Raw genomic sequence first — 55,416 nt, forward strand, 5'->3', positions numbered from 1 at the left:
CGCTTAAAAACACCCAGCCCCCCCCCCCCCCCAGCCCTAACCCCCCCCAAACCAACCCCACCAGGTCCCCCACGCCTAAAACCCTCCCGCCGAGTCGGCGCGTCATGACGCGCCGACTCGGCGGGTTTATCGCTCAGAGGACCGCGCCTCGGGGCGCTACTTCCACCGTGGAGATCCCGCGGGCGTACAACAGCAGCAGTCGGTCGCCGTGCCGGCAGCGGATGACGCCGGTGTCGCTCGACAGTACGGCGGCGAGGTGGTCGATCGTCTCGGCCTCGCTCGCCGTCTCTGCGTCGTCGTAGACGACGTCCATGCTGTCACCGCCGATGAGTCGTACGCGGAGGACGATGCCGGCCATGGTCACAGGCCGATCTCTCGGGACGTCGACATGATGTCCGCCTCTCGACCGGCACGAGCGTGTCCGGATGGAGGCCTCATCTCCGGTCAGTCACCCCAAATCTACGCCGGGCCGCCAAGGTGAGATCAGACCAGCGCGCTCAGCGGAGTGGGCTTGCGGCCGCCGACCTGCTCGACGACGTCGGTGACGGTGGCGAGCTTGCCGAGGCGGGTCGCGGTGCCGAACGAGGTGAGCAGCGGGGCGATGAAGTCCGGGAGCCCGGCGGAGACCAGGCCGGCGGTGTAGGCCTCGTCGTCGACCTGGACGACCTCGACCGGCTTGCCGGACTTCTGGGTGGCGAGCTCGGCCAGGTCGGCCGCGGTGTAGGCGTGCGGGCCGGTGACGTCGTACGCCTTGCCCTCGTGCCCCTCGCCCGTCAGGACCCCGGCGGCGACAGCCGCGCAGTCGGCCCGGGTGACGTAGGCCGCGCCGCCGTCGCCGGTGTTGGTGACCAGCTGTCCGGCCGCGGCGGCCTGGGCTACGGAGTCGACCTGCATGTCGGCGTAGAGGTTGTTGCGGAGCATGGTCCAGGCCAGGCCGCTCTCGCGCAGCGCGTCCTCGGTGGCGGCGTGGTCGGCGACGACGCCGGCAGGGTTGTCCGCGGTCGGCCCGGAGACCGAGGTGTAGGCCATGTGGCGCACGCCCGCCTTGACGGCCGCGTCGATCGCGGCGAGGTGGCCCTCGACGCGGGCGCCGACGGCGTCGGTGGAGATCAGCAGCACGCGCTCGACGCCGGCGAAGGCCTCGACCAGCTCGTCGGGCTTGCTGAAGTCGGCGGCACGGACGTCGGCACCGCGCTCGGCGTAGTCGGCGAGCTTGGCGGGGTCGCGGGTGAGGAGCACGATCTCGGCGGGGTCGACGGTGGTGAGGAGCTGGTCGGCGACGAGGCGGCCGAGCTGGCCGGAGGCACCAGTGATGGCGATGGTCATGGGAGTCCTATCGGTAGTGCCGTAACTGTAGTCACGGCGGTGACGGTTTCATAAATGTAGTCATACCGATGGCAATAAGGCAAGATGGGGGTATGGCCGCCCCGACGAACACCCGTTTCGCGGTGGCCGTCCATGTCCTGACGTACCTCGCCTCGTGCGCTGCCGCCGGCCGCACGACCCCCGTCAGCTCCGACGAGCTCGCCGGCAGCACCGCGGTCAACCCGGTCCATGTGCGCAAGGTGCTCGGTCCGCTGCGTACGGCCGGTCTGGTCCGGTCCCGTCCCGGCGCCCACGGGGGATGGGAGCTGGCGGTCGACCCCGGGACGGTGAACCTCGCCCAGGTGTGGCAGGTGCTGCAGGGCGACGATCAGGTCCTCGGCATCCATGGCCCCAACCCCGCCTGCGCGGTGGGTGCCAACATCCAGGGCGTGCTCGTCGACCTCGACCGCCGCGTGGCCCGCGCCGTCCTCGACGAGCTCTCGGGAATCACGCTCGACGACGTCATGTCGACGGCCGGTTTCAACGCGGAGGACTTCGCGATCCTGCTGCCCTGAGGGCGGCCATGGCGCCGCTGGGAGCCGCAGCCGTTAGCCTCTCAACCGTGGAGCTATATGGGGCCGCCGACCGCGAGCGGATCGTCGCCGAGCCGCCCAAGCGGGTGGTCGCGCCGGAGCGTACGCAGTTCGAGCGCGACCGCGCCCGCGTGGTGCATGCCGCCTCGACCCGGCGGCTGGCGGCGAAGACCCAGGTCGTGGGGCCCCAGGCCGACGATTTCGTACGCAATCGGCTGACCCACTCGCTCGAGGTCGCCCAGGTCGCGCGCGACCTGTCGCGTGCCCTGAACGGCCCGGACTCGCCACAGCCCGACATCGCCGAGACCGCGGCCCTCGCGCACGACCTCGGGCACCCGCCGTTCGGGCACAACGGCGAGAACGTGCTCGCCGAGCAGGCGAAGGGGATCGGTGGGTTCGAGGGCAACGCGCAGACGCTGCGCATCCTGACCCGGCTGGAGGCGAAGACCTTCGACGCCGACGGGCGCTCGGTCGGGCTCAACCTGACCCGGGCGACGCTGGACGCGTGCACGAAGTACCCGTGGGGCTTCGGTGAGCGGAAGGGCGCGAAGTTCGGCGTCTACGAGGACGACCTGCCGGTCTTCACCTGGCTGCGCGCCGCGGATGCCGGACAGCGGCAGTGTGTCGAGGCGCAGATCATGGACCTCTCCGACGACGTTGCCTACTCCGTCCACGACGTCGAGGACGGCATCGTCGCCGGCAAGGTCGACCTCGCCCGCCTCGACCTCGACGGCGTGGCCGCGACCGTCGCCGACTGGTACGTCCCCGGCTTCGACCGCGCTGTCGCGGTCTCGACCATCGCCGACCTGGATGCCGCCGGCTGCTGGATCCCCGAGGGCGCCGTGTACGACGCATCTCGCCGGTCCCGGGCCATGCTCAAGAACCTGACCTCCGACGTCATCGGCCGGTTCTGCGGGGCGGTGCGGGAGGCGACGTACGCCGCCGGCGGCGGTCCCTATGTCCGCTACGGCGCCGATCTGGTGGTGCCGGAGCAGACCCGCTTGGAGATCGCGCTGCTGAAGGGGATCGCGGCGCACTACGTGATGCGCACCGACGAGCGCGCCGTGAAGATGGACCGCCAGCGCAACCTGCTCGGCGAGCTCCTCGAGCACCTCGTCGCCACCGGGCCGGACGACCTCGACCGGCAGTTCGCCGACGACTGGCAGGACGCGGCCGACGACGCCGCCCGGCTCCGCGTCGTGCTCGACCAGGTCGCCTCGCTCACCGACATCACCGCCCTGGCCTGGCACGAACGGCTCTGCCGGCGCTCTTGATCACCATTGCGGTCACGTCATTTAAGCGTTACCTTAAATGACGTGACCGATGTCTGGTACGCCGTCTCCGACTCCACCCGCCGCCAGATCCTGGCCCGGGTGGCCGCCGGGCCGTGCTCGGTGGGCGAGATCACCGATGCCCTGCCGGTGAGCATGGCCGCGGTGTCCCAGCACCTCAAGATCTTGCGCGAGGCCGGGCTGGTGTCGGTGACCCCGGCCGGTCGTCGCCGGATCTACCAGGCCCGGCTCGAGGGCCTGGCCGAGCTGCGCGCCGAGCTGGAGACGTACTGGACCCAGGCGTTGCATTCGTTCAAGCAGGTGGCTGAGGACAGCTACCGGGCAAAGAAGGAGCAGCCATGAGCACCACCCGCGAAAAGACCTCCGTGGACCTGGAGATCACCGTCGACGTCCCGGTCGAGCACGCCTTCAAGGTGTTCACCGAGGACTTCGACCGGATCAAGCCGCGCGAGCACAACCTGCTCCCCGTCGAGATCGCCGAGACGGTGCTGGAGCCTCGCGTCGGCGGTCGCGTCTACGACCGCGGCGTCGACGGCAGCACCTGTCAGTGGGCGCGCGTCCTCGCCGTCGAACCGCCCCACCGGCTGGTGATCTCCTGGGAAATCACCCCCGACTTCCAGCTCGAGCCGGATCCTTCGCGGTGCAGCGAGGTCGAGTTCACCTTCACCGCCGTGGGCGCGGAGCAGACCCACGTACGCCTCGAGCACCGTCATCTCGACCGGCACGGCGCCGGGTGGCAGGGCTGGCGTGACCGGGCCGCCGGGCCGGACGCCTGGGGGATCTACCTGGAGCGCTTCCGGGCTCTCGCGCAGGCGTGATCGGGGTGGACCGCACCGCGCTCGCGACGGCCGAGCGGAAGGATCTCGCCGACTTCCTCGAGACGCTCGAGCCGGAGCACTGGGAGCGGCCCTCGCTGTGCAGCGGATGGACGGTGCGGGACGTCGTCGCGCACCTGATCAGCTATGAGGAGATCGGGCTGGGCGAGTTCGCCGGGCGCTTTCTGCGCGCCGGGTTCCGGTTCGGCCGGATGAATGCCCGCCGTCTCCGGGAGTTCGGCGAACGGTCCCCGGGCGAGCTGGTCGCCTACGTGCGCGCGCATGCCCGACCGTCCGGGCCGACGGCGATGGCCGATGCCAGGATCGGGCTGACCGACGGCCTCATCCATCACCAGGACATCCGCCGGGCGCTCGGACGGCCGCGCGAGGTGCCGGCCGAACGGCTCACGCCGGTGCTCGACTTCGCGTTGATGGCCCCGCCGCTGCCGGCCAGGCGCAACGTACGCGGCCTGCGTCTGGTGGCCACGGACCTCGACTGGTCCCGCGGGAGCGGGGAGGCGGTCACCGGTCCGGGCGAGGCGCTGCTGATGGCGGTCTGCGGGCGGGCCGTCGCGCTGACCGAGCTCACCGGACCGGGTCTGGCGACGCTCGAGAGCAGGGTGCGGCGTACCGGCTGAGCCCGGAGCTAGGGAACGACGATCCAGAGCGCCGACGCGATCACGAAGACCGAGAGGCCGAGGGTGGTCTCCAGGACCGTCCAGGTCTTCAGGGTGGTGATGACGTCCATCCCGAAGAAGCGGCTGACCAGCCAGAACCCGGAGTCGTTGACGTGGGAGAGGACGGTCGCGCCGGCCGCGATGGCGAAGACGAGCAGGGCGATGTCGAAGTTGCCCAGTCCCGCGGCAGCGACCTGGGCGGAGATCAGGCCGGCGGTGGTGGTCAGCGCGACGGTCGCGGAGCCCTGGGCGACCCGGAGCAGGGTGGCGATCAGGAACGCCTGCACGATGAGCGACATCCCGAGACCGGAGAGCGAGGTGGACAGCGCCTCGCCGATCCCGCTGATGCGCAGCACGCCGCCGAACATGCCGCCGGCGCCGGTGATCAGGATGATCGCGCAGATCGGGCCGAGCGCCTTGTCGACGATGTCGCTCGCCCGGCCGATGGGGAACCGGCCAGGCGCGAGCACGAAGATCGCGACGAGCACGGTGATCAGCAGCGCGATCGGGGTCTGGCCGATGAGGATCAGGGCGCTGGCCCAGGTGGCGTCTTCGCTGACCGTCCCGGCGGCGATCAGCGTGCTGGCGACCGTGTTGAGACCGATCAGGACGAGGGGCAGAGCCAGGAGGAGCACGACGGTGGCGAACGGCGGGGGAGTGGCGCCGCTCTCCAACACGTCGTCCGTATCACCGGTCGCGAAGACGTTGGGCGGCTCCGGGTTGTATCGGGCGCCGAGCCTGGTGCCGACGAGGTAGGCGCCGGGGATCCAGGCCAGGACGGCGACCGGCACACCGATCAGGAGGGTGAGACCGATGTCGCCGCCGAGCTCCGTGGCGGCGGCGACCGGGCCCGGGTGGGGCGGTACGACCGCGTGCATCGCCGCGAAGCTGCCGGCGGTGGGCAGGGCGTAGATGAGGATCGAGCCGCCGAAGCGTCGAGCGACCGCGAAGATGATCGGCAGGAAGACGACCAGGCCGGCGTCGAAGAAGATAGGGAAACCGAAGAACAGCGCGGCGACGCCGAGCGCGAGCGGGGCACGTTTCTCGCCGAACGCGCCGATGAGCGTGTCGGCGAGCACCTGCGCACCGCCGGTCACCTCCAGCAGCCGCCCGAGCATCACGCCGAACGCCACCAGCAGCGCCACCGAGCCGAGCGTGGCGCTGAAGCCTGCCAGCATCGCCACGGGGACGTCGGCGACCGGGATACCGGCCACGACCGCGGTGACCGCGCTGACCAGCACCAGCGAGATGAACGCGTGCAGCTTGACCTTGACGATCAGGACGAGGAGTACGGCGACCGCGACAGCGGCGATCAGGAGCATCACCCAGGTCGGGTGAGCGGGGGCCAGCGGATCCATGGCGGACACCCTAGCGACGGGATGTGATTCAAGTCACCCCTACCGGGGTATGGGAGAGTCTCCCGGTGTGAGCGATCCCCTCGTCTGGCTGCCCTTCGACCCGTCCGAGCTGGGCGAGGTGCCCGCGGGCCTCCGCTTCGAGCTCTTCGACCACACCCGCTTCACCGGTGGCGAGGTGGAGGTGCCCGACTCGGTGGATGAGGTGGCCTTCTACCTGCCGCCCTACATGCTCGGCTCGCGCATCTTCGACGTCGTCAGCCAGATGACCTCGCTCCAGGTCGTACAGCTGCTCACCGCGGGGGTCGACGCCGCCCGCGGCCACATCCCCGAGGGCGTGACCCTCTGCAACGGCCGCGGCATCCATGACACCTCGACCGCCGAGCTCGCCGTCACGCTGGTCCTGTCGTCGCTGCGGGGCATCCCCGGCCACGTACGCCACCAGGACGAGCACGCCTGGCGGCCCGGCTGGTTCCCGTCGCTGGCGGACAAGAGGGTCCTGATCGTCGGGTACGGAGCGATCGGCCGGGCCATCGAGGCACGGTTGCTTCCGTTCGAGACCGAGGTGGTCGGGGTCGCGCGGACCGCGCGGGAGGGTGTGCGCGGCTTCGACGAGCTCGACACACTCGTGCCCGAGGCCGACGTGATCGTGCTGGCCACGCCACTCACCGACGAGACCCGCGGCCTCGTCGACCGGAAGTTCCTGGGGCAGATGAAGGACGGCGCACTGCTGGTCAATGTCGCCCGTGGCGGTGTCGTGGTCACCGCCGACCTGGTCGACGAGCTCGCCACGAAGCGGATCCACGCGGCTATCGACGTCGCCGAGTCGGAGCCGCTCCCGGCGGAGAGTCCGCTGTGGAGCTCGCCCAACCTGCTCATCACCCCACACGTCGGTGGCGCGTCGAGCGCGATGTGGCCCCGGGCCTACCGCGTCGTACGCGAGCAGCTCGAGCGGTTCGCCGCCGGCGAGCCGCTGGCCAACGTGATGTCGGGCGCCTACTGATGCTGCGGATCGCGGTCGTCCAGGAGACGGCGGTGCCGGGCGACGTGGCGGCCAACGTCGCGACCGCAGCGGACCGGGTCCGCGAGGCGGCGGCGAAGGGCGCGCGGTTGGTCGCGCTGCCGGAGACGTTCACGACCTCGTGGGACCTCGACGCCTTCGACGGCCCGCTGCCCTCGCTCGACGACACCGCCTGGCTCGCCCCCGCGCAGGCCGCCGTGGACGAGACCGGCGCGGTGCTCGTGCTCAACTCGCCTCTCGCCCAGGCCGGCCGGCGGGCGATCACCAGCCTGGTCATCGCGCCGGCTGAGGAGCCGGTCGCGGGGTACGACAAACAGCACCTCTACCCGCCAGAGGTCGAACGCTTCGAGCCCGGCGAGCACGGCACGACGGTCGAGATCGACGGCGTCCTGGTGGCGCTGTCGGTCTGCTACGACGCCAACTTCCCCGAGCACGCCGCTGCCGCGGCCGCCGACGGCGCGATCCTCTACCTCAACACCGGCGCCTACTTCCCCGGCGGCGGTCACCGACGCGACCTGCACTACGCCGCCCGGGCGCTGGACAACTCGATGTACGTCGCCTTCGCCGGTCTCGTCGGCGGGCCGCTGGGCCTCATCGGCGGCTCCGCGGTCTACGACCCGCTCGGCCGGCCGGTCGAGCGGCTCGACGACGCCACCCCTGGGATGGTCCTCGCCACGATCGACCCGGCCGAGGTCACGCGCGTTCGGGACGAGCAGCGGATGTGGGCCGACCACCGAGCCGACCTCGGCCCGCGGCGTACGCTCCGCCTCTAGCCGTCAGCCGGCCGGCTCCTCGGCGACGAGCCTGCCGAAGGCGATCATCCGGTTGTCGGTGTGGAAGAGCTCGGAGCAGGTGGTGAGGGTGATCAGGCGCTGGCCCTCGACCTGCTCGGGCTCCACCCCACCACGGTCGGGGTTGTCGGGAAGCGGGTCGGTGACCCAGACGGAGGTGAACGGCACGATCAGGTCGTCGCCGCCGCTTGTGAGGGCATAGACGTACGTCTTCTCCCTGGTCAGCACGCGGATCTCGTCGCCTTCGCGGAGCTTCGGGAGGTCGCGCAGCGGCTCGCCGTGGGTGATCCGGTGGCCGGCGAGCGCGAAGTTGCCGACCTCGCCGGGCCCGGCGGTGCCGGTGAAGTGGCCGAAACCGGCGCCCAGCGCCCGGTCCGAGGTGCCTTCGAGGACCGGGATCCGGTAGTTCTCGCCGAAGCGGGGGATCTCGATCAGCGCCTCGGCCGAACCGAACTCGGTCGTGGCCCCGGCCCGGCCCGAGTCCCACGCCTTCTCGATCGTCGAGGTCGCTTCCTGCTGGCGTTGCTTGCTGACGATCGTGGTGCCGTAGAGCTCCCAGGCGGCGTAGCCGAGGAGCCCCACACCGGCCAGGACCATCACGAGGCCGAGCCAGAAAGTCGCCCGGCGGGCCCGCGTTCGGGCCGGCGGTCGGGCCGGTGTGGTGGCGGACATCAGGTCAAGCATCTCAGGCCGATCCACAGCCCCGTAGGATCAGGCGTTGTGGCGGGCCGCATCAAGGAGACGAGCATCCAAGAGGTGCGTGAGAAGGCGCGCCTGGACGACATCGTCTCCCAGTACGTCACGCTGCGCCGCGCGGGCCCGGGGACCTACAAGGGCCTGTGCCCGTTCCACGACGAGAAGTCGCCGTCGTTCAACGTGAACCCGTCGCGGGGCTTCTTCAAGTGCTTCGGTTGCCAAGAGGGCGGCGACGTCATCGACTTCGTGATGAAGCTCGAGGGGCTGAGCTTCTTCGAGGCGGTCGAGCGGCTCGGCGACAAGGTCGGCGTGCAGGTCCAGCGCGAGGAGGGCGACGAGGCGCCGGTCCGGCGCGGCCCCGGTCGCGGCAAGCTGGTCGAGGCCCACAAGGTCGCCGCCGAGTTCTACGCCGAGCAGCTGCTCACCGCGGACGCCGTCGTCGCCCGGCAGTTCCTCGCCGAGAAGGGCTTCGACCGCGACGCGGCGCTGCACTTCGGCGTCGGCTTCTCGCCGCGCGGGGGAGAGGACCTCTACCGCCACCTGCGTGCGCGCGGGTTCTCGGACGAGGAGGTCGTCATCGCCGGCCTGGTGGCGCACGGCCGATCGCACTACGACCGGTTCCGCGGCCGGCTGATGTGGCCGATCCGGGAGTCGGGTGGAGATGTCATCGGCTTCGGCGCGCGCCGGCTATTCGACGACGACCGCATCGAGGCGAAATACCTCAACACCTCCGAGACGCCTCTCTACAAGAAGTCCCACGTCCTCTATGGCATCGACCTGGCCCGCAAGGAGATGGCCCGCACCCGCGAGGCCGTGATCGTGGAGGGCTACACCGACGTGATGGCCTGCCACCTCGCCGGGATCACCACCGCCGTGGCGACCTGCGGCACCGCGTTCGGTGACGACCACGCGAAGGTGCTGCGCCGGTTCATCTCCGACGACCAGCAGCTGCGCGGCGCGGTCGTGTTCACCTTCGACGGCGACGCCGCCGGTCAGGCCGCGGCGCTGAAGGCGTTCAAGGGTGACGGCAACTTCACCTCGCAGACCTACGTCGCCGTCGAGCCCGACGGCCTCGACCCCAACGACCTGCGGATCAAGAAGGGCGACGAGGCGGTCCGCGAGCTGCTCGCCAACCGCGTCCCGCTCTACGAGTTCGTGCTGCGCAACGTCGCTTCGAAATACGACCTGGACCGTGCCGACGGGCGAGTCGATGCCCTCCGTGAGGCGGCCCCGCTGGTCGCCTCCGTGCGGGACGAGTCCAAGAAGATGGGCTTCACCCGCGACCTGGCTCGCTTCCTCGGCGTCGACCCTGACGAGGCGGCCCGAGAGGTACGCCGCGCCGCCGGCCGTCCCGCGCCCTCGACTGCTCCGCCACGGCGTGAGGCCGTCACCGCTCCCGAGGCTCCCGCCGCGCCGCAGCGCCCGCCCATGCCGCATCCGCGCGAGCCGCGCTTCACGGTCGAGCGCGAGACTCTCAAGCTCTTCGTGCAGCACCCCGTCGCCCTGGGCCGCACCACCGGCGAGATCACCCCCGAGGCCTTCACCCACCCCCTCTACCGGGCGCTGTGGGAGATCATCGCCGGCCTCGGCGGCCCCGGAGCCGGCACCGGCGACGCCGGCTGGGCCCAGAAGCTCGGTGCCGCCGCCTCGGACCCGCTCGTCAGCCGCATCCTCGCCGAGCTCGCCGTGGAGCCGATCCCGTCGGCGAAGGAGCCGGACTCGGCGTACGTCCTGCAATACGTCGTACGCCTCCTCGAGCTCCTCGACCAGCGCCGCATCGCCGAGGTGAAGAGCCGTCTGCAGCGCTCCGACGCGGCCGCCGACCCCGAGTCCTACAACCGTCTTTTCGCCCAGCTCGCCGCCCTCGAACAGCACCGCCGCGGCCTCCGCAACCTCGTCGCCGAGTGACGGCCTGCCGATTTCCGCTCGCCGCTTCCGGGTTGCTAAGGTTTCACCCGCGCCGCAAGGTGCAATTCCCCTGTAGCTCAATTGGCAGAGCATTCGGCTGTTAACCGGAGGGTTGTTGGTTCGAGTCCAACCGGGGGAGCCACTAAAGAGCCTCTGACCAGGCAAAACGAACTGGTCAGAGGCTTTCTTCATTTCGACGGTGGGTTGTATCTCCCGCCTTTCACCCGGCATCAGTGTTCGCTGCGGATGCGTGAAGCCCGATCTCAGCCAGTCGCGGAGGGTTCCCGCGACCCTGGCTGATGCCTGGCTCAGTGGCTCTCGCCCAACTGTTCAGGCCGATGGTCCAGGGCGCGAGGCCCTTGACGGCGATCTGAGAGCCGTTCTACGATCATTCTGATATATGAGTTGTGTATCATTACCGGCATTCAGGAGCCCAGCATGACCATCAGCCCGCCAAGCTCGACCGCCGTTGCGTCCGTGGCGACCGCCCCCACTGCGACGGCCAACGTGCTGACGCTGTCGTGCCAGGAGCGCCCGGGGATCATGCAGGCGGTCACGAGCTTCCTGTACGACCGCGGGTTCGACATCCTCGAGCACCAGCAGCACGACGACCGGGTGGGGGAGCTGTTCTTCCTTCGGACCGCGTTCGCGTCGGTTGACGGGGCCGACGTCGACGAGCTCACCGCTGCGTTCGGGCCGATCGCGGACCGGTTCGGCATGTCGTACGCATTCCACGACGAGCGCAAGCCGCGACTGCTGGTGATGGTCTCCAAGTTCGGCCACTGTCTCAACGACCTCATCTTCCGGTGGCGTGGGGGGACTCTGGGAGCCGAGATCGCTGTCGTCGCGTCCAACCACGAGGATCTCCGCCCCATGGCGGAGGCGGCCGGCTTGGAGTTCATCCATATCCCGGTCACGCCCGAGACCAAGCCGCAGGCCGAGCAGCGCATGCTCGACCTGGTCGAGGAGTACGACGTCGACCTGGTCGTGCTCGCCCGCTACATGCAGATCCTCACGGATGGCCTCTGCCGCCAGCTCGAGGGTCGCGCGATCAACATCCATCACTCGTTCCTGCCCGGCTTCAAGGGGGCCAAGCCCTATCACCAGGCGCACGAACGTGGCGTGAAGCTCGTCGGTGCCACCGCTCACTACGTCACCGCCGACCTCGATGAGGGGCCAATCATCGAGCAGGAGGTCAACCGGGTCGACCACACCTACACACCGCAGGCTCTGGCGACCGTCGGCCAGGACGCCGAGTGCCTGGCGCTCTCGCGCGCCGTCCGCTGGCACTGCGAGCACCGCGTCTTCATGCACGGCTCCAGCACCGTCGTCTTCCGCTGACCACCAACCCAGAACCTCAGGAGTTGCTCATGCCGTCCTCCGACAGCACCGTCTCGCCCCGCACAGTCATCATCGGCGCCGGCATCGTCGGCACGAACCTCGCGGACGAACTCGTGTCGCGCGGCTGGTCCGACATCACGGTCATCGAACAGGGCCCACTCAGCCTGCCTGGTGGCTCGACCTCCCACGCCCCCGGTCTCGTCTTCCAGATCAACCCCTCGAAGACGATGACCCTGTTCGCCAAGTACACCGTGGAGAAGTTCCTGTCCCTGGAGAAGGACGGGGTGAGCTGCTTCAACCAGGTCGGCGGCCTCGAGGTCGCGACCACCGAGGCCCGCGTCGCTGAGCTCTACCGCAAGCTCGGCTACGCGAAGTCCTGGGGGATCGACGCCCGGGTGATCGGCCCCGCCGAGTGCAAGGACCTCTACCCGCACCTGGACGAGTCGCAGGTCCTCGCGGCGCTGCACATCCCCACCGACGGCCTGGCCCGGGCGGCGCGCGCCGTCGACCTGCTCGTCGAGCGTACGCAGGCGGCCGGCGTCACCTACCTCGAGCACACCGCTGTGACCGGAGTGCTCCAGGAGGGCGGCCGCGTCACCGGCGTCGAGACCACCGGCGGCGTCGTCGAGGCAGACATCGTCGTCTCGTGTGCCGGGTTCTGGGGCGTCGAGGTCGGCGCGATGGCGGGCACCAAGGTGCCGCTCCTCCCGCTCGCCCACCAGTTCATCAAGACAACTCCCGTCCCGGTGCTGAGCGGCAAGCACAAGGCTGTTGACGGCGCGACCCTGCCGATCCTGCGACACCAGGACCAGGACCTCTACTTCCGGGAGTGGGGCGATGCCTACGGGATCGGCTCGTACGCCCACAAGCCGATGCCGTACGTCGCCTCCGATCTGGGTCCGACCCCGGAGCACGTCGACGACGAGAACATGCCGTCCCGGCTCGACTTCACGCCCGAGGACTTCGAGGGCCCGTGGGACGAGTGCCGCAAGCTTCTCCCGTGCCTCCAGGAGGCGGAGATCGCGGAGTCGTCGTTCAACGGCATCTTCTCGTTCACGCCCGACGGCGGCTCGCTCGTCGGCGAGTCCCGCGACCTCGACGGCTTCTGGGTTGCCGAGGCGGTCTGGGTCACCCACTCGGCCGGCGTCGCCCGGGCGGTGGCGGAGGTGCTGACCACCGGACGGTCGCAGTACGACCTCGCCGACCTCGAGCTCAACCGCTTCGAGGAGACCCAGCTGGCTCCGGCGTACGTCAGCGAGACGTCTCAGCAGAACTTCGTCGAGATCTACGACATCCTCCACCCGCTGCAGCCCAAAGAGTCGCCCCGCGACATCCGGGTCAGCCCGTTCCACGCCCGCCAGGTCGAGCTCGGCGCCTTCTTCCTCGAGGCCGGGACCTGGGAGCGGCCGCACTGGTACGAGGCCAACGCGGCCCTGCTGGACGAGCTGCCGGAGGAGTGGAAGTCGCCGACGCGCGACGACTGGTCGGCCCGCTACCACTCGCCGATCGCGGCCGTCGAGGCCTGGAAGACCCGCACCGCGGTCGCCATGTACGACATGACGCCGCTGCGCCGCCTCGAGGTCTCCGGGCCCGGAGCCGAGACCCTGCTGCAGCGGCTCACCACCGGAGACGTCGCCAAGAAGCCCGGTGCGGTGACCTACACCCTGTTCCTCGACGAGCAGGGCGGGATCAAGAGCGACATCACCGTCGCCCGACTCGAGGACGAGCTCTACCAGGTCGGTGCCAACGGCACGGTCGACCTGGCGTACCTCCGCCGGGAGGCCCGCAAGCTGCGGGCCGAGGACCCGGCCCTCGCCACCCAGATCCGCGACACCACCGGCGGCACCTGCTGCATCGGCCTGTGGGGGCCGCTGGCCAGGGACCTGATCGCCAAGGTCAGCGCGGACGACTTCACCAACGACGGACTGAAGTACTTCCGCGGCAAGCGGGCCACCATCGGCGGGATCCCCGTCACGGCCCTGCGGCTGTCGTATGTCGGCGAGCTCGGCTGGGAGATCTACGCCTCCGCCGAGAACGGCCAGAAGCTGTGGGACGTGCTGTGGAACGCGGGCCAGGAGCACGGTGTCGTCGCCGCCGGCCGGGCCGCGTTCGGCGCGCTCCGGCTAGAGAAGGGCTACCGGTCCTGGGGCGCCGACATGACCACCGAGCACGACCCGTACGAGGCAGGCGTCGGGTTCGCGGTGAAGCGCGCCAAGGAGGACTTCGTCGGCAAGGCCGCGCTCGAGGGTCGCTCGGTGGAGACCTCGGCTCGCCGGCTGCGCTGCCTCACCGTCGACGACGGCAAGTCCATGGTGCTCGGCAAGGAGCCCGTGCTGTCGGGCGAGGCCGCGGTCGGGTACGTCACCAGCGCGGCGTACGGGTTCACGATCGGCAAGCCGATCGCCTATGCCTACCTGCCGGCGGAGATCGGCGAGGGCGACCAGGTCGAGATCGAGTACTTCGGCCAGCGGATTCCCGCGACGGTCACCCCTGAGCCGCTCTTCGACCCGGAGATGAGTCGCTTGCGCGGCTGACCGACTGGTCGAGATCGGGCGCCGGCCGGGTGGGCCGGCGCCCGATCTCATGTTTAGAGAACGCAGTCAGAGAACGCGGCGGATCTCCGTCGCGAAGCTGTCGATGTGCTCGCGGGTCAGGCGCTCGGCGAGCTCGGCGTCGCCGTCGGCGATCGCCTCCAGGAGCGGGGCGTGCTCGGAGATGTGGGACGCCAGGTCCGGGAGCTTGTCCACGACCAGGCACCAGATCCGGGTGGCCAGGTTGTCGTAGCGGACCAGGACGTCCTCGAGGTGTCTGTTGCCCGTGGCGCGGTAGATCATCCGGTGCACCGACATGTCGAGCCGCATCAGGGTGGGCCGGTCGTCGCCTGACGGATCGAGACCGCGAACCTTCTCGGCCATGGCGCGCAGCTCGGCCCGCATCCGGTCGGTCGCGGCGGTCGCCGCTCGGTTGGCGGCGAACGGCTCGAGCTGCTGACGCAGGTCGGAGATGGCGCCCAGCTCGGTGACGTCGACCGGCGTCGCGAACGTGCCGCGGCGCGGGTAGGAGATGACCAGATGGTCGGTCTCCAGGCGTTTGAGGGCCTCTCGCACCGGAGTGCGGCCGAACCCGAGGGAGTCCGCGAGCCTGCCGTCGTTGATCGGCTCGCCCGGCCTGATGTCCAGCATGATCAGCCGATCCCGGATGCGCTCGTAGGCCGCGTGCGCCAGCGAGATCGTTGCGCCGATCGCCGGCGGGGCGGGCGCCTGAACGTCGGTCATACCAAGTCACCGCTTTCTGATCTGGGCCGTTGACAGGTCTTCGCTACCCAGCATACTGTTGATCCCGAACTGATATATCAATCGTACTTCAAGAGTTGGGAGTTCATCGTGGTTGACGTCTTGACCGCCTCGCTCGCAGACCTCGATCCCGAGGTCAGCGAGCAGATCGACGCCGAGCTGAGCCGCCAGCAGACGACGCTGGAGATGATCGCCTCGGAGAACTTCGCTCCCGCCGCCGTGATGGAGGCTCAGGGATCGGTCCTCACCAACAAGTACGCCGAGGGCTACCCCGGCCGCCGCTACTACGGCGGTTGTGAGCACGTCGACGTCATCGAGCAGCTTGCCATCGACCGCCTCAAGGCGCTGTTCTCCGCGGAGTACGCCAACGTCCAGCCACACTCGGGTGCCCAGGCCAACGCCGCCGCGATGTTCGCCCTCCTCGAGCCCGGCGACACCATCCTCGGCCTCTCGCTGGCCCACGGTGGCCACCTCACCCACGGCATGAAGCTCAACTTCTCCGGGCGCCTCTACCAGGTCGTTCCGTACGAGGTCAGCCGCGAGGACTTCCTGATCGACATGGCCGAGGTCGAGCGCCTCGCCCTCGAGCACCGGCCCAAGCTGATCGTCGCCGGCTGGTCCGCCTACCCCCGGCAGCTGGACTTCGCGGAGTTCCGCCGGATCGCGGACCTGGTCGGCGCCCGGCTCATGGTCGACATGGCGCACTTCGCCGGCCTCGTCGCTACCGGCCTGCACCCGAACCCGGTGCCGTTCGCCGACGTCGTCACCTCGACCACGCACAAGACCCTGGGTGGCCCGCGCGGGGGCGTCATCCTCACCAACGACCCGGCCATCGCCAAGAAGATCAACTCCTCGGTCTTCCCCGGCCAGCAGGGTGGGCCGCTCGAGCACGTCATCGCCGGCAAGGCGGTCGCCTTCAAGGTTGCCGCGGAGCCCGAGTTCCGCGAGCGCCAGGAGCGTACGCTGCGCGGTGCCCGCATCATCGCCGAGCGGCTGCTCGCCGAAGACGTCGCGGCCGCGGGAGTCTCGGTCGTCAGCGGAGGCACGGACGTCCACCTCGTGCTGGTCGACCTGCGCGACTCCGAGCTCAACGGCCAGGACGGCGAGGATCGGCTCCACCGCATCGGCATCACGGTCAACCGCAACGCCGTCCCGTTCGACCCGCGCCCGCCGATGGTCTCCTCCGGTCTGCGGATCGGTACGCCCGCGCTGGCCACACGCGGGTTCGGCGACTCCGACTTCAGCGAGGTGGCCGACATCATCGCGGCTGCGCTGAAGGACGACTTCACCGATGAGACCGCCGATGCGCTGCGTAGCCGGGTCACCGTCCTCGCCGAGAAGTACCCGCTCTACCCCCACCTCCTCGACTCGAACGGAGCAGAGTGATGGCAGACCTGCTGCCCGAGCACCCCGACTTCCTCTGGCGCAACCCGGAGCCCAAGTCCTCCTACGACGTCGTCATCATCGGCGGCGGCGGACACGGCCTGGCCACGGCGTACTACCTGGCGAAGAACCACGGCATCACGAACGTCGCGGTCCTCGAGCGTGGTTGGCTCGCGGGCGGCAACATGGCGCGGAACACGACGATCATCCGGTCCAACTACCTGTGGGACGAGTCCGCGGCGATCTACGAGCACTCCCTCAAGCAGTGGGAGGTGCTCCCCGAGGAGCTCGACTACGACTTCCTGTTCAGCCAGCGCGGCGTGCTCAACCTCGCCCACACGCTGCAGGACGTACGCGACTCGGTGCGGCGCTGCGAGGCGAACCGCCTCAACGGGATCGACGCGGAGTGGCTCGACGCCGACCAGGTGAAGGAGGTCTGCCCGATCATCAACACCAGCGACAACATCCGCTACCCGGTCCTCGGCGCGACCTACCAGCCACGCGCGGGCATTGCCAAGCACGACCACGTCGCCTGGGCGTTCGCGCGCAAGGCCGACGAGCTCGGCGTCGACCTCATCCAGGACTGCGAGGTGACCGGCTTCGTCAAGGACGGCAACCGGGTGGTCGGCGTACAGACGAGCCGCGGCACGATCGCGGCCGGCAAGGTCGCGCTGTGCGCGGCAGGGCACTCCAGCGTCCTCGCCGAGATGGCCGGTTTCGACCTGCCGATCCAGTCGCACCCGCTCCAGGCGCTCGTCTCCGAGCTCCACCAGCCCGTCCACCCCACGGTGGTGATGTCGAACCACGTCCACGTCTACGTCTCCCAGGCCCACAAGGGCGAGCTGGTCATGGGTGCCGGCGTCGATACGTACAACGGCTACGGCCAGCGCGGCGGGTTCCACGTGATCGAGGAGCAGATGGCAGCGGCCGTCGAGCTGTTCCCGATCTTCGCCCGGGCGCATCTGCTCAGGACCTGGGGTGGCATCGTCGACGTCACGCCGGACGCCTCGCCGGTCGTGAGCAAGACGCCGATCGACCAGCTCTACGTGAACTGTGGCTGGGGCACCGGCGGCTTCAAGGGCACGCCGGGTGCCGGCTGGACGATGGCGCACACGATCGCCCACGACGAGCCGCATGAGTACAACGCACCGTTCGCGCTGGAGCGATTCAGTACCGGTGCCCTCATCGACGAGCACGGCGCAGCCGCCGTGGCCCACTGAAAGGAGCCGACGATGATTCTCATCAGCTGCCCCAACTGCGGGTCCCGCGACGAGACCGAGTTCCACTACGGCGGCCAGGCCCACGTCCCCTACCCGGAGGACCCGAACACTCTCAGTGACGAGGAATGGGGTCGCTACCTGTTCTACCGCGAGAACACCAAGGGCATCTTCGCCGAGCGCTGGGTCCACAGCTCCGGCTGCCGCAAGTGGTTCAACGTTCTTCGCGACACCGTCACCTACCGCATCGCCGCCGTCTACCGGGCCGGCGAACCGCGTCCCACCCTGGATGGAGGCCAGCAATGAGCACGACGTCGCACCGCCTCGCAGACGGCGGCCGAATCGACCGATCCACCCGTCTCACCTTCAGCGTCGACGGCCAGGAGTACGCCGGCCACGCCGGTGACACCCTCGCATCCGCGCTGATCGCCAACGGCGTGCTCGAGTGTGGCCCTTCGCTGTACCGACAGCGTCCCCGCGGCGTCCTCGCCGCCGGGGTCGAGGAGTCCAACGTGCTGGTGAAACTGAGGCGTCCCGGCGACTCGGTGAGCGAGTCGATGCTTCCCGCCACGACCGTCGAGCTCGTCGACGGGCTCGAGGCCGACTACCTCAGCGGCCTCGGCGAGCTCGACCCCGCGGACGACACCGCGATCTACGACAAGAAGTACGTCCACGCCGACGTCCTCGTCGTCGGCGCCGGCCCGACCGGGCTCACCGCGGCCCGCACCGCCGCCGCATCCGGCGCCCGCGTGATCCTCATCGACGACCAGCCCGAGCTCGGCGGATCCCTTCTCTCCGCCCGCGGCCTCCGCATCGACGGCGTGGACAGCGACACCTGGCTACGCGGAGTCACCGAGGAGCTCGCGGCTTCACCCGAGGTCACCGTCCTCACCCGGACCAACGCCTTCGGCAGCTACGACGCCAACTACGTGATCGCGCTCGAGAGCCGGCTGGACCACCTCGACGCGTCCGCCAAGGACGCGCTCACCGGTCTGTCGCGTCAGCGCCTCTGGCACATCCGGGCGCAGCAGGTCGTCATCGCGACCGGCGCTCACGAGCGTCCCCTGGTGTTCGGCAACAACGACCGCCCCGGCGTCATGCTCGCCTCCGCGGTCCGCACCTACCTGAACCGGTACGGCGTGGCCGCAGGCGCGCGGGTCCTGCTCGCCACCACGAACGACAGCGCCTACGAGGTCGCCGCCGATCTGACCGGGGCCGGAGTCGCCGTCACGGCCGTCGTCGATGCCCGCACAGAGCAGTCCGACGCCGCCCGTCGTGCCCAGGCGGCAGGCATCGAGGTCATCCTCGGCTCCGCCGTCCTCGACACCGACGGTGACCCGCGGGTCACCGCCGCCACGGTGTCGGCCATCGACGCCGACGGCGTCGCCGTCGGCGAGCGGCGCGACATCGCCTGCGACGTCGTAGCCGTTGCCGGCGGATGGAGCCCCCTGGTCCACCTGCACAGCCAACGGCAGGGCAAGGTCCGCTGGGACGAGGACCTGGCCGGCTTCGTCCCCGACGGCGAGGTCGCCGGTCAGCAGATCGTGGGATCGGCCAGGGGCAGCTACACCCTCGATGCGTGTCTCGCCGAGGGGCGACATGCCGCAGCGACGGCACTCCTCGCCGCCGGTTTCATCGGCGAGGCCGAGGCCCCGACCGGGCCGCTTCCTGCGGCGACGGGTGATGGTACGACCCGGGCCCTGTGGCTCGCCGCAGAGGCCGGCGTTCCGCTCGACGATCTGGTCGACCACTTCGTCGACTTCCAGCGCGACCAGACCGTGCACGACGTACTGCGTGCGACCGGGGCCGGCATGCGCAGCGTCGAGCACATCAAGCGCTACACCTCCATCAGCACCGCCAACGACCAGGGCAAGACCTCCGGCGTCAACGCGATCGGAGTCATCGCCGCTGCGCTCAACGACGGTCGCAGCCCCGGCGAGATCGGCACCACCACCTACCGGGCTCCGTACGCTCCGGTCTCGTTCGTCGCTCTCGCGGGCCGCGAGCGGGGTGACCTGTTCGACCCGGCCCGGCTGACGTCGATCCATCCCTGGCACGTCGCGCACGGCGCCGAGATGGAGATCGTGGGGCAGTGGCTGCGGCCGTGGTACTACCCGCAGAACGGCGAGTCCCTGGACGAGGCCGTCTTCCGCGAGTGCGCCGCCGTCCGCGAGTCCGTCGGCATGATGGACGCGACCACCCTGGGCAAGATCGAGGTGTGGGGGAGTGACGCCGGTGAGTTCCTCAACCGGATCTACACCAACGCCTTCAAGAAGCTCGCCCCCGGATCCGCGCGCTACGGCGTCATGTGCACGCCCGACGGGATGATCTTCGACGACGGCGTCACGCTCCGCATCGACGAGGGCCGCTACTTCATGACGACGACCACCGGCGGCGCCGCGAAGGTCCTCGACTGGCTCGAGGAGTGGCACCAGACCGAGTGGCCCACCTTGGACGTCAGCTTCACCTCGGTGACCGAGCAGTGGGCCACCATCGCCGTCGTCGGCCCGAAGTCACGCGAGGTGATCGCCAAGATCGCTCCGGAGCTCGATGTCAGCAACGAGGCGTTCCCGTTCATGACGTTCCGCGAGACGACGCTCGCCTCGGGCATCCCGGCGCGGGTGTGCCGGATCTCCTTCTCCGGCGAGCTCGCCTTCGAGGTCAACGTCGAGACCTGGTTCGGACAGCAGGTGTGGGAGGAGATCCACGCCGCCGGCCAGGAGTGGGCGATCACCCCGTACGGCACGGAGACCATGCACGTGCTCCGCGCGGAGAAGGGCTATCCGATCGTCGGGCAGGACACCGACGGCACGGTCACACCCCAGGACGCCGGCATGGAGTGGATCGTCTCCAAGGCGAAGGACTTCGTCGGCAAGCGGTCCTACAGCAGGGCCGACACCGCACGCACGGACCGGAAGCACCTCGTCTCGGTGCTGCCCGTCGACACGTCCTTCAGACTGCCCGAGGGCACTCAGCTGGTCGCGGCCGGTACGCCGATCACCCCCGCCGATGGACCGGTGCCGATGCTCGGGCACGTGACCTCGAGCTACCACAGCGCCGCGCTCGGGCGCTCGTTCGCCCTGGCGCTCATCAAGGATGGCCGCAACCGCATCGGCCAGACCCTCGTCGCGCCGGTCGGGGACCGACTGGTCGACGTCGTCGTCGCTGAAACCGTCCTCTACGACCCGGAAGGGAGCCGCCGCGATGGTTGAGACCACGATCGAGCCGCTCGACAAGAAGATCTCCGCTCTGCGCGTCAGCCCGGCCCAACACCTCCACGGCGCCTTCGTCGACGCCGGCGTCACCGGAGCCTTCGGGGTGCGGGTGCGTGAGGAGCAGTTCCTCACCATGGTGGGTCTGCGGGTGCCGATCGGCTCGCCCGACCGAACGCGCCTGGCCCAGATCCTCGGCACCGAGCTCCCCGGACGATGCGGCGAGGTCGCCACCGGCCACGACGTGGTCATCCTGTGGCTCTCGCCCGACGAGTACCTGGTCATCTCGCAGAGCGTGGCCGGGTCCACCCTGGTCTCCTACCTCCGCGCAGGCGTCTCGGAAGGCGGTGCCGCGGTCGTCGACCTGTCGGCCAACCGCACCACCTTCCGGCTCGAGGGAGCTTCCGCGCAGGCGGTCCTCGAGAAGGGCTGTCCGCTCGACCTCCACCCGAGGGCGTTCACGCCGGGCACGGCGGTCGCCAGCACCATCGGACGTGTCCCGGTGATCCTCTGGAAGGTCGACACAGACTCCTACCGGATCCTGCCGCGTGCCTCGTACGCCGACTACCTGGGCCGCTGGCTGATCGACGCCATGGCCGAGTTCCAGGTGCTGGGATCCGGCTGATGGCACTCAGCGTGTTCGACATGTTCTCCGTCGGCATCGGGCCGTCGTCGTCCCACACGGTCGGCCCGATGCGCGCGGCGGCGCAGTTCATCGATGCCCTGAAGGCGAGCTCGCTGCTCGACGCCGTCGCCCGTGCCCAGGTGGAGCTGTTCGGCTCCCTCGGTGCCACCGGTCACGGCCACGGCTCCGACAAGGCGGTGATCCTCGGGCTCGAGGGCAATCGGCCCGAGACCGTCGACACCGACAGCGCCGACGCCCGTGTGGCCGAGGTCCGAGCCACTCGGCGCCTGAGGCTCTGCGGCGCCCGGGACATCGAGTTCGACGCCGACGACATCGTCATGCACCGCACCAAGACCCTTCCCGCGCACCCGAACGGCATGATCTTCCGTGCGTACGACGCCGACACCAAGGTGCTCCTGGAGAGCACCTACTACTCGGTCGGCGGCGGTTTCGTCGTGGACGAGCGCGCGGCTGGCGCCGATCGGATCGTCGAGGACGCGACCCCGATCCCGTACCCGTTCACCACGGGGGCCGAGCTGCTCGCGGTCTGCGCCCGATCGGGCAAGCGGATCAGCGACGTGATGATGGCCAACGAGCTGGCGTGGCGTACCGAGGAGGAGGTGCGCGGCGAGCTGCTGCACATCTGGTCGGTCATGCAGGAGTGCGTGCGCAACGGCTGCACCCGCACCGAACCCACGCTGCCCGGCGGGTTGAAGGTTCCCCGGCGTGCCCCCGGTCTCTACACCCACCTCCAGGCCTCCACGGATGAGACGGACCCGCTCAGAGCGATGGACTGGGTCAACCTCTTCGCCCTCGCCGTCAACGAGGAGAACGCGTCGGGCGGACGGATCGTGACCGCGCCGACCAACGGTGCGGCGGGCATCGTCCCGGCCGTACTCCACTACTACGAGAAGTTCGTGCCCAGCGCGGACGAGGACGGGATCGTGCGGTTTCTCCTCGCCGCCGCCGCGGTCGGGATCCTGTTCAAGATCAACGCGTCGATCTCCGGCGCCGAGGTCGGTTGTCAGGGCGAGGTCGGCTCGGCCTGCGCCATGGCTGCCGGAGCCCTGTGCGAAGTGCTCGGAGGCACCCCGGAGCAGGTGGAGAACGCGGCCGAGATCGGCATCGAGCACAATCTCGGGCTCACCTGCGACCCCGTCGGCGGCCTGGTGCAGATTCCCTGCATCGAGCGCAACGCCATCGCCAGCAACAAGGCCATCAATGCCGCCCGCATCGCCGCCCGCGGCGACGGCAGCCACCGGGTCTCTCTCGACGCCGCGATCAAGACCATGCGCGAGACCGGGGCCGACATGAAGATCAAGTACAAGGAGACCTCCCGCGGAGGCCTCGCCGTCAACGTCATCGAATGCTGACGTCACCGGCCGAAGGAGAAGTGCATGACCATCGCAGCAAAGATCGACGGCAAGCGCGTCGCTGCTGATCTGAAGACCGCGCTCGCCGTGCGGGTGAAGGCACTGCACGAGGCCGGGATCGACCCCGGCCTCGGCACCATCCTCGTCGGCGACGACCCCGGCTCCCGCTCCTACGTCGCGGGCAAGCACCGCGACTGCGCGGAGGTGGGCATCGCGTCGATCCGGATCGAGCTCCCCGCCAGCGCATCACAGGCCGAGATCGAGGCAGCGGTGCAACAGCTCAACGACGATCCGACGTGCACCGGTTTCATCGTCCAGCTGCCCCTGCCGCCCCACGTCGACACCCACCGGGTCCTGGAGCTCATCGACCCGGACAAGGATGCCGACGGGCTCCACCCCACGAACCTCGGCAAGCTGGTGCTCGGCACTCCTGCTCCGCTGCCGTGCACGCCGCGCGGGATCATCGAGCTCCTGAGGCAGCACGACGTACCGATCACGGGACAGCGGTTCTGTGTCATCGGCTGCGGTCTGACCGTCGGCCGGCCGCTCGGGCTCATGCTCACCCGCCCCACCGAGCACGCCACCGTCACGCTGTGCAACATCGAGACCCGTGACGTCGCCGCCCATGCCCGGGCCTCGGACGTCATCGTCGCGGCGGCGGGGGTGGCTCATCTGGTGAAGCCCGACTGGGTCAGTCCCGGCGCCACGGTCCTGTCCGTCGGGATCACTCGCACGATCGAAGGCATCCTGGGCGATGTCGATCCGAACGTGGACGTCGTCGCGGGCAAGATGAGTGGTGCCACCGGCGGGGTCGGACCCATGACCCGCGCCATGCTGCTGACCAACATCGTCGAGATCGCCGAACAGCATCTGGCTGCCAGGGAGGCGATCGCCGGGGCTCTGACATGAGCGAGCGTCAGCGAGCGACCACAAGGCTCAGGCCGCCGCGCCCGTATGATGGCGCTTGCGCTACGGGCGTGGCGGCATGAGCGCCACGCAGCTGCTCACCGAGGCAGATCGGCGTTGTCAGGTGATGGGCATCATCAACGTCACCCCCGACTCGTTCTCCGACGGCGGCCGGTTCCTCGACGTCGACGCCGCCGTACGCCAGGGCCTCGACCTCATGCGCGAAGGCGCCGATCTCCTCGATGTCGGCGGCGAGTCCACCCGGCCCGGTGCCCAGCGGGTCAGCGCGGCCGTGGAGATCGCCCGCGTGATCCCGGTGGTCGAGGCGCTGGCCCGGGAGGGGTTGCCGGTCTCGGTCGACACCATGCGCGCCTCGGTCGCCCAGCGAGCCGTCGAGGCCGGTGCCGTCATCGTGAACGACGTCTCCGGCGGGCTCGCCGATCCGAGGATGCTGCCGTTCCTGGCCGAGGCGGAGGTCACCTGCGTCCTGATGCACTGGCGCGCCCACTCCATGCGGATGGACGACTTCTGCTTCTACGACTCGGTCGTCGGCGACGTCTGCGCCGAGCTCCGCGGCCGGGTCGATTCCGCACTCGACGCCGGCGTACGTCCCGAGCGCATCATCCTCGATCCTGGTCTGGGGTTCGCGAAGAACAGCGCCCAGTCCTGGGAGCTGCTCTCTTCCCTCAGCACGCTGCGAGACCTCGGCTTCCCTCTCCTCGTCGGAGCCTCCCGCAAGCGGTTCCTCACCGAGGTGGCGACGTACGGACGGCGTGACCCGGATGTCCCGACCGACCGGGACGAGGCGTCGGACGCCGTTGCCGCCATCGCTGCCGCGGAAGGCGCCTGGGGAGTGCGCGTGCACTCGGTGTCCGGTGCCGCTGCCGCCTCCAGGGTGGCCGCACGCCTGCGTGGGTCTGCGGTCGCAGCCGACGTCGTCGGTGCCCGGGCAGGGCGGCGATGAGTCGTCGCTCGGCCGCCGTGACCGTACGGAGGCTGCTGCTCGGCGCCCGCTACGAGGTCCTGCCCACCGCGACGATCGAAGAGGTCGTCACCAGGTCTCTCCCCGTCGGCCGAACCGTCACGGTGACCGCCTCCCCGGCCAAGGGCCTCGAACGAACCATGGATCTCTCCATCCGCCTCGCCGGACACGGCTACGAGGTCGTACCCCATCTCGCCGCGCGCATGGTCGCGGACCGGGCCGAGCTCGCCGACATCGTCGGCCGCCTGAAGGTGGCCGGCATCGACAAGGTCTTCGTGCCCGCCGGCGACGCCGAGCGGCCCGGAGCGTTCCCCAGCGCGGTGGAGCTCCTCGAGGCGCTCGTCGATCTCGGCGACCCGTTCGGTCATGTCGGTGTCGCCGGCTACCCCGAGGACCATCCGACGATCATCCACGACCGCCTGGTCCAGGCGATGTGGGACAAGCGCCACCACGCCACCGAGATCGTCAGCAACCTCACCTTCGACCACAGGGCCCTGACGGACTGGGTACGCCGCGTCCGCGCCCGCGGGGTCACGACGCCGATCATCGTCGGGCTGCCCGGCCCGGTCGAGCGCGCCAAGCTCCTCACCATGGCGACCAAGATCGGGGTGGGGGAGTCGACGCGGTTCCTCGCCAAGAACAAGGGCATGTTCGCGCGCATCGCCGCGCCCGGGGGCTACTCGCCGGAGCGGTTCCTCACCCGTGCTGCTCCGGAGCTGGACAAGCCGGAGGCCGCGATCGCCGGCCTGCATCTGTTCACGTTCAACCAGGTCGCCGAGACCGAGGCCTGGCGCCGCGACCTGCTGGCGCGCCTGGGCGGAGGACCCCAGTGACCGGCCTCGACCTCGACCTCGATGTCGAGGAGGTGGAGCGGCGGCTCCTCGCCCGCTGGCCCGAGACCAGGATCGCCCCGTCCCTCGAGCGCATCCGGGCGGTGACGGACGCGCTCGGCCAGCCACAGCGCGACTACCGGTCGATCCACATCACCGGAACCAACGGCAAGACGAGCACCGCGCGGATGGTGGAGGCGATCCTGCTCGAGCTGGGCTCGACGGTCGGCCGGTTCACCAGCCCCCACCTCGCCGACATCCGGGAACGGATCAGCATCGGCGGCCGGCCGATCCCGCAGGACGGCTTCGTCCGGGCCTACCGCGATGTCCTGCCCGCGGCCGAGGCCGTGGACCGCGAGAGTCCCACTCCGCTGTCGTTCTTCGAGATGACGGTCGCCATGGCCTACCAGGCGTTCTCGACCGCGGCCATCGATGTCGCCGCGGTGGAGGTCGGGATGGGCGGCATGTGGGATGCGACCAACGTCATCGACGCCCCGGTCGCCGCGATCCTCCCCATCGGCCTCGACCACGTCGATCACCTGGGGCCGACGAGGCTCGACATCGCGGCCGAGAAGGCCGGCATCATCAAGCCCGGTGCGCTGGCCGTCACGTCTCGGCAGACCCCAGATGTCGAGCAGCTCCTCCGGGCCCATGCCGACGCGCATCTCGCGAGGCTCATGGTCGAAGGCCGTCACTTCCGCCTGAGCGGCAGACGAGCGTTCGGCGATGGTCAGATCATCTCGGTCAACGGTCTCGCCGGTCACTATCCCGAGGTCCCGCTGTCACTTCACGGCCGCCACCAGGCGCACAACGCCGTGCTCGCCATCGCGAGCGTCGAAGCCCTCCTGGAAGACGTGATCCCGCTGGACGCACTGCGACGGGCGCTCGGCTCGGCCCGGTCGCCCGGGCGGCTGGAGGTGCTGCCCGGCGCGCCCGCGGTGATCCTCGACGCAGCCCACAACCCCGACGGTGCCCGGGCCCTGGCCGCCGGACTGTCCGATCTGGGCCCCCGGCCGACGGTCGCCGTGGTCGCTGCGATGGGCGACAAGGACCTCGACGGCATGCTCGCCGAGCTCGAGCCCGTGGTGTCGACGATGATCTGCACCCGGAACAGCAGCCCGAGGTCGCTGTCGTCCCGGGACACCGCCGCTGCGGCGCGGGGGGTGCTCGGGGCGGATCGGGTCGTGGAGATCGACGACCTCGCCGACGCCCTCCTCGAGGCCACCAGAACGGCCTCGGCTCTCTCCGAGGACGGTGGAGACCCGGCTCAGGTGCTGGTCACGGGATCTGTCGTCACCGTGGGGGAAGCGCGCCGCCTGTTGGGTATGTGAAGACGGTCCTGTCCCTGGCCGATGTGGCCAGGGGCAGGACCGTCCGGCAGCCCGGTTGCGTCAGTGCACCATGCCGTGCGGGTCGATGACGTACTTGGTGGCCGCGCCCTGGTCGAACGCGGCGTAGCTCTCCGGCGCCTCGTCGAGGCTGATGGCTTTCGCGTTGACCGCGTCGGCGATGTGGGCCTTGTCGGCGAGGATCAGGTTCATCAGCTGGCGGTTGTACTGCTTGACCGGGCACTGGCCGGTCACGAAGGTGTGCGACTTCGCCCAGCCCAGGCCGAGCCGGACGCCGATCTGCCCCTGCTTGGCCGCATCGTCGACGGCACCGGGGTCGCCGGTGACGTACAGACCGGGGATGCCGAGGGAGGCGCCCGCGCGCGCCACGTCCATGATGTCGTTGAGGACGGTGGCGGGCTGCTCGGCGGCGTCTCGGCCGTGGCCGCGGGCCTCGAAGCCGACCGCGTCGATCGCCGCATCCACGACGGGTTCCCCGACGATGTCCGCGATGATGTCGGCCAGGGCGTCACCGGAGGACAGGTCCGCGGTCGCGCAGCCGAAGCTGGCGGCCTGCTCGAGCCGGTCCGCGTTCATGTCGCCGACGATGACCGTGGCGGCACCGAGCAGCTGCGCTGAGTACGCCGCGGCGAGCCCGACCGGGCCTGCGCCTGCCACGTACACCGTCGACCCAGTGGTGACGCCGGCGGTGTAGGCACCGTGGTAGCCGGTCGGGAAGATGTCGGAGAGCATCGTCAGGTCGAGGATCTTCTCCAGGGCCTGGTCCCGGTCGGGGAACTTCAGCAGGTTGAAGTCGGCGAACGGGACCATGACGTACTCCGCCTGGCCACCGATCCAGCCACCCATGTCCACATAGCCGTACGCCGCGCCGGCTCGCGCCGGGTTCACGTTGAGGCAGATGCCGGTCTTGCCCTCGTTGCACATACGACAACGACCGCACGCGATGTTGAACGGGACCGAGCAGATGTCGCCCACCTCGTGGAAGAGGACGTCGTCGCCGATCTCGACGATCTCGCCGGTGATCTCGTGTCCGAGCGTCTGACCCACGGCGGCGGTCGTCCGGCCGCGCACCATGTGCTGGTCGCTGCCGCAGATGTTGCTGGTCACGAGCTTGAGGATCACCGCGTGCGGCGCGGCGCGCTTGATGCCCAGGCCGCTCACGACGTCCTCGGGGAGCTCCAGCTTCGGGTACTCGATGGACTCGACGGCCACCTCGCCCGGCCCCTTGTAGACGACGACTCTGTTGTCTGCCATGGCGTCTCCTCTTCCTGCCCCGGATGGGGCGTCCGGCTTGCTCAGTTGCGGGGATGTTTCTCATAGCGAAACAAGAGCGCTATATGAAACAAACTAGACCGTCGACGGCGTCGGCATCAAGACCCTGTTTCGACCGATTTCGGGGCTCGTGCGGAGGCGTCCGGTCGCTCGCCCCGCGGCTACCCGGCAGTAGGGGGCAAAGAGGCGGACCTGACAACGAGGCATACTGTTTCAGCATGAGCAACACGAGCGAAACACGGAGCACGACCGTTCACTCAGTTGACCGAGCCATCTCCATCCTCCAGGTGCTCGCCCGTCGGGGGGCTGTCGGAGTCACGCCGATCTCCGAGGAATTGGGGGTGCACAAGTCGACGGTCTTCCGTTTGCTGGCCACCCTCGAGGCGCGCGGGCTCGTGGAGCAGAACGCGAGTCGGGGGCACTATCAGCTCGGCTATGGCGTCATCCAGCTGGCCGCCGGCGCGACCCGCAAGCACGACATCTCGGTCACGAGTCGCCCTATCTGCATGGCGCTGGCCGACGCGGTCGGCGAGACCGTCAACATCGTCATCAACGACGGCGAGGAGGCCATCACGATCGACCAGGTGATCGGGACTGCCGAGATCACGTCGGTGAACTGGGTCGGGCAGCGCAGCCCCCTGCACACCACTGCTTCCGGCAAGGTCTTCCTGGCGACCATGTCGCCGGAGGACCGTCGGGAGATTCTCGAAGGTGGGCTGGAGCGCTACACCGAGGAGACCGTGATCGAACCGGCCAAGCTCGAGGAGCAGCTCGCCGAGGTCAGGAAGCTGGGCTACGCCTACTCCGTCGACGAGCACGAGATCGGCCTCGCCGGGGTGGCTGCGCCGATCCGTTCCCTGGGTGGTGGGGTGATCGCCGCGGTGGTGGCCTCGGGCCCGTCGTTCCGCATCACGTCCGAGAAGGTGCCCGAGCTGGCCGAGCATGTGCTTGCCGCTGCCGCGGCCATCTCCGAGCGGAACGGCTTCCCCAAGGCCGAGTGATCCGCGCCTGCCGAGGCGACATATCGGCACCGTCGAAGTGGCCCGCATGCCTCGTGCATGCGGGCCACGTCGCGTACGTCGTGAAGCCCGTGTAAATCCTGCGGCGAATCCAGATCGACCCGTTGACAGCGTCTTCTTTGGCGCGGCAGAATCGTTTCACGCTACGCAGTAGTTGTGCAGAGTGAAACAACCGTCGTCTGGCGGACCGCCGTATCTGAACCCGGAATCTGCCCGGTTTGAGCGTGGGAGACATCAACGTGACGCGTATGAGCATCGAAAAGACGCCGGTGGAGCTGGCGTCCCTGGCGGACAGGCGAGCAACCGGCTACAGCCTGGAGGCGCCGTTCTACACCAGCTCGGAGATCTACGAGCAGGATCTCGACGTCATCTTCGGTCGGCACTGGATCTTCGCTGTCGCCGAGGCGGAGATCCCGGACCCGGGTGACTACGTCACCATCGATGTGGGCGCCCACTCCGTGATCGTCGTTCGTGACGACGACGAGAACGTTCGCGCCTTCAGGAACGTGTGCCGGCATCGTGGCTCACGACTGCTCGAGTCCGCGTGCGGCTCGATCGGCAACATCGTGTGTCCCTACCACCAGTGGACCTACCGGGTCGACGGCAGCCTCATCTTCGCCGAGTCGCAGGCAGGCACCTTCGAGTACGACAAGTTCGGGCTCAAGCCGGTGAACGTCCGAGCGGTCGGTGGTCTGGTCTTCCTCTGCCTGTCGGACGAGCCGCCGACCGACTTCGACGAGGTCAGCGAGTTCATCGAGCCCTACCTGAAGCCATACTCGCTCGCCTCGGCGAAGGTCGCCCACCAGACCGACATCGTCGAGGAGGGCAACTGGAAGCTGGTGATGGAGAACAACCGGGAGTGCCACCACTGCGACGCCTCCCACCCGGAGCTGGTGACGGCGTACTTCCCGATCAGCCGCTACGAAGCCGCGGACGTGCCACCGCGCATGCAGTCGGTCTTCGAGCGCTATCAGGAGGCGCAGACGGAGCTGGAGAAGACCCGCGACGCGATCGGCTTCCCGCACGAGGAGCGCTGCGAGCTCGAGGGTCGTGCGACGGCGTTCCAGCTCTCGCACCTGCCGCTCGACGGCGCCGGGGCCTCGTTCGGTCCTGACGGGCAGCAGCTCTGCGCGAAGCTGATGGGTTCCATCGAGGACCCCAGGTTCGGAGACCTGTCGCTGCACATGCAGCCCAACTCGTGGTTCCACTTCCTCGGTGACCACGCCGTCGTCTTCTCGGTGATCCCGCTGGCGGTCGACCGGACGCTGGTCCGGACGACCTGGTTGGTGAACCCGGAGGCTGTCGAAGGGGTCGACTACTCGGTCGAGTCGCTCACCTCCGTCTGGCGTGCCACCAACGACCAGGACCGCGCCCTGGTCGAGGGCACGCAGCGAGGAGTGGCGGACCCGGGCTACGTACCTGGTCCGTACTCCGTGGTCGAGGGTGAAGTCGACGCCTTCGTCACCTGGTACGTCCAACGCATCCAAGCCAGTGCCTAGCCGGAGCTCGGGAGGAAACATGACCATCATGGAGACCGACATCCCCAAGGTGTCGGAGCCCAACTCGTTCGGTCTGCAGAACGGCCGCCCGGCGCCCGTGCGCAGCCGGAGGATGCTGGAGCCCTGCTGGGCCGAGAGCGACGTGATGGACCTGGTGTGCAGCCAGGTTCTGGCGGTCACCCATGACGTGAAGACCTTCGTCTTCACGACCCCCGAGCGACGTCCCTTCGACTTCGAGGCGGGCCAGTTCATCACCATCCGGGTCGAGATCGACGGCAAGCTGATGACCCGTTGCTACACGATCGCCTCGCCGCCGACCAGGCCCGACCGGCTGGCCATCACGGTCAAGCGGGTCCCCGACGGTGTGGTCTCGAACTGGCTCCACGACAACCTCGAGCCCGGGGCTTGGATCTCGATGCACGCCCCGGCGGGTGCGTTCGTCCTGCCGGAGGAGGACGCGCCGAAGTACCTGTTCCTCTCGGCCGGCAGCGGCATCACCCCCGTGCTGTCGATGGCGAGGACGCTGTACGACCTCGGCTCCGAGGCGGACATCCTCTTCGTGCACAGTGCGCGTACGCCGGCCGACATCATCTACCGCGGCGAGCTCGAGGCGATGGCACGCCTGATGCCCAACCTGCGAGTGGTGGAGATCTGCGAGGGCGATGCCCCCACCGAGCGCTGGATGGGACTGCAGGGACGCATCTCCAAGCCTGTCCTCGAGATCCTGGCCCCTGACCTCAACGAGCGTGAGACGTTCATCTGCGGTCCGGCGGGCTACATGGCGGCGGCGAAGTCGCTGCTCGAAGAGCTCGGCTACGACATGGAGAAGTACCACGAGGAGAGCTTCGACTTCGGCGCTCCCGCGGTCCCTGCTCCGGCGACGGCACCGCCCGTCGAGCAGGATTCCGAGGAGGAGGCCGGAGCGGGGTTCTCGGTCGAGTTCGCGCGCAGCGGCCGGATGATCACCTGTGGCCCGGACGAGACGATCCTGGCGGCCGCGGTGGCGGCCGGCATGCGGCCGATGGCGGCCTGCGGTCAGGGCATGTGCGGGACCTGCAAGGTGTCGATGCTCTCCGGGGAGGTCGACATGCAGCACAACGGCGGCATCCGGCCCAAGGAGATCGCCAACCAGAAGGTACTGATCTGCTGCTCGAAGCCTCTGGGGGACATCCAGCTGGACTGCTGAAGCGGAGCCCGAAGCAATCAATCCTGCTGAGGCGTCAGAGAACCTGGCGGATCTCGCGCTCGAAGCTGCCGATGTGCTCGAGGGTGAGCTTCTCGGCGCGGTCGGCATCACCGTCTGCGACCGCGTTGAGGAGCTGTGCCTGCTCGAGGACGTGGTGGGCCAGGTCGGGCAGGCGATCGATCACCATCCACCAGATCCTGATGGCGAGGTTGTCGTACCTGATCAGGATGTCCTCGAGGTGGGCATTGCCGCTCGACTGGTAGATCAGGCCGTGCGCTGCCTTGTCGACGCGCATCAGGGACGCGCGATCTCCGTCGCCCAGCTTGCCCTTGCCGATCTGGGCCGCGAGGTCGCGCATCTGCTCACGTTGCTGTGTCGTCGCGCGTTCCGCGGCCGCGCGCGCGGCGTACGGGGCGAGCTGGCGCCGGATCTCGGCGATCGCGCTGAGCTCGGTCGCGTCGATGGTCGTGGCGAAGGTGCCGCGGCGCGGAAAGGAGTGGACCAGATGGTCGGCCTCGAGCCGCTTGATCGCTTCCCGGACAGGAGTACGCCCCATGCCGATCGCTTCTGCGATCTGGCCGTCGTTGATCGGCGCCCCCGGGCGGATGTCGAGCATCACCAGGCGCTCGCGGATGTAGCGGTAGGCCTGATCGGCGAGCGAGGTGGCGGGGGGATTCGCCGTTGCCGCCAGAATCTCGTCAACTGTCATTGAGTTCTTGCCCCACTTGTCGGCTCCGGCTCCGTGGCGTCAGATCTTCTGCCGCTTTTACCATCTTAGTCTGATACATCAGTTACATCGCAACGGCGTGCCGCGGTGATCCCGCCCCCGGTGCCGAGCTCCGACCGGGTCTCGGCTCTGCCTCTGGATGCCCCGGTGGAGCTCGAGGTCGTCGTCGAGATCGACCCTTGCCTAGTGTGATGCATCACGGATAAGGTAACTAGTATATCAGCGTCTGACCGCGTAGCGCCCCACTGTCGTGCCGCCGCCCGGAGCCTCTCTGGCACCGACAGATGCTGCTCATCCCAAGAGCTCTTGATCGGAGTGCGTCATGAGATCCTCTGCACGTCGCGGAGACCTTTCCCCGGTAGCGCCGCGCCACAGATCCGTCGGCCAGAACGGAAGCCCGACCCATCCGGCCCTCGACTGTCCTCCTGAGGAGCCCGCCAAGGATGCCGGTGGCCTCGATCGCGTCGTCTTCGGGGTGACCGCGGTCATCGCGATCGGCTTCCTGGTCTGGGGTTTCGTCAGCACGGAGTCGCTGGCCTCGGTCTCAGGGAAGTCGTTGTCCTGGGTGATGGCCAACCTGGGCTGGCTCTTCGTCACCGCGGCATCGACCTTCGTCGGCTTCGTACTGTGGCTCGCCTTCGGCAAGTTCGGGAACATCCCGCTCGGCAGGGACGGCGAGGAACCCGAGTTCCGTACGGTCTCGTGGATCACGATGATGTTCAGCGCCGGAATGGGGATCGGCCTGATCTTCTACGGCGTCAGCGAGCCGGTCAGCCACTTCGTCGCACCTCCGCCGGGCGCTGTCGGCGATGGTCAGTCCGAGAAGATCCAGACGGCCATGGCCACCACCCTCTTCCATTGGGGAATCCACCCCTGGGCGATCTATGCCCTGGTGGGGCTGGCGATCGCCTACAGCGTCTTCCGCAAGGGCCGCGGTCTGCTCATCAGCTCGGTGTTCGAGCCCATTCTCGGGCGTCACGCCCATGGCGCCGGCGGCAAGGTCATCGACATGCTCGCGATCTTCGCGACCCTCTTCGGGTCGGCCGCGTCGCTGGGCCTCGGCGCCCTCCAGATCCGCAGCGGCCTGGAGATCGTCGGCGGGCTCGGCACGACGGGCAACGGGATCCTGGTCGCGATCATCGCCGTGCTCACGGTCGGGTTCGTCTTCTCCGCGGTCTCCGGCGTCGCCAAGGGTATCCAGTGGCTCTCGAACATCAACATGGTGCTCGCCGTCGGACTGGCCCTGTTCGTCTTCGTCGCCGGTCCGACCGTGTTCATTCTCAGCCTGGTCCCGACAACCGTCGGAAGCTACTTCCAAGAGGTTGCGATGATGTCGGCGCGAACCTCGGCCGAAGGGTCTGCGACCGCCACTTGGTTGTCGGGCTGGACGGTCTTCTACTGGGCCTGGTGGCTCTCGTGGACGCCGTTCGTCGGGATGTTCATCGCGCGGATCTCGCGGGGCCGCACCATTCGCCAGTTCGTGACGGGCGTGCTCCTCGTCCCGTCGCTGGTCAGCCTGGCGTGGTTCGCGATCTTCGGCGGGGCGGCTCTCGACCTGCAGTTGGGTGGCGTGGACATCGCCGGCGCGGGCGGCGTCGAGACCCAGCTGTTCACGACCCTGGAGTCGTTCCCGTTCGCGACGGTGGCAAGCGTCGTGGTCATGATCCTGGTCGCCCTCTTCTTCATCTCGGGAGCGGACGCCGCATCGATCGTCATGGCCACGCTCTCCGAGCGCGGATCCATCGAACCGAGCAGGCCAACGGTGATCTTCTGGGGTGTCGCCACGGGCGCGGTCGCTGCCGTGATGCTGCTGGTCGGCGGTTCCGACGCGTTGAGCGGACTGCAGACCATCACCATCGTCGCGGCGGTCCCGTTCGTCGTCGTCATGGTCGGGCTGTGCGTATCGCTGGTGAAGGACCTTCGAGAGGACCCACTCGTGGTGCGTGCCCAGTACGCCTCCAAAGCCGTCGAGCAGGCCGTTGTCTACGGGGTCTCGGAGCACGGTGACGACTTCGTCATCCGGGTCTCCCGTGATCCCGATGCGCCTGCCGACGAATCGGCCGATGAATTGGCTGACGAATCGGCCGATGACGAGGAGGCCGAGCTGCCCAGGTCGGCCAGCTAGCTCGAGTCGCGAAGGGAACGGGTGTGGTGAAGCGAGACGCGGACGGCGCGTACTCCGTGGAAGAGCCGGTGGAGGCACTCAGTGTCACCGAGCCGAAGACCTGGGCCGCCGGCATGCCGGCGGTGCGGAAGGCGATCGAGTATTCGCTGACGCAGACATCGGTGCGGCGTACGGCGTTGACACTGTTGAACCTCAACCAGGCCGACGGGATGGACTGCCCGGGGTGTGCGTGGCCCGAGCCGGGTCACCGGCACCGGAACGAGTACTGCGAGAACGGTGCGAAGCACATCGCCGACGAGGCGACGTCGCGCCGGGTGACGCGCGAGTTCTTCGCGCGTCACCCGGTCTCGGAGCTGGACGGGAAGTCGGACTACTGGCTCAACCAGCAGGGCCGGCTGACGGAGCCGATGGTCAAGCGGCCAGGTGCGACGCACTATGAGCCGATCACCTGGGAGGACGCGTTCCACACCATCGCTCAGGAGCTCAACGGCCTGGACTCTCCCGACGAGGCGATGTTCTACGTCTCGGGCAGGCTCAACAACGAGGCCGCGTTCCTGCTCCAGCTCTTCGCCCGCGCGTACGGCACCAACAACCTGCCTGACTGCTCGAACATGTGTCATGAGTCGAGCGGTTCGGCGCTCAGCGAGACGCTGGGGATCGGCAAGGGCAGCGTCCAGCTCGACGACATCTACAACGCGGACCTGGTGTTCGTGGTCGGCCAGAACCCGGGCACGAACCATCCGCGGATGCTCTCTGCGCTGGAGGAGACCAAACAGCGGGGCGGCAAGGTGATCGCGGTCAACACCCTTCCCGAGGCGGGACTGATGCGGTTCAAGAACCCGCAGAAGGCCCGCGGAGTGGTGGGCCGGGGCACCCAGATCGCGGATCAGTTCCTGCAGATCCGCCCCGGCGGCGACCTTGCGCTGTTCCAGATGCTCAACCGTCGCCTGCTCGAGACGGACCGGGCCGAGGGTGGCGGAGTGCTGGACTGGGAGTACATCGCGGAGTACACGACCGGGTTCTACGCCTTCGCCGAGCACGCCCGCACGATCACCTGGGAGGCTGCGCTCGAGGCGACCGGCCTGACCCGCGAGGAGATCGAGGCGGTCCACGAGCAGGTGCTGGCCAGTCGTTCGGTCATCGTCTGCTGGGCGATGGGGCTGACCCAGCACAAGCACGGCGTGCCGACGATCCGCGAGGTGGTCAACTTCCTCATGCTGCGGGGCAACATCGGCAAGCCCGGGGCCGGGGTCTGCCCGGTCCGCGGTCACTCCAACGTGCAGGGCGACCGGACGATGGGGATCTGGGAGAAGATGCCCGGCTCCTTCCTCGACGCACTGGGTGCCGAGTTCAGGTTCGACCCACCGCGCAGGCACGGGTACGACTCGGTGGACGGCGTCCGGGCGATGCGGGACGGGAAGGCGAAGGTCTTCGTCGGCGTCGCCGGCAACTTCGTCCGGGCGATCTCGGACAGCGACGTCGCCGAGGCCGCGTTGAGGAACTGCCGCTTGACGGTCCAGGTCTCCACCAAGCTGAACCGCTCGCACACGGTGGTCGGGGAGACCGCGCTGATCCTGCCCACGCTGGGCCGCAGCGACATCGACGTCCAGTCGAGTGGTGAGCAGTTCGTCACCGTCGAGGACTCGATGAGCTCCGTGCACGCCACCCGCGGCAAGCTCCAGCCCGCCTCGGAGCATCTCCTCAGCGAGGTCGCGATCATCTCGCGCCTGGCACACGCCACGATCGGCGGCCGGTACGGCATCCGCTGGGCGGACTTCGAGGCGGACTACGGCCGGATCCGCGATCGGATCGCACGAGTGGTGCCGGGGTTCGAGGACTTCAACGAGCGGATCAAGGATCCGACCGGGTTCGTTCTCCCGAACCCGGTCAACTCCGGTGTCTATCGCACGCCGAGCGGCAAGGCCGTCTTCACCCGCAACGATCTGACGTGGTTGCAGGCCCCGCCGGGCCATCTGATCCTGCAGACGCTGCGCTCGCACGATCAGTGGAACACCATCCCGTACGCCATGGACGACCGTTACCGCGGCATCCACAACGCCCGCCGCATCGTGATGGTCAACCCGGCCGACATCGCCGAGCTGGGTCTGGCTGACGGTGACCGCGTCGACATCGTCGGAGTCTGGGAGGACGGTGTCGAGCGCCGCGCCCCGGGATTCACTCTGGTCGCCTATCCGGCGAGCCGGGGTTCGGCGGCTGCGTACTATCCGGAGACCAACGTGCTCGTGCCGCTCGACAGCGTCGCCGAGGGCAGCAACACCCCGACCTCGAAGGGCGTCGTGGTGCGCTTGGAGATCGCCGGATCGGCGGAGGGGGCGAACCGCCTACGGTAGGAGGTGGGCGTCGTCGCGAACGCCGCGGCGAAGTTCTGCCGGAATGTCACGGCGCTGCTGAACCCGCACGCCTCGGCGATGCGGGTGATGGGCCAGGTCGTGGTCTCGAGGAGACGGCGCGCTTCGTCGAGGCGACGGGTCAGGACCCAGCGCGCCGGCGTGGTGCCGGTGACCTCCGCGAAGCAGCGGGTGAAGTTGCGCCGGCTCATCCGGGCGTGGGCTGCCAGGTCGTCGACGTGGAGTCGTTCGTCGAGGTGGGCGAGTGCCCAGTCGATCGTCGGTCCGAGGTCGCCCACACCTCCTGACTCGGGCATCGGACGGTCGACGTACTGGGCCTGGTCGCCCTCGCGGTGGGGCGCGACCACGAGGTGGCGGGCCACGGTGGCCGCCGCGGTGGAGCCGAGGTGGCTGCGTACGATCGACAGGCAGGCGTCGATGGCCGATGCCGTGCCGGCTGAGGTGAGTACGTCGCCGTGGTCGCGGTAGAGCGCTGCCGGAATGACGGTGACGGCCGGCCGCCGGCGGGCGAGCTCGTCGACCGCGCCCCAGTGGGTGACGGCATCTCTTCCGTCGAGCACCCCGCTGTCGACGACGGGGAACGCGCCCAGGCACAGGCCCGCGACGCGACTGCCCCGTGCCTGCGCGGCGCGGATCCTGCCGGTCAGGGCGGCGCCGGCCGGCCGGAGGTCGCTCGGCCACGACGGCAGCACCACGAGATCCGCGTCCTCGACGACATCGGGGCCGGCGACGTCGTCGATTCGAAGTCCCTCGGCCGTTCGTACGCCGTGCCCGTCCTCGGTCCACACCACCGGGTCCCAGCCGTCGGCCAGGCCCAGGCGGCCGACCTCGCCGAAGACCATCAAGGGTGCGGAGAGGTGGAACATGGTGATGCCGTCGAAGGCGTGTACGGCGATGCGCATCCTGGCCCGATCTCATCGTAAGTCGTCATTTGTGCCACTCACGGTAGCGCCTCGCATCGGCCAGAGTGAAGGGGAACGCCAACACCACCCCGAGCAGAGGAATCCAGTCATGACCACGCCCCGCCGCGCCCTGATCGTCGTCGACGTCCAGCAGGAGTACTTCGACGGGATCCTGCAGATCCAGTCCCCGGACCGGGAGCAGGCGCTCGCCAACATCCTGGCCGCGCTCGACGTCGCCGATCGCGAGGACCTTCCCGTGGTCGTCGTCCGGCACGAGCTGCCCGAGGGCTCTCCGGTCTTCGCTGTCGAAAGCCACAGCTGGACCCTGCACCCCGAGATCGAGCGGCGCGTCAAGCCCGCGTGGAAGCGCGTGACCAAGGACAGGAGCAGCGTCTTCGCGGGCACCGACGTCGCCGCGTGGTTGGCCGAGCAGGGCGTCGACACCATCACCATCGTCGGCTTCATGACCAACAATTGCGACATCGCCACGGCGGTGAGTGCCGAGGAGCTCGGCCTGGCCGCCGAGATCCTCTCCGATGCGAGCGGCGCCATCCACCTGGCCAACGAGGCCGGCAAGGTCTCGGCCGACCAGCTCCACCAGACCCTGCTCGTCCTGCTGCACTCCAACTTCGCCGCGGTCGCCACCACCGCGGCCTGGACGGATGCGGTCACTGCCCAGAAGCCGCTCGCCAAGAGCGACCTCGGCACCTCCGCACTGCAGGGCCGCGCCGCCTTCGCCGGCTGAGGGCTCGCGGGGGACGTGCCGTCGCGGAGTCACGGTGTCCTCTTGGCTGACGTGGGCGTGGCCGAAGTCGGCAGGGTGTGCGTGTGTGCCGCGGCCGCAGCGCCCGCGTCGGCCAAGGTGCCCTTTGCGACCCGGTGGCGCCCCATGATTACGGCCATCGCGACGCCGACGAGACTGAACACCGCCATCACCCAGGACGCGGCGCCAAGGCCGGAGGACAGGGCATCGGCACTGGACTGGCCCTCAGCGGTCTGGCTGGCGATGACGTTGCCATAGATCGTCGCAGCCAGGGCAGTGGCCACGGCCGCGCCGACGTAGCGTGCCATGTTGGAGACACCCGAGGCCGCCCCGACCTGGGCTGCCGAGACGCACGCCGTCGAGGCCGACGTCGCGGGCCCGTTGGACAGACCCATCCCGACCGCCGCCGCGACGAGCGGCAGCACGAACGCGCCGTACCCCCACGAGCCCTCGACGAAGCCGATCCAGCCGAAGCCGATCGCCGTGATCGCAAAGCCGGCTCCGACCACTGGGCGACCGCCGAACCGCGCCGCAACACGTGGCACCAGGGGAGCGACCGCGACGAGGCCGACGGTGGCCGGAAGGGTCGCCAGGCCTGCTTGCAGCGAGCTGAGCCCGAGCGTGCTCGGGTCTTGGAAGTAGAGGCTCACCAGGTACATCAGCGCGTTGATGGTGCCGGCGCCGATGAGGATGGCGATCGTGGACGCGACCAGGACCCTGTTGCGAAGCAGGGCCAGGTCGAGCATGGGGACGGCGACCCGCTTCTCCACCGCGACGAAGGCGAATCCCGACACCACGGCCACTGCCAGGCACCCGAGCGTGGCCAACGACGTCCACCCCCAGTCACTGCCCTCACTGAGCGCCAGGATGATCGGGGTGAGGGTGGCCGCGACCAGCACGCTGCCAGCGACGTCGATCGAACGCGGCCGGTCCTCGTCGCGGGACTCGGTCACCATGCGTGCGGTCATCGCCATGCACACCGCCGCGACGCCGGCGTCGAGCCAGAACAGTCCCTGCCAGCTCGTCAGCTCGACCAGGACACCGCCGAGCAGCGGCCCGGCCGCAGCACCCACGCCTGCCGCCGCGCCCCAGAGCGAGACCGCCCGCAGCTTGCCTTCTTCAGGTGTGCCGACCGTCAGCAGGCTGAGGCCACAGGCCAGGATCGTCGCTCCGGATGCGCCCTGGATGCACCGCCCGGCGATGACGGCTGCACCCGAGTCGGAGATGGCGATCAGTACGCACGAAGCGATGAACAGCAGCAGGCCGAGCTGGAAGATGCGCTTCCTGCCGAACACGTCGCCGAGCGAGCCGGAGGTCACGATGGTCGCGGCACCCACCAGCGAGTAGCCCGTGACGGCCCATTGCAGCGTGGTGACATCCATGCCGGTATCTGCGCTGATGGCGGGGAGCAGGATGCTCACCGCCGACGTGTTGGCGTTGACCACCAGAGTCGACAGACAGGTGACGACGAGGACGCCACCTGCTCGGTTAGCCACCTCGGTGCTGCTCATCGGAACCCCTCACCTTCGTCAGGACGACTGCGGGACGCCATGCGTCAACCACAGGAACCACGGTGGCCGCCTCGGTGGGCCGTGTCCTCCCCCAGGAGGGATGATCCCGACCCGCCCCGCTCACAGACCTGACTCGGCGGGCGGCTTGTCCTCGCCTGGGTCGGGTACCGCGAGCAGATGACCGAGATGAACCAGGACGTCGACGTCGACCTGCTCGCCGCCGACAGCGGCGAAGGCGGCCCTGCCTGACGTACGAACCTCGTGGTCATCCCTGGGCGGGATCGACGCGTGCCATGACCGGGGTGGCGAGGACTCGAACCAATCGACTCGCGGAGCATGCGAGGTCGCGTCGGGGGTTACCGGTCGAGTCATGAGTGAAGAGCAGCTTCAGCCGGAGGACACCCTCGACGACCGCGGTGTCGACGATGTCCTGGACGAGGGCTATTCGCCGCCCGAGCGGCCGCGGGGTGTCACCGCGAAGGGTGTGACGCCGCGGGAGGAGATCGAGGGGGAGACCATCGACGAACGGCGTGCTCAGGAGGAGCCGGAGGTCTGGGAGGAGGCCGAGGCGGAGGCTGACGCAGACATCTTGGACGGCCCGGTGACCGGCGAGGTGGGCGAGGCACGCGCCGGTCGGCTCACCAGTCCGGACGAGGGCGTGCGTGAGGACGACGAGGGAAAGCTCATCGGACACGACGAAGGCATCGACGGTGCCGGCGCCTCCGCTGAGGAAGCGGCCGTGCACATCGTCGACGATCCTCCCGACTGAGGCTGAGTCTGCGCCTTCGGGGGTACCGGTGAGGGGCCGGATCCCTTTCAGTGCAGAGGAGAGCTGCCGTGTCCGAAGACGTGACCGACCTGATCATGCAGGACCACCGTGAGGTGGAGAGCCTGTTCGAGAAGCTTCAGCGAGAACCGGACGTACGAGCCGGGCTGACCCCGATCTTGGTGACGCTCCTGGCTGCCCACAGCCGCGCCGAGGAGGCCGAGGTCTACCCGGCCGCCCGGGACGAGGCGGGTGAGGCCGAGGACGTCGCGCACAGCCAGGAGGAGCACCTGCTGGCGGACCGCCTCCTCGCCGAGCTCAGCGAGTGTGACCCCTACTCGGCGGAGTACGGCGACAAGCTGGCGGAGGTGGTCGAGGCGGTCTCCCATCACGTCGAGGAGGAGGAGAGCACCGTGCTGCCGGGCATTCGCGACCGTCTCGACGACGCCCGTCGCGCCGAGCTGGGCAAGGCCTTCCTGAAGAGCCGGCAGGAGCACCTCGGCGACATGCCCCAGGACATCACCCGTGACGAGCTACGCCGCCAGGCCGCCAACGCCGACATCCCCGTCGGGGACAAGGGCAAGGAGGACCTGCGGCGTACGCTCGATCAGCACGCCGACAGCTGACCCGCAACCGCCGAAGCCGTCAGCTCCCCGCCATGATCAGGCAGGTCGCGATCGCGTGACCGATGACGCGGCCTGTCTTGTCGGTGATCTCGGCTTCGGCTGTCGCGGCGCGGCGTCCGATCGTCACGACGCGGCCCTCGCAGGTGAGGGTGCCGCTGTCGAGCGTGGCCGCGCGGGTGAACTTGATGGTCAGGTCGAGCGAGGTGTAGCCGGTGCCCGCCTTCAGCTTGGTGTGGACCGCGCACCCGAGAGCCGAGTCGGCGAGGGTCGCCAGGATGCCGCCGTGCACGGTGCCGATCGGGTTGTAGTGCCATTCCTCGGGCGTGAGCTCGAAGACGGCCCGGCCGTCGCTGACCTCGACCAGGGCCATGCCGAGGGTCGCGTTGATCGGGGGCGGTGGGAGCTCGCTGTCTCCCAGCTGCTTGAAGAAGTCGAGCCCGTCGAGCTCCCGGGCGGCGGTGGCGAAGACCTGTGGGTCGGCCCATGAGTAGGTGCGTTCGCGCACCGCTCGGGACTGCTCGGAGGTCGTGTTCTGGGTCGTGTCCTGGGTCATGGAGGCTCAGATCCGTTCGATGATCGTGGCGTTCGCCAGACCGCCGGCCTCGCACATGACCTGCAGTCCGTAGCGGCCGCCGGTCTGCTCGAGGTTGTTCAGCAACGTGGTCATCAGCCGGGCGCCGGACCCGCCCAGCGGGTGCCCGATGGCGATGGCGCCGCCGTTGATGTTGACCTTGGCGAGGTCGGCACCGGTCTCCTTCTGCCAGGCGAGCACGACGGAGGCGAATGCCTCGTTGACCTCGAAGGCGTCGATGTCGTCGATGGAGAGTCCGGCGCGGGCCAGCACCTTCTGGGTCGCGGGGATGATGCCGGTGAGCATGAAGATCGGGTCGTCACCGGCGACCGCGAAGGAGTGGACCCGCGCCCTCGGGGTCAGGCCGAGGCGTGCGGCGGCCTCCTCGGATGCGACCAGGAGCGCGGCGGAGCCGTCGTTGATGGGGGAGCTGTTGCCGGCCGTGACTCGCCAGTCGATGTCGGGGAACCTGGCCACGGAGTCCTCGTCCTTGAAGGCGAGTCGAAGACCCGCGAGCGACCCGGCCGTGGAGGAGGGCCGGATCGTCTCGTCGACGCGCAGGTCGTTCACGTAGGTGACCTGCGAGTCGAAATGTCCGTCCTTCCACGCCGCCGCGGCCCGCTGGTGCGACTCTGCCGCGAACTCGTCCAGCTCTGTGCGGGAGAGGTCCCACTTGTTGGCGATCAGCTCGGCCGAGATGCCCTGGAGTACCAGACCACCGTCGTAGCGGGCGTTCACCTTGCTGCCGTAGAAGTCTTTGCCCGCGAACTGCGACCCCATCGGGACGCGGCTCATCGACTCCACGCCGGAGGCGATGGCCACGTCGTACGCGCCGGCGATCACGCCCTGTGCGGCGAAGTGGAGCGCCTGCTGCGAGCTGCCGCACTGCCGGTCGACCGTGACGCCGGGGACCGACTCCGGGAACCCGGCGCCGAGCAGGGCCCAGCGGGCGGTGTTGCCCGACTGCTCGCCGACCTGTCCGACCGCGCCGCTGATCACGTCGTCGACGACGGCCGGGTCGATGCCGGTGCGTTCGACGAGCGCGGCGAGCGTGTGCGCATGGAGGTCGACGGCGTGGATCTCGGAGTAGGCGCCGCCGGGCTTGCCCTTGGCTACGGGCGTACGGACGGCGTCGACGATGAAGGCGTTCGGCATGGTTGGTCCTCTTTCTCGTTCAAGTGGTGGTGTGCGAGTCGGGTCGGAACAGCGAACGTGCTGGGGCGTGGCTCAGCGGGGCGCGACCATCAGCGGTTGCGCGACCTTGGCGAAGGTGCCGTGCTCGTCGGCCATGTCGCCCTGGGCCAGGCCGATACCGTCCGGGCCGATGGTGCTGCGGGCGTCGAGCAGCATCCACTCGCTCGTGGGCGGTCGCTCGATGGTGACGGTCACGGTCGGCGGGATGAAGTACCACGAGCTCATCGGCAGGGAGCCGGACAGGCCGTTGGTGGAATCGGCCAGGGTGAGAAGACGCTGCACGGGGGAGGCCTGCTCACCAGCGACCAGCGGGACGCGCAGGCGCGCCCACACTGTCGCCGGACCGGGTTCGTAACCCCCGCTGATGAACCGCCAGTCGATGGCGCGGCCGTAGCCCCAATCGGGCCTGACCCCGTCGAAGAAGCGCTCGGAGGAGGCCGCCGGGATGGCTGGAACCTTCTCCTCACGCCAGTGATCGCGGGTCGACCCGGGCGTGGCCCGGATCAGCCAGGCGCTCGCCTTGACCGCGAGCCGGTCGCCGGCCCACAGCGAGGCCTCGATGAGCTCGACCCGACGGCCCGGCCGGACCACGCTCGCCTCGACGCGCATGGTTCCCTGAGGAATGCCGCCGAGCATGTCGGCCGTGAAGCGAGCGATGGACAGGGCCGGGTCGGAGCGTACGGACTCGATCGCCCGGGCCAGCAGGGCAGCGGGAGGACCGCCATGCTGCAGCGAGTGGTCCCATGGGCTGGCCGTCGCCGGGGTCGACTCGAACGTTCCGTCCTCGTCGGTCGGCAGGTAGAAGGCGTCGAACTCGAGGGTCATCAGCGTCTCCTGTGCGTGGATCAGCGGGCCAGCTGCGGGTAGAGCGCCTCGATCGGCTGGGCGAGGCCGGCCTTGACGTCGGCGCTGATCTGGTCGGCGATGATCTCGTACGCGTCCGCCTCGAGGCCGTCGTAGGCGCTGCGGACCACATCGGCCGGATCGTTCTTCGGGTCTGTGATGCCGACCGTCATCGGGGTGTCGGTGTAGCCGAGGTGGAGCGAGGCGACGTGGACGCCGTCGCCCGCCAGTGCGAGGCGCTGGGTGTTGGTCGCCGACCACAGCGCGGCCTTGGTGGCGCTGTAGGCGTCGCCGATGCCGTACCAGCTCAGGACCGAGAGCACGTTGAGTACGACTCCCTTGCTCGCGCGCAGCGACGGCAGGAAGGTGGTCGTGACGTCGAGCGCTCCCCAGAAGTTGGTCTCGAACAGGTCCCGCGCGGCGCTCAGGTCACCGGTCACGCTGGCGCCGTTGGAGCCGCCGGCGTTGTTGATGACGATCGTGACGTCTCCGGCCGCCGCAGCCGCCTCGGCGACCGAGTCGTGGTCGGTCACGTCGAGCCTCAGCGGCACGATGCGCGGGTCGTTCCACTCGCGGGGCTTGCGGGCCGCGGCGTACACCTTGGCGGCGCCGCGCTCGATCGCCTGGTTGACGAAGTGGGTGCCGAGTCCGCCGTTCGCTCCGGTCACCAGGACGACCGCGTTCGCGAGAGTGGGCATGTTGTTCTCCTGTTCGAGGGCGCGGGCGCCGCTCCGTGATGAGTTGGTTTTTCCAACGTACTCGGGTTGGTTTGGTTTTCCAACTCGATTAGGATCGAACCATGATGACGCAGGTACGTGAGTGCTCGGTGGCGCGGACGCTCGAGCTCGTCGGCTCCAAATGGACCCTGCTCGTCGTTCGCGAGCTGTTTCTCGGGAGCCGCCGGTTCGAGGAGATCGCCCGGTTCACGGGCGGCCCACGCGACATCCTCACCGACCGTCTACGCAGGCTCGAGGCCCACGGGCTGGTGACTCGGGTCCAGTACGAGCAGCGCCCGCCGAGGTTCGAATACCACCTGACCGATCTCGGGCGATCGCTCGCGCCGATCATCGAGACGATGCGCGAGTTCGGCGACCGTCATCTGGCAGGCGAGGACGGCCCGCCGGCCAGGTTCGAGCACTCCTGTGGCGCGGAGTTCCACCCCGTGCTGGCCTGCAAGGCCTGCGGGGAGGTCGTACGCCGCGGCGAGGTCCAGATCGCAGACGCCACGACGTGATCGGGCCGCGCGGTGCGGCCGGGGCTCAGCCGACCGGCGGCCCGGCGATGAGGGCGACCACGGTCAGCGCGGCGACGCTCGCGAGACCGGCGGCCAGGCCGCGCACCGGGTTGCGGAGGAGCCAGGACAGCGGACGCTCGAGCGGGCGGGTGGGGGACTCGTCGATCAGTCGCCACGTCGGGGCGAGCAGGCCGCGGCGCTCGGCGTAGCGCTCGAACCAGAGGGTGAGGAACGGCGGGATCGAGGAGGCGAGACCGGCGGCGAGGCGGCCGAAGGACCAGCGCTGGTCGACCGCGATCGCGACGGTGGTCACGCAGTAGGTGATGAACACGATCCCGTGCAGCATCCCGAAGATGCTGACTCCCAGCTCGGTCGTCTCGGTGACGTACTTCAGGAACATGCCGCTGAGCAGCCCGGCCCAGGTCACCGCCTCGGCGGTGGCGACGATCCGGTAGACACGGGACGGCGAGCTCAGGAGTGCGGACACGCGGAGAAGTTTATTCGCACCCGTGTACTTGTATGAATCGGGCGGCTATGGGTACCGGTCTCAGCATGACGACCGACAAGCTGCACTACACGATCCCGGGCCTCGACGAGGATGCTGCGCGGACGACCATCGGCCTGCTCCAGTCGCGCCTCCATGCCACGAACGACCTCCAGCTCACCCTCAAGCACGTGCACTGGAACGTGGTCGGACCGCACTTCATCGCGGTCCACCAGATGATCGACCCGCAGGTCGACGCCGTACGCGCGATGGCCGATGCCCTCGCCGAGCGCATCGCGACCCTGGGCGGTGCCCCGCGAGGCACCCCGGGCGCACTGGTCGAGGAGCGGGAGTGGAACGACTACAGCATCGGCCGGGCCACCACCCAGGAGCACCTCGCCGCGCTCGACGTCACCTATCAGGGCGTGATCGGCTCCTACCGAGAGGCGATCAAGACCCTCGACGACATCGACCTGGTGACCCAGGACATCCTGATCGGCCAGGTCGAGCAGCTCGAGCTCTTCCACTGGTTCGTCCGCGCCCACCTGGAGGACCAGGGCGGGCAGCTGCAGACCAGCGGTGAGGCCACGGAGGCGGGAGCGGCACGAGCCGCCCACGACTGAGGGGTCCGCATGCGGTGGTGGTTCACGGCGTCGGCGCTGCTGCTCCCGATGGTCCTCACCGGATGCGGCTCGGGACAGGACGAGGCGGTGCGTGACAGCGCCGCCGCCTTCCAAGACGCGGTCGCCGCCAAGGACTGGGGCGCGGCATGCGCGCTGCTGGCTCCGGAGACTCGATCCGAGCTGGAGTCCGCCGCCAAGTTGCCCTGCGACGGCGCGCTGGCCGAGGAGGACCTCCGCGCTCCGGGCGCTCCCGACGGCGTGGACGTCTTCGGGACGATGGCCGAGGTGCGCTACCAGGGCGAGACCGTGTTCCTGACCCGGTTCGCCGACGGCTGGCGGTTGCACGCGGCCGGTTGTACGCCGCAGCCCCCCAAGCCCTACGACTGCGCCCTGCACGGAGGCTGAGATGCGGGTCATGTACCTCGCCTACCTGGCGGTCATCGGCATCGGACTGCTCTACACGTTCGTCCTCGCACTGAGGCACGGGTGAGGAGCCCCGATGCGCCGCTTCCTCAGGGAGAACTCACTGAGCCTCGCTTTCGGGGCGCTCTTCCTGGCCAGCCTCGTCGGCCAGGCGTTCGCCGGCTGGCACCAGCTCAACGACGAGCTGTTCGCCGACGGTCTCGACCAGATCACGCTGGGCGGCTATCTCACCTCGGCGAGCTTCGCCGTGGACGTGACGGAGAACTGGCAGAGCGAGTATCTCCAGTTCCTGCTCTACGTCATGTTGACCGTCTGGTTGGTGCAACGGGGCTCCCCGGAGTCCAAGCCACTCAAGGACGCCGGTCAGGAGTCGGACGAGGCGCAGAAGGTCGGAGCGTACGCCCGTCCCGACTCGCCCAAGCTGGCCCGGGCCGGCGGTCTGCGGACGTTGTTCTACTCCCGCTCCCTCGGCATCGTCATGGGCTCCATCTTCCTGATGTCCTGGCTGGTCCAGTCGGTGGCGGGGTGGGCGACGTACAACGAGACCCGGCTGCGACAGCTCCGCGACCCGATCCCGTGGGTCTCCTATCTGACGAACTCGGACTTCTGGGCGCGCACCCTGCAGAACTGGCAGTCGGAGTTCCTGGCGGTCGGCTCCATGGCCGTCCTCTCGATCTACCTCAGACAACGCGGATCCCCGGAGAGCAAGCCGGTGGGGGCGTCCCACGAGGCCACCGGGATCGAGGGCTGATGCCTCAGCCGTCGTCCTGCGCCAGCAGGCGCAGGACCGCGCGCTCGGACGCGGCTTGGCGCGCCTGCGGGTCCTTGCTCACGCCGTTGCGTACGCGGATCGTGCGGCCCTGCTCGTGCAGCTCGAGCACCCGCGGGTCGACGTAGGAGCTCCGGGCGATCGCCGGCGTGTTCCCGAGGTACTCCGCGACCTCCTTGATCGCGGCGACCTGCTGCTTGTGGCGGGAACTGGCGGTCGGGGTCGAGCGCCCCGCGGCGTGCGGGTCCTCGGCCAGCGCGAGCGCCGCGAGCACGGTCGCGTGCCAGGTCCGGAAGTCCTTCGCCGACACCTCGAGGCCGCTCAGCTCGCGCATGTAGTCGTTGACCATGGCCGGAGTCAGCCGTTGCCACCGCCGGCCCTGCCGGTAGGCGAGAAGCTCCTCGAAGCCGGCGCGGCGGCGACGCAGCTGCGCGATCGCCTCCACCGAGAGCGGGTCGTCGATGCTGATGGAGTGGTGGACGCCGGACTTCCCGGTGAAGTCGAAGACGTAGGCCTCGCCCCGCTTGCGCACGTGGCGTCGCTCCAGCGTCGTCAGGCCGAAGCCACCGTTCTCGTCGGCGTAGGCGTCACTGCCGATCCGGAAGCACCCCAGATCGAGCAGGCGCACCGCGAGTGCTGATGCCCGGGCAGCGCTCATCCCGGTGGTGGTGAGATCGCGCTCCGTCCGCTCGCGTACGTGGGGCAGGACCGCCCCGAGCTCCAGCACCCGCTCGAACTTCTGCTGGTCGCGTTTAGCCCGCCAGGCGGGATGGTAGAGGTACTGGCGGCGGCCGGCCTCATCTGTCCCGACGGCCTGGAGATGCCCGTTCTCACGGGGGCAGATCCAGACGTCCTCCCAGGCGGGAGGGATGGCCAGGGCGCGGATCCGCTCGGCCGCGTCGTCCGGCAACCGGTCACCGAAGTCGTCGAGGTACACGAAGCCGCGGCCCGCACGGCGGCGGGTCCACCCCGGCTCCTCCGCCGAGACCCGACGAAGTCGAACCACCAGGGGCTCCTCTCACCCGCTGGTGTCGTCGCCGTCGCGCCGCGCGGCCAGCAGCCGATGCGTACCGTCGCACCAGGGCTTGATCGCGGATCCGCCGCACATGCACACCGCGCTGACCGGGCGAACCGTGTGGTGGATCTTCCCGTCCGGGTCCTGGATCTCGTGCTTCCCGCGCAGCAGCATCGGCCCGCCCGGGCACAGCACGATCGAGGCGTGCTCGAAGTCAGTCATGAGGCACCCCACTGGGTGAGCATCGTCCGGGCGTAGCGAGCCTCCAGGTCGAGGCAGGTGAAGGCGCCGAGGAGCACCTGGTCGCGCTCGCTCGGGTTCTCCTCCACGAACGCGCCGCACACGTCGCGTACAGCCACCTGCTCGTGGACGGAGTCGGCCTCGACGTGCTCGTCGTAGTAGGCCGCCATCTCCTCGGGGAAGTCCAGGCGACGCAGCCCCTGGGCGAGCTGGCGCGACGGCACCGAGCTGGTCGACTCGAACGCGGCGAAGTGGCCGAGAGCCGCTCCGCGGAGCCGGCGATGGAGCCCGAACAAGGACAGCGCGTTGTTCATCTCGAGGATCTCGGCCGGCGCCTCGTCGACGTAGCAGGCGTGGTCGGTACGCAGCCCGGCCGCTTCGATACCGCGGCGGAACAGGTGGTGATGCAGCCGATTCGGGTCGCCGTCGCCGTACTCGTCGAACAGGACCTCCATCAGTGCGGCCTTGGGTCGGGTGTCGAGCCGGGGGATGACCCAGCTGGTCGGGTCGGCCTCCTTGAGGTGGTAGAGCGAGCGGTGCTTGAGGATCTCGAGCACCTGCTCCCGGTCGGCCCGGCGCTGCACGAACCGTGCCAGCGACGGTCCGTCGTGCCGGGCTACCAGACCGAGGAGGTCCAATTCGCGTTCCTCCTGGAAGCCGCTGTGCTCCCAGCGCCACCGCAGCTCGGCCTCGAACGACCTCTCCAGACCGCGACGCAGACGCAGCAGGTCCGCGTCCCACTCGAGGTCGGGATCGACCTCGTCGAAGCCCCGGTAGTGGAGCTCGTAGAGCGCCCACAGAGCGATCTGGGCGTCCTCGGCCGACTCCGGAGTCGGCTCCAGATCAGCGGTGGCGCCGCTCTGCAGCGCGGTGAACACAGCGGCACTCAGGGTGCCACGCGACTTCGGCAGCATCTAGGCCCACCTCTCCCTCAGACCGCGCGGTACCCGGCAGCCGGTTCGGACATGCTCGGTCGCGGTGCCCGGGCGATGTGCACGAGCACTCCTTCGCCCGGCGAGTCCCGGACCTCTTCGATCGTCAGGTCGCTGCCCTCGACCATCTCGAGCAGGCGATCGGCCTGACCGGTCGTGCCGAGCTGGAGAACGGCCGCGCCGCCGGGGGAGAGGTGCCGGGCGGTCGTCGCCAGGCACATCTCGGCAACCAGCATCCCGTCGTCGCCGCCGTCGATGGCCGTCCGCGGGTCCTCGGGATACCGCTCGACCTGGGCCGTGGGCACCCACGGCGGGTCCGCGATCACCAGCCAGTAGCGCTCGTCCGGGCCCAGGGCATGCTCCATGCTGCCCTCGCGAACCTCGACCAGGTGCGCCAGCTCGGCGCGCTCGGCGTTGGCCCGGGTGAACGCACAGGCGACCGGATCGGCGTCGACGCAGACCAGGCGGCGGCCGGTCAGCGCGGCGGCGAGCAGGCCGATCTGGCCGGCGCCGGAGCACAGCTCGAGCATCGGCCCGTCCGGCAGCTCCGCGGCCAGCTTGGCCGCCCACTCGGACTGACGGACGGTCCAGGTACGCGGCGTGAGCACGCGGTCGTCGAAGTCGATGTCGAGATGACCGAAGCGGATCATGACAGCAGGTGCCTCCTGTTCAGGGGTGGAAAACTCAGGTGAGCTCGGCCAGCCGGACCACTGCTCGGTCCAGACGACCCTCCTCGTCGTGGATCCGGCGTTGGGTCGTGGAGCCGGTGCCGCCGGTGAAGATCCGGCCGATGCTCTTCTCGACGCGCACCAGGTCTCCGGTGTCACGCAACGCCGGGCCGATGTGTTCGAGCAGGCGTTCCACCACCTCACGAGCCGGCCTCGGTCGATGGGTCCGCGGGTCGAGCAGATCGCCGGTGATCCCGTGCCGTCCCGCCTGCCACATGGCGAGCCGGAGCACGGCCACCGACACAGGGTCGGGCGGCCGGCCCTCGGCCCACTCCCGGGCGCCGGTCTCGACCAGCCCCCGCGCCAGCGCGGCGACGAGCACGGCGTCGCGGGGGTCGAGGCAGACGTCGGCGACCCGGATCTCGAGTGTTGGGTAGCTGCGGGACGGCCGGGCGTCGAAGTACGCCATGCCCTCATCGAGCGGCACCCCGGTGTCGACGAGCATGCGCACGTGGTCGGCGTACGCCTGGGCACTGCCGAAGACCTCGGTCGGACCGTTCGTCGGCCACCTGGTCATCGCCTGGGACCGGTAGCTCGCGTAGCCCGAATCGCCGCCCTGCCAGAAGGGCGAGTTGGCGCTCACCGCGAGCAGCACCGGCAGCCAGGTGCGAATCCGGTCGAGCGCCCCGACGGCCTCGTCGTCGGAGTCGACGGAGACGTGCACGTGGCAGCCGCAGGTGAGCTGCTCGGTGGCGGTCAGCCCGAACTGCTCGCTGATCGCCGCATAGCGCTCGCTGTCGAAGGTCTGGGGACGCACCGGCAGCGGGGTCGTGCCGCTGGCCAGGATCAGCGCGCCCGCCTCGGTCGCGGCCGCACGCGCCTTGTCGCGCCACCTCCTCAGGTCCTGCTCGAGGATCCCGAGGTACTCCTCTGCCGGCGTGTCGGTCTCGACCTGCTGCTCCTGCAGCTCCGGGCCCACCGAGCCACCGGCCTCGCCGGCCTCGACCTCGGTGTCGCCGTGCCGACGCGCCACCCGCAGCACGTCGCTGGCCACCGATCGCGGCGCGCCGGTCTCGGCGTCGACGAGGAGCAGCTCCTCCTCGACGCCGACTGTCCTGACCTGGTGATGGGTACTGCTCGAATGGTGGCTCTTCACTGCTCACGCCTGCCTCTGGAAGGAGCAACTCGACGATGTGTCGCCTGTTCGGATATGTGACCGAGTCCCCGTGTGCCGTAGCCGACCTTCTCGGAGAGGAGGGGCTGGCCGCGTTCACCTCGCTCACGTCCGTGCACTCCGATGGCTGGGGGATGTCCTGGCACACGCCCGAGGGCACCTGCACGACGAGCTCGCCGCGTTCCGCGCACATCGACGAGGCCTATCGCCGGCTCGTCGAGGCCCCGCTCTCCCACGCCGGGTTCGTGCACCTTCGCTGGGCGACAGGTGGGCTCGACGTACGTCCGGAGAACACCCACCCGTTCCTGACCGACGGCGCCGCGTTCGCGCACAACGGCCACATCTCGCCGATCGCAGATCTCGAGGCGCTGCTTACCCAGGAGTCGCGTGCGCGGCTGCGCGGTGACACCGACAGCGAGCGCTACTTCCACTTCGTGCACCAGAACGTCGAGAAGTTCGGCGACGAGGCCGAGGGCGTCACGCGAGCTCTGGCCACGCTGGTCCAGAAGTTCCCGCGATGCAGCCTGAACGCGCTGATGCTCACCCGGACGCACATGTTCGCGATCCACATCAACTCGCGTGCCGACTCGCCCCTGCGCGCGCTGCGCGAGCTCTTCGACGACGAGGGCGACATCCCGCCGCGGCACACCACGGAGTACTTCGCGATGGACTACCGCCGGACCGACCACGGCCTCGAGATCGTCTCCAGCGGTCTGGGGCAGCCGGGCTGGACCCCGGTACCCGCCGACACCGCGGTGATGGTCGACCTGGCCACCCGCGAGGTCACCAGGCTGGACCCGATCGCTCAGCTCGGCGCCGACGCGCTGCGGGCCCGCGACTGATGACGGGGTACCGCCGACCTGCTGTGGGGTGCGTTCGGGCATGCCCAGAGGTACCCCATCGGGCATCGCTTCATTCCGAGCCGCGCTGAATTTCCCAGCCAGTCCGTGCCTTCCTCACAGGAAGCCCACAGCGGGCGGGCGGAATCTTGAGGCATCAACCGCCTCAAGGAGGACCCGATGTCCCGCTCCCGCCGTATTCGTCACTCTCTCCTCGCCGTCCTGGCGATCCCGCTCGTCGCGATCCCGATCGCCACCCCGGCCCTCGCGGTGGCCGCCGTCGGCGCCACCAAGACGTACGCAGCCGAGTCCGGGCCCGGATACGGCTACGGCTACGGCGGTTCCGTCGAGAGCTACGGCGGGGCCCATGGCGGGGTCTATGGCGGAGGGATCGTGGACCCCTACCGGCAGAGCCTCGGCACCTCGACCGCGACCGTCGACTCCGAGCCCGCGACCGAGGCCGAGTCGGCCGGCGTCGTGCTGATCAACACCACGGTCGGCTACGGCACCGGGCAGGGCGCGGGCACGGGGCTCACGATCACCGGAGACGGGATCGTGGTGACCAACCACCACGTCGTCGAGGGCGCGACCTCGATCACCGTGGCAGACCCGAGCACGGGGGAGACGTACGCCGCGACGGTCCTCGGCTACGACGACGTCCACGACGTCGCGGTGCTGCAGCTCGAGGACGCCTCGGGGCTCTCGACGGTCGCGACCGACCGGGATGCCGCGACCCAGGGCGAGGAAGTCACCGCAGTCGGAAACGCCGAGGGCCAGGGCTCGCTCTCGGCCGCCGACGGTACGGTCACCGACCCGAGCACCGCGATCACCGTCAACAACGAGGACGGCACCGCCGCCGAGCTCAGCGACCTGATCCAGACCGACGCCGACGTCGTCTCCGGCGACTCCGGCGGCGCGCTGCTCGACGAGGACGGCGAGGTCATCGGGATGAACGTCGCCGCGACCTCGGGCTCGGCCGAGATCTCCGGCTACGCCATCCCGATCGACACCGTGCTCGACATCGCCGCCCAGATCCTCGCCGGGGAGGAGTCGGGCGACGTCGAGATCGGTGGCTCGGCCGCCGCGCTCGGGGTGCAGGTCGACACGACCAGGTCGACGCTGGTCGTCGGTGTCGTCGAGGACGGCGCCGCCGAGGCGGCCGGGATCACCGAGGGCAGCACGATCACCTCCGTCGACGGGACAGCCGTGGCCAGCATCGACGACATCACCTCGGTGCTCGGCGACCACGAGCCCGGCGACGAGATCTCGGTCAGCTGGACCGACGCCGCCGGCGAGGCCCACACCGCGACTGTGACGCTCGGCGAGGGCCCGGTCGCCTGACCACGAGGATCAGCTGCTCGGTCCGTCCTCGTCGGCGCGCGGACGCTCCGCCCTGATCGGGATCGCGCCGGTGTAGCCCTCGCGTTCGAGGGCGATCTGCTGGACGCGGTCTCGGACGAGCCGCCAGCCGATCATCAGCGCCGGGATGATGATGACCAGGGTCGCGACCGTCCAGGTGCCGATCGGGTAGTCGAAGCCCATCAGGACCAGCACGGTCGCAAGGAACACGAGGGTGGCGTAGCCGGTCCACGGTGATCCCCACAGCCGGAAGTCGGGCCGGTACATCAGGCCCTTCTTCCAGCGCCGGTACAGCTGGATCTGGCAGATCACGATGGTCGCCCAGGAGGCGATGATGCCGAGCGCCGACATGTTCAGCACGATCTCGAACGCCTGGCCCGGCACGATCGCGTTGAGGCCGACGCCGAGGAGCGTGATGCAGCCGGTGAGCAGGATCCCGCCGAACGGCACCCCGTTCCTCGACATCCGCGCGGTGAAGCTCGGCGCGCTCCCGCTCATCGCCATGGAGCGCAGGATGCGCCCGGTCGAGTAGAGGCCGGCGTTGAGTGAGGAGAGCGCCGCGGTCAGCACCACGAGGTTCATGATGGTGCCGGAGTTCGCGATCCCGAGCTGGTCGAAGAACGTCACGAACGGGCTCTCGTCCGCCCGGTAGGTCGTGTATGGCAGCAGCAGCGCGAGCAGCACCAGCGAGCCCACGTAGAACACCGCGATCCGGGCGATCACGGAGTTGATCGCCCGGGGCATGATCTTGGCCGGCTCGGCGGTCTCACCGGCGGCGGTGCCGACGAGCTCGACCGCTGCGTACGCGAAGACGACCCCGGAGATGACGATGACGAGCGGGAGCACGCCGACCGGGAACAGCCCGCCGTTGTCGATGACCATGCCGATCCCGGTCTCCTGGCCGTTGAGCTCCTCGCCTCCGGCGAGCACGATCGTCCCGAGCACGAGGAAGCCCAGCAGCGCGACCACCTTGATGAGCGCCGCCCAGAACTCCAGCTCGCCGAAGAGCTTGACCGAGATCAGGTTCATCGAGAGCACGACCGCGAGCGCGACGAGCGCGATCACCCATTGCGGGACGACCTCGAAGGTGCCCCAGAAGTGCATGTACGTCGCGATCGCCGTGACGTCGACGATGGAGGTCATCGCCCAGTTCAGGAAGTACATCCAGCCGGCGGCGAAAGCGGCCGGCTCACCCAGGAACTCCCGGGCGTAGGAGACGAACGATCCCGACGAGGGTCGGTGCAGCACGAGCTCGCCGAGCGCGCGCAGGATGAGGAAGACGAACACGCCGCAGAAGGCGTAGACGAGGAACAGGCCCG

The 55,416-nt window shown here is 69.3% G+C and carries 54 protein-coding genes, 1 tRNA gene and 1 pseudogene (1 of these 56 only partly in view); 35 read left to right on the plus strand and 21 right to left on the minus strand.

Annotated features, from left to right (window positions below; all coding sequences use genetic code 11):
- Positions 1-133: 133 nt before the first annotated feature.
- Both ABZU72_RS19360 and ABZU72_RS19365 read right to left on the minus strand, forming a co-directional pair.
- Positions 134-358 carry a hypothetical protein gene (locus ABZU72_RS19360; RefSeq protein ID WP_355020454.1) on the minus strand — a complete coding sequence of 75 codons (225 nt, stop codon included), beginning with the start codon at positions 356-358 and terminating at the stop codon, positions 134-136.
- Between the two features lie 125 nt (positions 359-483).
- Positions 484-1,326: an SDR family oxidoreductase gene (locus tag ABZU72_RS19365; protein ID WP_355020455.1), complete on the minus strand. Its 843-nt coding sequence runs from the start codon at positions 1,324-1,326 to the stop codon at positions 484-486.
- Positions 1,327-1,418: 92 nt separating this feature from the next.
- Between ABZU72_RS19365 and ABZU72_RS19370 the strand changes: the two genes are divergently transcribed.
- Genes ABZU72_RS19370 through ABZU72_RS19390 form a run of 5 tightly spaced genes read left to right on the plus strand, consistent with a single transcriptional unit; the run spans position 1,419 to position 4,643 of the window.
- Positions 1,419-1,880 (plus strand): Rrf2 family transcriptional regulator, encoded by a 462-nt coding sequence (locus ABZU72_RS19370; protein WP_355020456.1) that lies wholly within the window; start codon positions 1,419-1,421, stop codon positions 1,878-1,880.
- 47 nt (positions 1,881-1,927) lie between these two features.
- On the plus strand, positions 1,928-3,172 hold the full coding sequence (locus ABZU72_RS19375; protein ID WP_355020457.1) for a deoxyguanosinetriphosphate triphosphohydrolase: 1,245 nt from the start codon (positions 1,928-1,930) through the stop codon (positions 3,170-3,172).
- A gap of 42 nt (positions 3,173-3,214) precedes the next feature.
- Positions 3,215-3,532: a metalloregulator ArsR/SmtB family transcription factor gene (locus ABZU72_RS19380; RefSeq protein WP_355020458.1), complete on the plus strand. Its 318-nt coding sequence runs from the start codon at positions 3,215-3,217 to the stop codon at positions 3,530-3,532.
- Entirely contained in the window at positions 3,529-4,008 is a 480-nt protein-coding gene (locus tag ABZU72_RS19385) for an SRPBCC family protein (RefSeq protein WP_355020459.1), read from the plus strand. Before ABZU72_RS19380 ends, ABZU72_RS19385 begins: the two co-directional genes overlap by 4 nt.
- Positions 4,009-4,013: 5 nt before the next feature.
- Complete coding sequence (locus ABZU72_RS19390) at positions 4,014-4,643, plus strand: maleylpyruvate isomerase family mycothiol-dependent enzyme (RefSeq protein WP_355020460.1); 630 nt, start codon at positions 4,014-4,016, stop codon at positions 4,641-4,643.
- A gap of 8 nt (positions 4,644-4,651) precedes the next feature.
- Here the strand turns inward: ABZU72_RS19390 and ABZU72_RS19395 are convergent, their stop codons facing one another.
- Complete coding sequence (locus ABZU72_RS19395) at positions 4,652-6,040, minus strand: GntP family permease (RefSeq protein WP_355020461.1); 1,389 nt, start codon at positions 6,038-6,040, stop codon at positions 4,652-4,654.
- A 67-nt stretch (positions 6,041-6,107) separates the two neighbouring features.
- On the opposite strand from ABZU72_RS19395, the gene ABZU72_RS19400 reads away from it, so the two are divergent.
- Both ABZU72_RS19400 and ABZU72_RS19405 read left to right on the plus strand, forming a co-directional pair.
- Positions 6,108-7,040, plus strand: coding sequence for a 2-hydroxyacid dehydrogenase (locus ABZU72_RS19400; protein WP_355020462.1), 933 nt, complete (start codon positions 6,108-6,110; stop codon positions 7,038-7,040).
- Entirely contained in the window at positions 7,040-7,831 is a 792-nt protein-coding gene (locus ABZU72_RS19405) for a carbon-nitrogen hydrolase family protein (RefSeq protein ID WP_355020463.1), read from the plus strand. Before ABZU72_RS19400 ends, ABZU72_RS19405 begins: the two co-directional genes overlap by 1 nt.
- 3 nt (positions 7,832-7,834) lie before the next feature.
- On the opposite strand, the gene ABZU72_RS19410 is transcribed toward ABZU72_RS19405, so the two are convergent.
- Entirely contained in the window at positions 7,835-8,521 is a 687-nt protein-coding gene (locus ABZU72_RS19410; RefSeq protein WP_355020464.1) for a class E sortase, read from the minus strand.
- 48 nt (positions 8,522-8,569) lie between these two features.
- Here ABZU72_RS19410 and dnaG point away from each other — a divergent pair, with 48 nt between their 5' ends.
- From dnaG to ABZU72_RS19430, 4 genes are all read left to right on the plus strand, one after another.
- Complete coding sequence (dnaG, locus tag ABZU72_RS19415; protein ID WP_355020465.1) at positions 8,570-10,453, plus strand: DNA primase; 1,884 nt, start codon at positions 8,570-8,572, stop codon at positions 10,451-10,453.
- Between the two features lie 66 nt (positions 10,454-10,519).
- Positions 10,520-10,595: transfer RNA gene (locus ABZU72_RS19420), tRNA-Asn, on the plus strand.
- 296 nt (positions 10,596-10,891) lie between these two features.
- Positions 10,892-11,794, plus strand: coding sequence for a formyltetrahydrofolate deformylase (gene purU, locus ABZU72_RS19425; RefSeq protein ID WP_355020466.1), 903 nt, complete (start codon positions 10,892-10,894; stop codon positions 11,792-11,794).
- Positions 11,795-11,823: 29 nt separating this feature from the next.
- Positions 11,824-14,328 (plus strand): FAD-dependent oxidoreductase, encoded by a 2,505-nt coding sequence (locus ABZU72_RS19430; RefSeq protein ID WP_355020467.1) that lies wholly within the window; start codon positions 11,824-11,826, stop codon positions 14,326-14,328.
- A 66-nt stretch (positions 14,329-14,394) separates the two neighbouring features.
- On the opposite strand, the gene ABZU72_RS19435 is transcribed toward ABZU72_RS19430, so the two are convergent.
- Entirely contained in the window at positions 14,395-15,069 is a 675-nt protein-coding gene (locus tag ABZU72_RS19435) for a GntR family transcriptional regulator (protein ID WP_355020468.1), read from the minus strand.
- Between the two features lie 108 nt (positions 15,070-15,177).
- Here ABZU72_RS19435 and glyA point away from each other — a divergent pair, with 108 nt between their 5' ends.
- From glyA to ABZU72_RS19485, 10 genes are all read left to right on the plus strand, one after another.
- Complete coding sequence (gene glyA, locus ABZU72_RS19440; protein WP_355020469.1) at positions 15,178-16,473, plus strand: serine hydroxymethyltransferase; 1,296 nt, start codon at positions 15,178-15,180, stop codon at positions 16,471-16,473.
- Positions 16,473-17,690, plus strand: a complete 1,218-nt coding sequence (locus ABZU72_RS19445; RefSeq protein WP_355020470.1) for a sarcosine oxidase subunit beta family protein — start codon at positions 16,473-16,475, stop codon at positions 17,688-17,690. Before glyA ends, ABZU72_RS19445 begins: the two co-directional genes overlap by 1 nt.
- A 12-nt stretch (positions 17,691-17,702) precedes the next feature.
- The gene (locus ABZU72_RS19450; protein ID WP_355020471.1) at positions 17,703-17,993 is read left to right on the plus strand and encodes a sarcosine oxidase subunit delta; all 291 of its coding nucleotides are present in this window, start codon (positions 17,703-17,705) and stop codon (positions 17,991-17,993) included.
- Entirely contained in the window at positions 17,990-20,899 is a 2,910-nt protein-coding gene (locus ABZU72_RS19455; RefSeq protein WP_355020472.1) for a sarcosine oxidase subunit alpha family protein, read from the plus strand. Before ABZU72_RS19450 ends, ABZU72_RS19455 begins: the two co-directional genes overlap by 4 nt.
- On the plus strand, positions 20,892-21,524 hold the full coding sequence (locus ABZU72_RS19460; RefSeq protein WP_355020473.1) for a sarcosine oxidase subunit gamma family protein: 633 nt from the start codon (positions 20,892-20,894) through the stop codon (positions 21,522-21,524). The genes ABZU72_RS19455 and ABZU72_RS19460 overlap by 8 nt, the downstream gene beginning before the upstream one ends.
- The gene (locus ABZU72_RS19465) at positions 21,524-22,897 is read left to right on the plus strand and encodes an L-serine ammonia-lyase (protein ID WP_355020474.1); all 1,374 of its coding nucleotides are present in this window, start codon (positions 21,524-21,526) and stop codon (positions 22,895-22,897) included. Before ABZU72_RS19460 ends, ABZU72_RS19465 begins: the two co-directional genes overlap by 1 nt.
- Positions 22,898-22,921: 24 nt before the next feature.
- Positions 22,922-23,806 (plus strand): bifunctional methylenetetrahydrofolate dehydrogenase/methenyltetrahydrofolate cyclohydrolase, encoded by an 885-nt coding sequence (locus tag ABZU72_RS19470; RefSeq protein ID WP_355020475.1) that lies wholly within the window; start codon positions 22,922-22,924, stop codon positions 23,804-23,806.
- A 76-nt stretch (positions 23,807-23,882) separates the two neighbouring features.
- Complete coding sequence (folP, locus tag ABZU72_RS19475; protein ID WP_355020476.1) at positions 23,883-24,767, plus strand: dihydropteroate synthase; 885 nt, start codon at positions 23,883-23,885, stop codon at positions 24,765-24,767.
- Complete coding sequence (locus ABZU72_RS19480; RefSeq protein WP_355020477.1) at positions 24,764-25,618, plus strand: methylenetetrahydrofolate reductase; 855 nt, start codon at positions 24,764-24,766, stop codon at positions 25,616-25,618. Before folP ends, ABZU72_RS19480 begins: the two co-directional genes overlap by 4 nt.
- The gene (locus ABZU72_RS19485) at positions 25,615-26,946 is read left to right on the plus strand and encodes a folylpolyglutamate synthase/dihydrofolate synthase family protein (protein ID WP_355020478.1); all 1,332 of its coding nucleotides are present in this window, start codon (positions 25,615-25,617) and stop codon (positions 26,944-26,946) included. The genes ABZU72_RS19480 and ABZU72_RS19485 overlap by 4 nt, the downstream gene beginning before the upstream one ends.
- A gap of 60 nt (positions 26,947-27,006) precedes the next feature.
- Here the strand turns inward: ABZU72_RS19485 and fdhA are convergent, their stop codons facing one another.
- Entirely contained in the window at positions 27,007-28,218 is a 1,212-nt protein-coding gene (gene fdhA / locus ABZU72_RS19490; protein ID WP_355020479.1) for a formaldehyde dehydrogenase, glutathione-independent, read from the minus strand.
- A 236-nt stretch (positions 28,219-28,454) separates the two neighbouring features.
- On the opposite strand from fdhA, the gene ABZU72_RS19495 reads away from it, so the two are divergent.
- The 3 genes from ABZU72_RS19495 to ABZU72_RS19505 all read left to right on the plus strand — a co-directional run bounded on the left by ABZU72_RS19495 (position 28,455) and on the right by ABZU72_RS19505 (position 31,940).
- Positions 28,455-29,237 carry an IclR family transcriptional regulator gene (locus ABZU72_RS19495; protein ID WP_355020480.1) on the plus strand — a complete coding sequence of 261 codons (783 nt, stop codon included), beginning with the start codon at positions 28,455-28,457 and terminating at the stop codon, positions 29,235-29,237.
- A gap of 266 nt (positions 29,238-29,503) precedes the next feature.
- Positions 29,504-30,754: an aromatic ring-hydroxylating dioxygenase subunit alpha gene (locus ABZU72_RS19500; protein WP_355020481.1), complete on the plus strand. Its 1,251-nt coding sequence runs from the start codon at positions 29,504-29,506 to the stop codon at positions 30,752-30,754.
- Positions 30,755-30,773: 19 nt separating this feature from the next.
- Positions 30,774-31,940, plus strand: a complete 1,167-nt coding sequence (locus ABZU72_RS19505) for a hybrid-cluster NAD(P)-dependent oxidoreductase (protein WP_355020482.1) — start codon at positions 30,774-30,776, stop codon at positions 31,938-31,940.
- A gap of 34 nt (positions 31,941-31,974) precedes the next feature.
- Here the strand turns inward: ABZU72_RS19505 and ABZU72_RS19510 are convergent, their stop codons facing one another.
- Positions 31,975-32,649, minus strand: coding sequence for a GntR family transcriptional regulator (locus tag ABZU72_RS19510; RefSeq protein WP_355020483.1), 675 nt, complete (start codon positions 32,647-32,649; stop codon positions 31,975-31,977).
- A 340-nt stretch (positions 32,650-32,989) separates the two neighbouring features.
- Between ABZU72_RS19510 and ABZU72_RS19515 the strand changes: the two genes are divergently transcribed.
- Together ABZU72_RS19515 and ABZU72_RS19520 are read left to right on the plus strand one after the other, a co-directional pair.
- The gene (locus ABZU72_RS19515) at positions 32,990-34,792 is read left to right on the plus strand and encodes a BCCT family transporter (RefSeq protein ID WP_355020484.1); all 1,803 of its coding nucleotides are present in this window, start codon (positions 32,990-32,992) and stop codon (positions 34,790-34,792) included.
- 26 nt (positions 34,793-34,818) lie between these two features.
- A complete protein-coding gene (locus ABZU72_RS19520; protein ID WP_355020485.1) occupies positions 34,819-37,143 on the plus strand; it encodes an FdhF/YdeP family oxidoreductase in 2,325 nt (774 codons plus the stop codon).
- A 47-nt stretch (positions 37,144-37,190) separates the two neighbouring features.
- On the opposite strand, the pseudogene ABZU72_RS19525 reads toward ABZU72_RS19520, so the two are convergent.
- Positions 37,191-38,063: pseudogene (locus ABZU72_RS19525) on the minus strand (helix-turn-helix domain-containing protein); the annotation flags it as partial.
- 109 nt (positions 38,064-38,172) lie between these two features.
- On the opposite strand from ABZU72_RS19525, the gene ABZU72_RS19530 reads away from it, so the two are divergent.
- The gene (locus ABZU72_RS19530) at positions 38,173-38,808 is read left to right on the plus strand and encodes an isochorismatase family protein (protein ID WP_355020486.1); all 636 of its coding nucleotides are present in this window, start codon (positions 38,173-38,175) and stop codon (positions 38,806-38,808) included.
- Between the two features lie 29 nt (positions 38,809-38,837).
- On the opposite strand, the gene ABZU72_RS19535 is transcribed toward ABZU72_RS19530, so the two are convergent.
- Together ABZU72_RS19535 and ABZU72_RS19540 are read right to left on the minus strand one after the other, a co-directional pair.
- The gene (locus ABZU72_RS19535; protein ID WP_355020487.1) at positions 38,838-40,337 is read right to left on the minus strand and encodes an MFS transporter; all 1,500 of its coding nucleotides are present in this window, start codon (positions 40,335-40,337) and stop codon (positions 38,838-38,840) included.
- A gap of 120 nt (positions 40,338-40,457) precedes the next feature.
- The gene (locus ABZU72_RS19540; RefSeq protein WP_355020488.1) at positions 40,458-40,709 is read right to left on the minus strand and encodes a hypothetical protein; all 252 of its coding nucleotides are present in this window, start codon (positions 40,707-40,709) and stop codon (positions 40,458-40,460) included.
- Here ABZU72_RS19540 and ABZU72_RS19545 point away from each other — a divergent pair.
- Entirely contained in the window at positions 40,708-41,106 is a 399-nt protein-coding gene (locus tag ABZU72_RS19545; RefSeq protein WP_355020489.1) for a DUF5709 domain-containing protein, read from the plus strand. The two genes, ABZU72_RS19540 and ABZU72_RS19545, sit on opposite strands and share 2 nt — an antisense overlap.
- A 68-nt stretch (positions 41,107-41,174) precedes the next feature.
- A complete protein-coding gene (locus ABZU72_RS19550; RefSeq protein ID WP_355020490.1) occupies positions 41,175-41,729 on the plus strand; it encodes a hemerythrin domain-containing protein in 555 nt (184 codons plus the stop codon).
- 19 nt (positions 41,730-41,748) lie between these two features.
- Here the strand turns inward: ABZU72_RS19550 and ABZU72_RS19555 are convergent, their stop codons facing one another.
- The 4 genes from ABZU72_RS19555 to ABZU72_RS19570 form a co-directional block, all read right to left on the minus strand.
- Positions 41,749-42,282 carry a PaaI family thioesterase gene (locus ABZU72_RS19555; protein ID WP_355020491.1) on the minus strand — a complete coding sequence of 178 codons (534 nt, stop codon included), beginning with the start codon at positions 42,280-42,282 and terminating at the stop codon, positions 41,749-41,751.
- A 6-nt stretch (positions 42,283-42,288) separates the two neighbouring features.
- Complete coding sequence (locus ABZU72_RS19560) at positions 42,289-43,455, minus strand: acetyl-CoA C-acyltransferase (protein ID WP_355020492.1); 1,167 nt, start codon at positions 43,453-43,455, stop codon at positions 42,289-42,291.
- Positions 43,456-43,527: 72 nt separating this feature from the next.
- The gene (locus tag ABZU72_RS19565) at positions 43,528-44,319 is read right to left on the minus strand and encodes a thioesterase family protein (RefSeq protein ID WP_355020493.1); all 792 of its coding nucleotides are present in this window, start codon (positions 44,317-44,319) and stop codon (positions 43,528-43,530) included.
- Positions 44,320-44,339: 20 nt separating this feature from the next.
- Complete coding sequence (locus tag ABZU72_RS19570) at positions 44,340-45,035, minus strand: SDR family oxidoreductase (protein WP_355020494.1); 696 nt, start codon at positions 45,033-45,035, stop codon at positions 44,340-44,342.
- A 101-nt stretch (positions 45,036-45,136) separates the two neighbouring features.
- Here ABZU72_RS19570 and ABZU72_RS19575 point away from each other — a divergent pair, with 101 nt between their 5' ends.
- Complete coding sequence (locus tag ABZU72_RS19575; protein ID WP_355020495.1) at positions 45,137-45,571, plus strand: helix-turn-helix domain-containing protein; 435 nt, start codon at positions 45,137-45,139, stop codon at positions 45,569-45,571.
- Positions 45,572-45,596: 25 nt separating this feature from the next.
- Here the strand turns inward: ABZU72_RS19575 and ABZU72_RS19580 are convergent, their stop codons facing one another.
- Positions 45,597-46,058 carry a DUF3817 domain-containing protein gene (locus ABZU72_RS19580; RefSeq protein WP_355020496.1) on the minus strand — a complete coding sequence of 154 codons (462 nt, stop codon included), beginning with the start codon at positions 46,056-46,058 and terminating at the stop codon, positions 45,597-45,599.
- Positions 46,059-46,123: 65 nt separating this feature from the next.
- On the opposite strand from ABZU72_RS19580, the gene ABZU72_RS19585 reads away from it, so the two are divergent.
- The 3 genes from ABZU72_RS19585 to ABZU72_RS19595 all read left to right on the plus strand — a co-directional run bounded on the left by ABZU72_RS19585 (position 46,124) and on the right by ABZU72_RS19595 (position 47,852).
- Positions 46,124-46,678, plus strand: coding sequence for a DNA starvation/stationary phase protection protein (locus ABZU72_RS19585; RefSeq protein ID WP_350664777.1), 555 nt, complete (start codon positions 46,124-46,126; stop codon positions 46,676-46,678).
- 9 nt (positions 46,679-46,687) lie between these two features.
- The gene (locus ABZU72_RS19590; protein ID WP_355020497.1) at positions 46,688-47,083 is read left to right on the plus strand and encodes a hypothetical protein; all 396 of its coding nucleotides are present in this window, start codon (positions 46,688-46,690) and stop codon (positions 47,081-47,083) included.
- Positions 47,084-47,177: 94 nt separating this feature from the next.
- Positions 47,178-47,852, plus strand: coding sequence for a DUF6766 family protein (locus ABZU72_RS19595; RefSeq protein WP_355020498.1), 675 nt, complete (start codon positions 47,178-47,180; stop codon positions 47,850-47,852).
- A 4-nt stretch (positions 47,853-47,856) separates the two neighbouring features.
- Here the strand turns inward: ABZU72_RS19595 and ABZU72_RS19600 are convergent, their stop codons facing one another.
- From ABZU72_RS19600 to ABZU72_RS19620, 5 genes are read right to left on the minus strand one after another with little or no spacing between them, the layout of a single operon-like run.
- Positions 47,857-48,876, minus strand: coding sequence for a DNA topoisomerase IB (locus ABZU72_RS19600; RefSeq protein ID WP_355020499.1), 1,020 nt, complete (start codon positions 48,874-48,876; stop codon positions 47,857-47,859).
- A gap of 12 nt (positions 48,877-48,888) precedes the next feature.
- On the minus strand, positions 48,889-49,107 hold the full coding sequence (locus ABZU72_RS19605) for a CDGSH iron-sulfur domain-containing protein (protein ID WP_355020500.1): 219 nt from the start codon (positions 49,105-49,107) through the stop codon (positions 48,889-48,891).
- Positions 49,104-50,039, minus strand: coding sequence for an iron-containing redox enzyme family protein (locus ABZU72_RS19610; protein WP_355020501.1), 936 nt, complete (start codon positions 50,037-50,039; stop codon positions 49,104-49,106). The genes ABZU72_RS19605 and ABZU72_RS19610 overlap by 4 nt, the downstream gene beginning before the upstream one ends.
- A gap of 17 nt (positions 50,040-50,056) precedes the next feature.
- Entirely contained in the window at positions 50,057-50,707 is a 651-nt protein-coding gene (locus ABZU72_RS19615) for a class I SAM-dependent methyltransferase (protein ID WP_355020502.1), read from the minus strand.
- 34 nt (positions 50,708-50,741) lie between these two features.
- Positions 50,742-51,881 (minus strand): glutamate--cysteine ligase, encoded by a 1,140-nt coding sequence (locus ABZU72_RS19620; RefSeq protein ID WP_355020503.1) that lies wholly within the window; start codon positions 51,879-51,881, stop codon positions 50,742-50,744.
- A gap of 35 nt (positions 51,882-51,916) precedes the next feature.
- Between ABZU72_RS19620 and ABZU72_RS19625 the strand changes: the two genes are divergently transcribed.
- Complete coding sequence (locus ABZU72_RS19625) at positions 51,917-52,741, plus strand: class II glutamine amidotransferase (RefSeq protein ID WP_355020504.1); 825 nt, start codon at positions 51,917-51,919, stop codon at positions 52,739-52,741.
- A 177-nt stretch (positions 52,742-52,918) separates the two neighbouring features.
- A complete protein-coding gene (locus ABZU72_RS19630) occupies positions 52,919-54,079 on the plus strand; it encodes a trypsin-like peptidase domain-containing protein (protein ID WP_355020505.1) in 1,161 nt (386 codons plus the stop codon).
- Positions 54,080-54,088: 9 nt separating this feature from the next.
- On the opposite strand, the gene ABZU72_RS19635 is transcribed toward ABZU72_RS19630, so the two are convergent.
- A protein-coding gene (locus tag ABZU72_RS19635; RefSeq protein ID WP_355020506.1) for an amino acid permease crosses the window boundary here: on the minus strand, positions 54,089-55,416 show its 3' portion. 181 nt of this gene lie beyond the right edge of the window; 1,328 of the gene's 1,509 nt are visible here — the last part of the coding sequence; the start codon falls outside the window, past its right edge; it ends in the stop codon at positions 54,089-54,091.

Origin of the sequence: Nocardioides sp. NPDC004968 (assembly GCF_040608935.1) — a bacterium.
Taxonomy (GTDB): Bacteria; Actinomycetota; Actinomycetes; order Propionibacteriales; family Nocardioidaceae; genus Nocardioides.

Coding starts and splice junctions, on each gene's coding strand:
- ABZU72_RS19395 (WP_355020461.1), bottom strand. CDS start 6,040: ATGGATCCGCTGGCCCCCGCTCACCCGACCTGGGTGATGCTCCTGATC.
- ABZU72_RS19500 (WP_355020481.1), top strand. CDS start 29,504: ATGAGCATCGAAAAGACGCCGGTGGAGCTGGCGTCCCTGGCGGACAGG.
- ABZU72_RS19575 (WP_355020495.1), top strand. CDS start 45,137: ATGATGACGCAGGTACGTGAGTGCTCGGTGGCGCGGACGCTCGAGCTC.
- purU (WP_355020466.1), top strand. CDS start 10,892: ATGACCATCAGCCCGCCAAGCTCGACCGCCGTTGCGTCCGTGGCGACC.
- ABZU72_RS19540 (WP_355020488.1), bottom strand. CDS start 40,709: ATGACTCGACCGGTAACCCCCGACGCGACCTCGCATGCTCCGCGAGTC.
- ABZU72_RS19605 (WP_355020500.1), bottom strand. CDS start 49,107: ATGACTGACTTCGAGCACGCCTCGATCGTGCTGTGCCCGGGCGGGCCG.
- ABZU72_RS19460 (WP_355020473.1), top strand. CDS start 20,892: ATGGTTGAGACCACGATCGAGCCGCTCGACAAGAAGATCTCCGCTCTG.
- ABZU72_RS19535 (WP_355020487.1), bottom strand. CDS start 40,337: ATGAGCAGCACCGAGGTGGCTAACCGAGCAGGTGGCGTCCTCGTCGTC.
- ABZU72_RS19435 (WP_355020468.1), bottom strand. CDS start 15,069: ATGACCGACGTTCAGGCGCCCGCCCCGCCGGCGATCGGCGCAACGATC.
- ABZU72_RS19385 (WP_355020459.1), top strand. CDS start 3,529: ATGAGCACCACCCGCGAAAAGACCTCCGTGGACCTGGAGATCACCGTC.
- ABZU72_RS19495 (WP_355020480.1), top strand. CDS start 28,455: ATGAGCAACACGAGCGAAACACGGAGCACGACCGTTCACTCAGTTGAC.
- ABZU72_RS19365 (WP_355020455.1), bottom strand. CDS start 1,326: ATGACCATCGCCATCACTGGTGCCTCCGGCCAGCTCGGCCGCCTCGTC.
- ABZU72_RS19530 (WP_355020486.1), top strand. CDS start 38,173: ATGACCACGCCCCGCCGCGCCCTGATCGTCGTCGACGTCCAGCAGGAG.
- ABZU72_RS19360 (WP_355020454.1), bottom strand. CDS start 358: ATGGCCGGCATCGTCCTCCGCGTACGACTCATCGGCGGTGACAGCATG.
- ABZU72_RS19565 (WP_355020493.1), bottom strand. CDS start 44,319: ATGACCCTCGAGTTCGACGCCTTCTACCTGCCGACCGACGAGGACGGA.
- ABZU72_RS19560 (WP_355020492.1), bottom strand. CDS start 43,455: ATGCCGAACGCCTTCATCGTCGACGCCGTCCGTACGCCCGTAGCCAAG.
- ABZU72_RS19595 (WP_355020498.1), top strand. CDS start 47,178: ATGCGCCGCTTCCTCAGGGAGAACTCACTGAGCCTCGCTTTCGGGGCG.
- fdhA (WP_355020479.1), bottom strand. CDS start 28,218: ATGGCAGACAACAGAGTCGTCGTCTACAAGGGGCCGGGCGAGGTGGCC.
- ABZU72_RS19505 (WP_355020482.1), top strand. CDS start 30,774: ATGACCATCATGGAGACCGACATCCCCAAGGTGTCGGAGCCCAACTCG.
- ABZU72_RS19515 (WP_355020484.1), top strand. CDS start 32,990: ATGAGATCCTCTGCACGTCGCGGAGACCTTTCCCCGGTAGCGCCGCGC.
- ABZU72_RS19465 (WP_355020474.1), top strand. CDS start 21,524: ATGGCACTCAGCGTGTTCGACATGTTCTCCGTCGGCATCGGGCCGTCG.
- ABZU72_RS19555 (WP_355020491.1), bottom strand. CDS start 42,282: ATGACCCAGGACACGACCCAGAACACGACCTCCGAGCAGTCCCGAGCG.
- ABZU72_RS19445 (WP_355020470.1), top strand. CDS start 16,473: ATGGCAGACCTGCTGCCCGAGCACCCCGACTTCCTCTGGCGCAACCCG.
- ABZU72_RS19450 (WP_355020471.1), top strand. CDS start 17,703: ATGATTCTCATCAGCTGCCCCAACTGCGGGTCCCGCGACGAGACCGAG.
- ABZU72_RS19585 (WP_350664777.1), top strand. CDS start 46,124: ATGACGACCGACAAGCTGCACTACACGATCCCGGGCCTCGACGAGGAT.
- ABZU72_RS19610 (WP_355020501.1), bottom strand. CDS start 50,039: ATGCTGCCGAAGTCGCGTGGCACCCTGAGTGCCGCTGTGTTCACCGCG.
- ABZU72_RS19625 (WP_355020504.1), top strand. CDS start 51,917: ATGTGTCGCCTGTTCGGATATGTGACCGAGTCCCCGTGTGCCGTAGCC.
- ABZU72_RS19480 (WP_355020477.1), top strand. CDS start 24,764: ATGAGTCGTCGCTCGGCCGCCGTGACCGTACGGAGGCTGCTGCTCGGC.
- ABZU72_RS19570 (WP_355020494.1), bottom strand. CDS start 45,035: ATGCCCACTCTCGCGAACGCGGTCGTCCTGGTGACCGGAGCGAACGGC.
- ABZU72_RS19410 (WP_355020464.1), bottom strand. CDS start 8,521: ATGTCCGCCACCACACCGGCCCGACCGCCGGCCCGAACGCGGGCCCGC.
- ABZU72_RS19590 (WP_355020497.1), top strand. CDS start 46,688: ATGCGGTGGTGGTTCACGGCGTCGGCGCTGCTGCTCCCGATGGTCCTC.
- ABZU72_RS19455 (WP_355020472.1), top strand. CDS start 17,990: ATGAGCACGACGTCGCACCGCCTCGCAGACGGCGGCCGAATCGACCGA.
- ABZU72_RS19545 (WP_355020489.1), top strand. CDS start 40,708: ATGAGTGAAGAGCAGCTTCAGCCGGAGGACACCCTCGACGACCGCGGT.
- ABZU72_RS19470 (WP_355020475.1), top strand. CDS start 22,922: ATGACCATCGCAGCAAAGATCGACGGCAAGCGCGTCGCTGCTGATCTG.
- ABZU72_RS19615 (WP_355020502.1), bottom strand. CDS start 50,707: ATGATCCGCTTCGGTCATCTCGACATCGACTTCGACGACCGCGTGCTC.
- folP (WP_355020476.1), top strand. CDS start 23,883: ATGAGCGCCACGCAGCTGCTCACCGAGGCAGATCGGCGTTGTCAGGTG.
- ABZU72_RS19630 (WP_355020505.1), top strand. CDS start 52,919: ATGTCCCGCTCCCGCCGTATTCGTCACTCTCTCCTCGCCGTCCTGGCG.
- ABZU72_RS19510 (WP_355020483.1), bottom strand. CDS start 32,649: ATGACAGTTGACGAGATTCTGGCGGCAACGGCGAATCCCCCCGCCACC.
- ABZU72_RS19405 (WP_355020463.1), top strand. CDS start 7,040: ATGCTGCGGATCGCGGTCGTCCAGGAGACGGCGGTGCCGGGCGACGTG.
- ABZU72_RS19370 (WP_355020456.1), top strand. CDS start 1,419: ATGGCCGCCCCGACGAACACCCGTTTCGCGGTGGCCGTCCATGTCCTG.
- ABZU72_RS19430 (WP_355020467.1), top strand. CDS start 11,824: ATGCCGTCCTCCGACAGCACCGTCTCGCCCCGCACAGTCATCATCGGC.